Below are 57,671 nucleotides of genomic sequence, written 5' to 3'. Positions count from 1 at the left end.
TGATCTGCTCGGCGAACTCGGGATCGTCCGGCTGCGGACGACCACCTTTCGGCGCCGGCGCGGGCTCCGTCACTAGCCAGCCTGCCTCAGCGTCGCGGCGCTGCGCCCACCAGCCGGACTGGTCGAGACGGCCAACCCACTGGCGCTGCTTCGTCTTCACCGCGTCGGCGTAGGCGGCCAGCACAGCAGGGGCGAGCTTCTCAGCCTCCAGGCGCTGATGCCACCGGTCCTGGATGCGGAAGTCGGCCGGCAGGTTGTCCGGGCCGAGCGTCGCCACGACGCAGCCGGTGGCATCGCTGCCCTCCACGTGCTGCGGGGCGGCGGCCGCCAGGTCGCTCGCGACCTTCCCGAGCTGCTGCGCCCGCTGCTGCAGCTGCTGAAGGCGGCGCGCCATGTCCGGTTCCATGGGGTTCACCGGCCACCCGCCGGGGCCTGCAGAACGGCTCGGCCGATCCAGAAGAGGAACACGGTGCCGGGCGCCAGAACGATCGAGAATCCCATCGCGTGACCCTTCGACGAGGTCAGCAGCGAGATAGTGAGCATGAGGACGAGCCCGGCCGCGAGGAACGTGAGGGTGGCGGCGACGATTCGCGTGGTGCCGCCGATGCCACGCCACGCAATGACGGCGGCGGCCACGGCGATGACGGCGGCGGCCAGGGTGACGATGACGGTGCCGGTGTGGCCGTATGGCGAGGCTTGTACGAGTTCCTCCAGGCCAATGAGCACTGCGTATGCGGTCCCCAGCAGTTCCGCCGCTGTGATCATGGCCATGAGGAACAGCGCGAACCCGCTGGTCCTCGCCGTTCTTGCTGACGCCCTTGCCACACTGCACCCCCGGGTTGACGAAGAGGGACAGAGTGTCTGATCTCGACCACCCTGTGCAACCCCGTGTGAGGAACTTGGCCACTGTCAAAAACAGGTCAGTATCAATGTGGTGTTCCTGCGATGTTGGCCACTTGTAGATACAGGCCGCCGCCCAGGAAGGTTCAGTTGCATCGGTCCCGGATGCGGCGGTGGCCGCCTGGCTCCAGCCGCTCGCGGACCTCTACCAGGCGTGCGGCGCCAACCTTGAGGTGGCCAAGCGGCAGCGGGTCTGGCGGGCAACTCAGCCCTGGTGACGCTCAGCCCGTCGACTGGGCGGCCGACCATACCGGGTGAGGGCGATCCGGCGGGTCAGCAGCAATGGGTCACTGATGTTCATCACCCACCTGGCCGCCGGGCACCCGCGCAAATCGGGCGGGCATCCCAGGTCGCGGCGTAGCTACCGCATCGCCTTGGCCACGCGGCTACCGGTAACCGTGGTCGGTGTCGTCTCCGACCAGGCGTCATCTTGCGTGCTGACGATGCCGCACAGCTTGCGGTTCGATTCGGCCTGAGCGTGCAGCGAGATTGCGACCGCCGCAGTGCCGGTCGCCAGCGACGATGCGAGCAGCGCCGTCCAGGTGTACCAGGTAGGTCGGGGTGGCCGGCTCACCGGTCAGCCCCCGTACCGGACGGCGATCGCGACGGCGGCGGCCGCGACTCCTCCGGCGGATCCTGCGATGGCCCAGAGCGGGTGCCACGGAGTGACGCGTCCTTACTCAGGGGACGGCGGAGGTTTAAGAACCCCGGCGCTACGAGGGCATGACCAGCGCGTGTGCCTAAGAAACTGTCTTTGGTCCCGTTTTTCCAGCTCAGCTGGTGTGCAGGGTGATGTTGGTTGTAGTAGCCGTTCGCGTTGGCGTCACGGTGACGTCAGTACGAATGCCAGCCTGTAGACGGATGTGGTCGACGGGTCGATTCTGAGAATGTGGCCACTCGACAACCCCCGAGACGATGCCTGAGCTGCGGCCCTCTCGCCCGCGATGCGAGTACGCGTCAGTGGTATTGCTCGCCGTCGTGCGTGGGGCGTGCTTGCCGAGCGCGACGCAAGGCTCTCCGGGCAAAGAAGCTCACGGCGCTGGTTGTGCGGGCGTTCGTAACCCCGTTGCGTCCAGGCTCCACGGAGTAGGAGGTGGCCAGCGCCGAGAGGGCGGTCGCGATGATGTCCTGCCCGGTGTGCGCAGTGCGTGGTCTGGAAGCTAGTCCGCCGTCGCCGCGACGCCGTGTACTGCAGTAACGCGTGTCGAACCAGGGCTTGGCGGGAGTGCCGTACGGCTGACTGACGTAGGTGACCATGACGACGAAGCGTCACCGTGGCATCCTGAGGATCCCCCCTGTGACAGAACGCCGTCATGGTCAAAGACCGAGACAGCTTCTTACAAGCCACTCAAGCCGAGCATGCGCTCGACCATGTCGAGGTCGTACCAGGCGTGCGACTCGTAACCGTCCTCGGCACTGAGATCGCGCAGTTGAACGAGAGCGTCCGGGTCGCCTCGCATGGCGAGCCCGGTCGCGGCCTGGATCCGAATGCGGCGGTCGGAGCCGGCGAGAAGAGCGGCGAGGTGGTCGCGCAATTCGGGCGTGTCGATGCGTGAGTAGACGAGTTCGGCCGTCGCCGCACCGCGTACCTGTGCGCTCGGGTCCCGGGTGAGTCCAAACATGACCCCGAGCACGTGCGGTGGCGGGTCGTCAGCCGGCCCTCCCGTACCGTTCAGCAGCTCCATGGCCACTCGGGTGCGCACGCCCGGGTGCGGGTGACCGGCGAAGGGCAGGAGTTCGACGAGGATGTCGCCGATATGCCGGAAACCCGCGTAGGCGCCCATCAGCGAGTCCAGTACTAGGGGCTCCGGTTCGACGGTGATCCGGTCGTGAAGTGCGTTCAGCGCTTGCGGGGCGTAGGGCTCGTCCGGTCCGTCACCGTCGAGGGTCAGATGGTGCATCAGCTCGGCGGTGAATCGCCGCACCGCCACCCGCGGGTCACCGAGCCGGTCGATCGACCACCGGACGTTGTCCGCCATCGAGAACCTTTGCTGCAGGGCCCGGCGGACGTTCGACCAGTCCGGGGCTTCCGGATCGGCTGACCGCAGCGCCCGCGCCAGCAGTTCGTCCGGAGACACCGGCAGGCTTAGTGTCGTTTCCAACGTGGTTACCACGCCACGGTGGGCGAGCAAAACCTCAGCTCTACGGCCGTCGAGCGCGGACAGCCGGAGCCGCGGTGTCCGCGGGCTCAGGTCGTCGATGACCACCCGATCCCGCTCGATGACGACCGGCTCGCCCACGCCTATCCCCGCCCGGCGGCGCAGCTCCAGCTCGGGAGTGGCCTCAAGCCACAGCCGCGCGGCCTCGAGCGCCCGCCGAAGCTGCGTTTCGTCGACAGAATGCCGGTGCAGCAGGTTGTCCAGGAATCCGCACGTGCCGTGATCGGCGGCCCAGACCACCGGGTCGACATCGTCCCACAGTCCCGAGGGCAGGACCTCGTCCTGGAAAAGCATCTCCGCCATACCCGGCCCGCCATGGCGCAACACTGCGGCGCCGAACGCCCGAATGTCGGCCTCCCACCGGTCACCCGAGGAAATCACCGTCAGGAACCGCCGGGCCTCCTCGACGTCGCCGTCACGGATGGCATCGATCACCCTCTGCTCCACCCAGCAATTCTGGCGCTACCGCCGACCGGCGCCTTCCCGGGGTGGTCGCCGCGCCTGATGTTCCGACGGCGATGCCATGTCGGATGCTGGGGTGGCTGTGGGGACCGGCCGACGCCCGGGGTCGTCCTTGGGGCCGACCGCTTGGCGAGATCACGACTCGCTGACAGCCCGCGATAGATCTCCCGTACGGATGACCGCGTGTGCAATCGACAGGAGAGGTAGTGACAGACCGAGACAAAACCGGTTGGAGGACAGCTTCTAAGCCTGTTCTTTAACCTCTGGCCTTGGGCTTACGGCGAGGCGGGCCACCCAGCGAGGTTTCGCGTTTGACGGTTTTGCCCACGTCGTAGCGGGCCGCGCGGCTGTGGTTCTTCGATCCCCGCGGTCGTCCGGGGCCGGGGCGGGTGGGTTTCGGTGCTGCGGCTGGTAGAGCCGATCTCGTGCGGAGGTTTCGAAACCCTCGCCGGACCCGGGCTGGGGTGAGTGCCTCGGGCGGGACCGGTTGTTCCCAGGGCCGGCGTAGATCGATGGCGATAGGTCGGGCCAGTCGTAGTTGGGTGTGGGCGGCGATCATGATCAACGTCCACCGGTCGGCTGCCCGCGGGTCGCGTATTTTCGGCCTGGTCCAGCCGAGCGTCTGCTTGAAAAGCCGGAACGTGTGCTCCAGATCGAAGCGCCGAAGGTAGGCCTGCCAGATCCGGTCCACATCCCCGGGGTCGGCGCCGGTGCCGGACCACCACAGCCACATCGGTTGCGCGGCGCGGTCACCGGGCAGGTACTCGACCTGCAGTCGGATGAGGGTGCCCTCGACGATCGGGAGCGTGCCCTGATGATCGAGCCAGGCGGCGCGGTGGGTCAGCCGCGGATGCAACCGGTCCCAGGCCCGGGCTTCGGCTTTTCCATAGCTGATCGTTTCGTTGATCGTGGTCGCGGCCGGCTCGGGCCAGGTGGCGGAGTCTTTCAGGTCGAACTCGCCGCCGTGCTTGGGCGGACGACCGCCGGACGGGCTGTGCTCATACGGCGGGGCAGGGAGCCGCAGGACCCGGTCGGCGCGGATACGCCCGGCCACCTCGACCGGCAGATCACGCAGGACCCAGGCCAGCCGCGTCACGTCGTAGCCGGCATCGCAGACGATCAGGATGTGCGGGTCGCCGGCCTGCTGCTGGCCGCAGGCAATCAGCCGGTCAACCACCCCACGCAACTGGGTCGCGGTGACCGCGGTGGCGTCGTCGGCAGGGCCGAGACGCACCACGTCCAGCATCGCCGTCCACGACGTCCGGCCAGGTTCCAGCGCCGCAACGAAGGAGTACGGCCAGCCGGGAATGAACTGCGCGGCGCTCTTGGCGCGCCCGTACACGTGGCAGAACAGCCGCTCTGGGCTGCACGCGGCGTCGGATCGCAGCCACGGTGACACGTCGACCGCCAGCACGATCCGACCGTCGGCGAAGCGTGGCAGCGGCTGCGCAGTCAACGCCCGTCGCAGCCGTCCCAGATCGATGCGGCCGTGGTTGAGCGCGTCATACAACGCGCCGTGTCCGCGCCGGTGCTCGGCCGTCAACGTCAGATCGACCAACGTCTTGACCGGCCCGTCCGCGCACAACACCGCGTCGGACAGCTCGAACAGCGCGTCCGACCTGGCAGTCAAGCAACGGTAGAACTCATCCCGGAAAGCCGCCAGGACATCGGCTCCCCAGCCCCTATCTGCCACGATCACTACAACGAACGTCGATCAGAAGAAGACTCGGATCCATCCGTCGGGCCCACCTCAACCGGCTCCAGCGGGGAGCCTCGGCCGCCGCATACGCGGCAGCGGCGACCCCACCAGCTCGGTGGGCGAGGCCAGACCACGTCCCCGTGAGCTGCTACTTTGGCGGTCCTATGACGCGACGATTCGGTGACCGAGCCAGATTCGCTGTCGAGGTGGGCGAGGTCTGGCCACCGCCACCCGCCCCGGCCACCGGAGAGCTACGCACCGTCGATCTTTGGGCCGCCGGCACGCGGATGACCACAGACGACAACACGGTCTTCCTTCCCACCTTCATCGGTTTCCTCCGATCCACGGCAGCCAAGGTGCGGCGCCGTCAGGTCAGTCCGTGCCCGTTTCCGGAACATTCACCAGAAGAAGTTTTCCAGCTCCTCTACACGGACGACGAGACCGACTTCCGTGAGCAGTTTTGGCTGATGCACTGGGGCGAGACCGTCGACAACGTGACAAGCTACGCCTACCTGGACGACGACGACCTAGTGATCGTCTTCTGACTCTGGCAAGCCGAGCGTCACCTCCCGGAGGCCCGCGGCAAGGTCTTCGTTGCCACGATCACGGCGGACGAGTTCGCGGCCCTCCTCGAGGGAGCCGCCGATCTCCTCGATGCCGAGCCCGTTCGATAGAAATCTCGCCAAGCGGCTCCACCAAGTCAGGCAGCCTGCCCCGCCGCAAGCCGAGAGCCAGAGGTTAAAGAACAGGCTAAGCTTGTCGTTTAACCTCCGGCTCCAGCCCAATGCTGCCGCGGACCAGCCGCTGCGTCATCAGCAGCGCCCACAGCGAGTGCCGGCTGGTGCCGGGCTCGGGCGGCGACGTGACCCAGCGCGCGTTGTCTGCGGCAGGTCCGGACGCTGGCCAGAACGCACTCGAGTAAGGTGCGCGTCGTGAACTGGCAGGATCCTGAGATTGCCGCTGTAGAGAGTCGCGAGGATCTCGCTCGCTACTTGATGAGCTTGGCAGCCCGGCTTCGCGAAGGCAGTCTTCCGACCGAAAACCCATCTACAGGCGCCTTCATCGACGCCGCGGGCCGCTGGACGAAGTCCATGGACGGCTTCTTCTCAAACGTTCTGAAGGAGCCGGTTCCCGACAGCCCAGATTGGTCGACGGTGGCCGCCATATTCCGAGCGGCGCTGGTCTACGAGTAGGGGCAGAGCCAAGATCGGGTGCCCGGTCGTCGGCAGATCCGTGTACTCATTGGATTCCCCTCCAAGCCGACTGTCGTAACTGAGCGTCATGCGGCGCTTGGGGTAGTTGCCGCTTCGGCATGCTGCGGCCCGCGGAACCGTGTCCGCTCCTATCGATGCTCGTTGTGGCGGTCGTGACGGACAGGGCGAAAGCGATCGATGTATTGGCGGAGTTCCGTGAGGAGCTCTACCAGTGCATGACCCGGCGGGCGGACGCCTTGTTCGAATTGACCGAGGCGCTGTTGTGCACCGAAGGGCCGGTCAAGACCTTGGTCGGGTTGTCTCTGGCGCCGGAGCACCGGCGTGGCCACGGCGCCCTGTATGACGCGCTGAACCACGGCCGTATCGATGTCGAGGTGCTGCGCCGGCAGCTGGCCGGCTTGCCGTTGCCGCGGGCGGCGGACGGCCGCCTGGTCCTCGCGGTGGACGTCTCGCCGTGGCTGCGCCCGGACGGCAACTGCAGTCCGCAGCGCTCGTTCTGCCACACCTACGGACGCGGCAAGGACGAACACCGGATGATCCCGGGCTGGCGGTACTCGATCATCGCCGCCCTGGAGACCGGCCGGACCTCCTGGACCGCCCTGCTCGACGCCGTCCGGCTACTGCCCGGCGCGGACGTCACCACGGTCACCTGTGCGCAGATCCGCCAGTTCGTCGACCGGCTGACCGACGCCGGCCAGTGGCAGGCCGGCGACCCCGACATCCTGATCGTGCTGGATGCGGGCTACGAGGCCCCGCGCATCGCCTGGCTGCTGCGCGACCTGCCGGTGGAGATCCTCGGCCGGATGCGCTCCGACCGGGTGCTGCGCCGAGCGACCCCGGCCCGCGTCTATAAGCCATTGGGTGGTCGGCCGACCAGGCACGGCGGCGAGTTCGTCTTCGGCAACCCCGCCACCTGGGATATCGAGCACGCGGTCACGCACACCGATACCCGGCTCTACGGCCAGGTCCGGGCGCAAGCCTGGGACCGACTGCACCCACGACTGACCCACCGCGCGGCCTGGACCGACCATGACGGCCCGTTGCCAATCATCGAAGGCACGGTCATCCGGCTCACCGTCGAGCACCTGCCCAGCCGCGGCGAGCCGAAGCCGCTCTGGCTGTGGTGGTCCAAGCTCGACGCCACCGCCGCCGATGTCGACCGGTGCTGGCAGGCGTTCCTGCGCCGCTTCGACATCGAGCACACCTTCCGCCTGCTCAAACAGACCCTCGGCTGGACCGCCCCGCAACTCCGCGAGCCCGCCGCCGCGGACCGGTGGACGTGGCTGGTGCTGGCCGCACATACTCAGCTGCGTCTCGCCCGGCCCCTCGCACAAGACCTGCGCCGGCCTTGGGAACGCCCGATGGCGCCGGAGCGGCTCACGCCAGCCCGGGTGCGGCGCGGGTTTCGGAACCTCCGAGCGACCACCCCTTCGCCAGCGCATGCGCCTAAACCCAGCCGCCCAGGCCCCGGACAGCCGCCCGGCTCCCGGAACCGGCAGCCCGCTGCCCGTCACGACGTCGGACTCATCCTGGTCACCGGCCAGGCTCACCAGCGACCGGCCCATCACAAGAAGGGCACCAAGCCCCGCCGAACTGGTTAAACGACAAGCTAAGCCTCGGCCGGCACTGACTTCGACGCCGAGCCGGTGCTCGAATCAACAGTGCGCCAGGCAGCGCGGCGGAATGCTGCCCAGGTCACGGGCTCCAAGCATCGGCGAATCGCCTACCGGGGACAGGTGATCAAACTGCGCTGAAGGTTAAGACGCAAGCTGATTCAACGCAGTAGCTCGGCCTCACCGACCGCTACGAGCAACTCAGTCGGTAACTCCGGATCGCCATGGCCAACGGCGAGCGCAACCCACCGACCAATGTCCAGCGGCCGCCAGGCGAATATCTCGCCACTGAGTTGGCAAAGCTGGTTCATCGGCTCCGGCGCGTGGTCCTCACTCCAGAGAAAAGGCTCGAGATCGACGGTCTGGGGCTCACCCCAGCGGGCCGTCAGCGCGGTCGCCAACGTCCGAAAACCGGTGTCGATCTCGGCTTGCGCTGTCTCGACGATCTCCTCGCTACGGTCATCCCAGAAACTGCGGCTGGCCTGCAGGACATACACATGGAACCCAGGCCCGCTGGACCGGCGGCCCTCTCGCATGCTCTCACCCGGAAAAGGAAGCACCAGCAGGCCGTCGATGATCGCGAGTCGGTCTTGTATCACCATGCCAAGAGGCTAGAGAACCCGGCGAACGTACCTGGTCACCGCACTAGACCCTGTTCGCGCCACAGGTCACCCCATGTCCGATGCTGACCCCGCCAGCGAGAATCCGCCAGCCGCCACGGCGACCACCTACCGCCACGCCCCACCGGCGCCACCACTACCTCCGCCAACAACGACACCACTGTGCGACGTTCACCAGGGGAGTACGACAGCCAGTTATCGGCCAGATCGATCGGATCGTAGCCACGCAACGCCGGCGGCGTCTTCACCGCTTTCAACCGCCGTGACGCCTCCTCAATCCTCGGCAACAACTCCTGCTCCGCAGCCGCCACCAACGCCATGCTCGGCCCGCCAGGGCGCGCAGCCGAGGAGTACAACTCCTTCTTGCGATCCATCAACGCATCCAGCTCAGCCTGCGCCTGTTGCGCCTGAAGGTTCGCATCCGCAGACGGCTCAAACACCGCAAGCGCATCAGGCTCCCGCAGCCGGTCCGTAACCATCGCCGACACCAGCGAGTCCACCGGCTCCATCTCCGTGCTGACCCGACAGCATCCACCACGAGTGATCATGCATTCATACCGAGTACCTGCGGTCTTCCTGTCGTACAGCCCCGACAGAGGCCGGCGGCACAACCCGCACTGCACCAGCCCGGACAGCATGTACTTCAACCGGGTGTCATTGTGGCTCCGCGATGTTCGCGGCGCTTCCCGCAACTGCCGAAGACGGGCAACCGTGTCTGCATCCAGGATGGGCGGCCACGCATCACGAGTAATGATGATGCCGTTAAGTTCGCGGTGGCCTTCCAAGCTGGGCCGCAGCAGACTGTTGTACAGGGCGCCACCTGACCAGCGGGTCGCACCGCGGGGGGTCGGCACCTGCCAGGCAGTCAGCACCCGGGCGATGTAGTTGACGGGGACTCCGTTGAGAATGCCTTCCGCCGCTGCCCGGTAGATCGCCGCCCGATCCTCATCGATGACCTGCTCGACATGAAGCTTGCGCGCGTTCAACAAACTGCCGTCCGCGTCTTCATCCGGGGTGGTGTAGATCCGCTTGTAGCCGTCCGGGATCTTGCCGTGCGGCCGACCATTCACGGCGGCATCAGCAATCCCCGCCCGCGACCGGGTGCTCAGGCGCTCTGACTCGCCTTCGGCGGCCATGCCTTCCTTGAACAGGTGGTCCCGGTCGCGCTGCCGTCGAGGATCGTAGGTTTGCGGGTCATCATCCCCGAAGATGCGGATCAGGATGCCCTTGAGGCGGCACAGGTCGATGAAGTTGACCCACTCGCCCATCTGCCGGGAGCCGCGGGATGGCTCCCATAGCGATATGACCTGGCAGCCGTCCTGCCTAATGTGGTCCAGCAGTGCTGCAAAGTCCGGTCGTGCCTTCTTGGCATACCGGCTGGCGGACAGTTCGGGGTCGACAAACACCCGGCCGGGGGTGAGGCCCTCCGTAGCGCAGTCGGCCCGCCAGGCGCGTTCCTGGCGGGCCACGGACCGGCCGGCATCTTTGGTGCTTTTGCGGGCGTACAGATCAGATACCGGCGGGCTGTCCACCTGGTGGTGAGGCGGCGTGTGCTGGTGCGGGATCCGACTGGTTGCGGGCATTACCGCACCGTACTAGGCATACCAGTGTTGTGGAAGTTGTCAACCGTGAACTGCTGTTGATAGAGCGACCAGAACGCGGCGCTGGCCAGGAACATCGGCAGGAACGCCCAGACCTTCCGCCGTTCCCGCCCGTCGAGCCGGCGGCTGCTGAGGATCACCGTGAAGTAGGCGGCCGCGGCCAGGATGCTGAGCACCACCACGACGGTGGACAACCGGTCGGCGGTGAGCCAGGTCAGCGCGGACACCACGATGACCGCGACCCCGGCCAGCACCACCGCGGCGACGACCGGCCAGCGGCCCGGCGGCAGCGGGTTCGGCACCGCGCGGCCGGCGTCCGGCAGGTTGCGGCGGCCCAGCGCGTACTGGGTCAGGCCGATCGCCATGCCGACCGCCGCCAGGCCGAACCCGTAGTGGAAGCCCAGGTTCTTCTGCAGCAGCCCGGTGAGCAGCGGGCCGGCCAGTGCCCCCAGGTTGATCCCCAGGTAGAACAGCGAGAAGCCGGCGTCGCGCCGCTCGTCGTGCGCGTCGTAGAGGGTGCCGACCAGCGAGGTCGCGTTCGCCTTGACCCCGCCGCTGCCGACCGCGATCAGCACCAGTCCGACGCCGACGCCGACCAGGCCCGGCAGCAGCGCCAGCGCGATGTGCCCGCACATGACCAGGATCGCGCTGAGGAAAAGCACCCGTTCCGAGCCGAGCAGCCGATCGGCGACCCAGGCACCGAGCACCGTGGAGAGATAGACCGCCCCGCCGTACGCGCCGACGATGCTGGTGGCCGTGCTCTTGTCGATGCCGAGCCCGCCGTCCGCGGCCTCGTAGTACAGGTAGATCAGCAGGATGCCCTGCATGCCGTAGAACGAGAAGCGTTCCCACAGCTCCACGCCGAACAGGTTGGCCAGTGGGCGCGGCTGTCCGAAGAAGGTGGCCATGCCACGGCGTACCCGCGGATCGTCGTCATCATGCATGAGCCGCCGCCCCCTCGCTTGTCGCCCGAGCGCCCCGCGACCATCGCGGGGCGCTCGGGATTGTCGATGCGTACCCGGCTCGACGCGGATGCCGGCGACAGCGGCGGCGAGCTGTCGGGTGCTCAGCCGGTGATCGTGTTCCAGGAGTAGCCGAGGAGCGCGAAAGCCGCCCCGAGCAGGGCAAGGTTGAATCCACGGGTGGTGATCGGCAGCGCCGCCACCACCAGGAGGATGACGGCGATGAGGTAGAAGACTCCCTGAATGGACACGTTCGCTCCTCGAGCTGGGGTGGAAAGCGGCGACGCTGTACCCCGCGGCAGCGCGGCGCTAAACCCGCCGGTCCAGGTGGACGAGGACGGCCGGGACGCGACGGTGGTCGTCGGTCGACGGCAGCAGGTTCATGATGGACAGCGTAAGAGCTGAAAACGCCTATTTTGTACGTCGTTTTACTCCAGTCCGGGGACCCGCTGCCGATTCGGAGCGCCATGAGCTCCCGCATCCGGCGATCCGCCCTGTTCGGCGCGGCCGTGCTGCTGGCCACCCCGGCCGCCGCGCACGCCGCTCCGGCCACCGCCACGACCACCGGCGTGCTCCAGCAGACCGTGGCCGACACGTTCGGCGCCGGCCCGGACCGCGTCCGGACCACGGTCCGCACCGACGGCGGCGCCACCGTCGACGTGCCGGGCGGTCTGGCCGAGGGGATCACCCCGGGCGTCGGGGTCACCCTGACCCGGCGGGCCGACGGCACCGTCAGCGGGCTGGCACGGCGTACCGGCATCGCCGCCGGCACCTCCCCGGTGTCCGGAACTCATCACCTGGTTTTCGTCCCGGTCCACGGGTCGGCCGGCACCGACCCGGCGACCCTGCCGACCGCCGCCGACTTCACCACGGTCACCGCGAGCGTCGACCGGTACTACGACACGGTGACCGGCGGCGCGGTCCGGTTCACCGTCGACCGGGTCCTCGCCCCGCAGAAGCTCACCGCCACCGGCTGTGACACCGCCGCCCTGGAGAACGCGGCCCGCGACGCGGCCGGCGCGGTCACCCAGGACCGGTTCCACCACCTGGTCGTCTACTACCCCTACGACGCGACCTGCGGCTTCGCCGGCCTCGCCTACGTGGGCGGGCAGTTCGTCTGGCTCAACGGGTACAAGACCACCCAGGTGCTCGGCCACGAACTCGGGCACAACCTGGGACTGTGGCACAGCGACGGCTACCACTGCTACGCCGAGCCGGCCCGGCAGACCCCGGTGCCGCTCTCCGCGAACTGCACGGTCGAGGGCTATGCCGACCCGTGGGACATCATGGGCAGTCGGGCCACCGGCGAACTGACCGCCGCCCACCTCGACCAGCTCGGCCTGCTCGGCGACGGCGGCACCCAGCCGGCCGCCGCCGGCCGACGGGTCGTGCTCGCGCCGCTCTCCGGCGGAACCGGGCTGCGGCAGCTCACCGTCACCGCCGGCACCCGCACCTACTACCTGGAGTACCGCGACGGCGGACGGCTCGACCAGCCGTACGCGCGGTCCGGCACCGGCCTCGCCGTCCGGTTCACCGACACCACGCTGGACAGCGGCTACGCCCACGACCACCAGCTGGTGAGCTACCACCCGGAGGACGGCACGATCACCCTCAAGCCGGGGGAGGGCTGGAACGACCCGGGCGGCGCGCTCAGCATCCGCACCGGGGTGGCTACCGCCGACGGCCTGCCGGTCACCGTCGGCGGGGTCGCCGACACCACCGCGCCGACCGCGTTCACCCTCACCGGCCCGGCCGCCGGGGCCTCGCTGACCAGCACCACCAGCACGGTCACCTGGACCCCGGTCACCGACGACAGCACGGTCGCGGCGATCACCGTCCTCGTCGACGGCCGGGTCGCGGCGACCGCGTCCGGCACCGCGACCGCGACCCCGGTCGCCGTCCCGGACGGGCGGCACACCCTGCAGGCGGTGGCAACCGACCCGTACGGCAACGCCAGCCGCACCCCGGCGATCACGGTGACCGTGGACGGCACCGCCCCGGCCGGCACCCCGGCACCGGCCGCGATCCCGCGGGTCGGCGCGGAGGTCACCACCGGCGGCATCCCGGTGCGGGTCGCCTGGGGGCTGACCGACGCCAACGGGGTGGCGCGGCAGCGGATCGCGCAGGACGGGGCGACGTACAGCACCCTGGGCACCTCGGTGCGGCAGATCGACGCGACGGCGAAGCCGGGCGTCAAGACCCGGTGGCAGCTGGCGGTCGCCGACCGGATCGGGCACACCGGGACGGTGTCCGGGGCGTGGACGACGGCCAGCCTGAACACCAGGGGCGGCACGTTCAGTGGTGCGTGGCGGACCGTCAGCGGCAGGTCGCTGCTCGGCGGCAGCGAGCAGACGAGCACGGCGAAGGGGGCGGCCGTGTCGTACACGTTCACCGGTCGGGCGGTCGGGCTGATCGGCACCCGGGACAGCGGGAGCGGGGCGGTGGACGTCTACGTGGACGGGGCGAAGTTCGGGTCGATCACGCTGTACAACGGGGTGGTCAGCAGCCGGCGGCTCGTTTACACGCTGGTGTGGTCGGGGGCGGGGAAGCACACCGTCACGTTCGTGAACCAGGCGACGGCGAAGCATCCGAAGATGAGCGTGGACGGGATCGTGAGTTTGTCCTGACGGGGGTGTCGGGTCCGGTGGTGGTCGCTGCGCGGCGGGGTCGCGGCTTGGCGGGGTCGCCGGCCGTCGGTGCGCGCGGCTGCGGTGCTCATGGCGTACAAAATAGTATTTGTTGGATTTGTCGGTTAGGTGTGGAGGCGGCCGAAGATGTGCGGGCGCTCGGCGCCTGCCGCGTGAATGCCGATCAGCGCGGTGTGCCGGTCGCCGTCGCGCCACAGCTGCCCGCGCAGCGTGAACCGGTCACCGGCCCGGAACGCCTCCCGGAAGACGACCGCGATCCGCCCGGCGTCACCCGCGGAGATCGGCAGCCCGGCATCGGCGGCCAGCCCGGACAGGTGATCCTCCAGCAGTGCCAGGTACTCACCGGTGAAGACGATCTGACCGGTGTCGGTGTGCTGGCGGCCGAACACCCCGCTCCGCTCGCCCTCGGCGATCATCTCACCGTCGACCGGCGCCAGGTCCGCCACCGACGGGTGCGGATCCGGCAGGACGTGCACGTCCATGTGCCGGGTCTGCGGCAGCGGCGCACCGACCACGCGGCTGCCCGGCGCACCGTCCCGGCGGATCGTCGTGAGCAGCAGCCGCACCTGCCCACATACCACCTCGGTGTCCGAAATTGACTCCCGATAGCGGGACGGGTCGCCGGTGCCCGGCCGGCAGCGGAACGTGTATTCGCACTCGAAGCCCAGCCGGCTGGACCGTTGCCCCAGCCCCCTGCCGGACAGCTCCACCTGCCGGGTCAGCACGTCCACGGACAGCGTGGCGCTGACCGGCAGCGGCACCGGGAATCGGCGGAACCCGGCATACGTGATCACCGAACCGAACCCGTCGGCCCGCATCGAGGCCACGTCGAGATGCGCGGTGAACTGCTCGTACATCATCGGGATCGCCACCGTGAGCATGGTGCGGGCCTTGAGCCGGAACCCGTCATCGAGATCCGGTATGTTCACCGCCGCCTGATGAATCACGGTCACCATGATGGCGCAAGTCGATGTCACCTGTGGTGTGCCGGGCAAATCTGCAGAATCTCGGACAGCCGATTCGTGACCGGCCGCGCCTCCAGGTGCAACCGGGCGATGTTCAGGCCGCCCTCGCCGATCACCACCAGCGGCGCCGGCTCCCCGATCCCGTACACCGTCAGGTGATCGTTCTGGTGGTGCATCGTCACATCGGTGAAGCCGCCCTGCCCGAGAACCGCCCCGGTGGTCCGGCTGATCCCATGCGCCCCGGCCGCCAGCGCCGCCACGTCGTGCGGCTCGATGCCGGTCGTCGTGTCGTGGAACATGAGCAGCCCGACACAGGACCAGCCGCGCACCGGTTGGTCGGCCAACGCCTCGGTGTCGTCGAGCACCCATTCGGCGAAGGCATCGGCTCGTCCGGACCGTGACTGAACAGCCGCAGCCGGTCGTTTCCTCCGCGCACCGGCTGTCGTTCACCGCGCCCGGCCGCTCCGAACGGGTGAGGGGCCGCCTTTCAGAGGCAGGCTCCGGTGAGTTCGGCGAGCAGGGCGACCAACTTTAGCCACAGTTTGAGGAACTGTGCTCGGTGAGTCGTCGCACCTGCTCACCGGCGGTTGATTGTCAGCGGCCGCCAGCGCCAGCGGGCCCGAACCGACGGCCGCTGACCTCTCAAATCCGGCTGAGGCCCAGATCAGCGAAGAGTTGTCGGGTGGCCGGGTCGACCGAATACAGCACGGTGCCGCGGATCGAACGAGTCATGAGGACGCCGTAGGCGTTGCAGATCGCCCGTAGCAGCTCCTCGTCGTCACCGATTCTGTTCGCCTTGCTGAGCACATGCTCGCGGTGGACCCGCCACCTGCGGCCGTCGGTGGTCAGGTCCGGTCCCATGATCACTCCGCCCCACTCGTACTCCAGACCTTGCGCGGTGTGTACACACCCGATCTGCCCGAAGCCCCCAGGCTCGGTCGCCCAGAATCGCCGTTTCGGCACGCCGGGTGTCTTGTGGTTGTCGCCTGCGTTCCAGGGGCGGGCCCAGCCGGCGTCAGGGGCGACATCCGGGAACGTTCCGGTGTCGTCGGTCCAGTTCCAACACATGCCGGCGCTGATCCTGGCACTGGCACCCGAGGCTTCCTTGCTATGCAGAAAGGACTCCATCCGCGCTGCGCTGGTGGCGTAATAAAGTTCGAAGGGCTCGGGGTCAGAGTCAGCGTCGGCGTTCCATGGGACGGGATCACCGGTCAAGAGCCGTTGGATCCACGTGTCGTACGTCGCGCTGCCCACCGCGCGCAACGGCCTGTCCAAGGCGATCGGTACGACTTCGGCACCCAAGCGCTGGATTTCTCGTTTGAGGGCTTCCGGGCTCCAGACTTCGTCAGCGAACAGGCGCTGGTCACCGTCGATGAAGAAGACGGGCACCTTGGCGCGTGTGACGACCACGGCGACAGACGTTTCGCCGGGGCGTACCGAGTAGGACCCTCTCATCGGTTGCCTGGTAAGCCGGTGCGCCTCATCGCAAAGGATCAGATCCTGCTCGTTCACGCCAATGTTGTCGGCGACATTGTTCAAGGTGGTGAAAGCCGGGCGGTGGCCGATTGAGGCGCGTTTGAAAGTCTCGCGTGACGCGATTCCTCCGGAGACGTAGCGAACCTTGTACTGGTTCTCGATCGCCTTTCCGAGCAGAGTGAGCGCGATCAGTGATTTCCCGGTCCCTGCGCGACCGCTTACGACAAACACCTTCTTTGCGCCGGACGATGTCGTCGCGCGCAGCGAGTCCATCACGCTCGTTACGGCGTGCAGTTGATTCTCGATCAGGCTGAACCGCGTGTGCCCGTCCACCACGGCGCCCAGCTCGCTGGTGATCGGAAGATTCGTGCGGCGGCGTTCAAGCAGTGATTGCGCGGCCCTGGTGCCGGCTCCGGATCCGAAGTTTCTGGTAAGGAACTCTCGGAGGGAGTCGGGTTGCCGGGCTGTGAAGGTCGGGATGTCGCCGCACGGGGCGACGTTACTTATCCATTGGTGTTGTTCGTCCTTGAGGTTGTGCAGGTAGGCCGCTCCGACAAGGTTGACGTAGCGATCGTCGAACATGCTGTGATACTTTTTCAGTGCGATCAGATTGTCGCGCACCTGAATCGCGGGATGCTTTTTGTGTTTACTGTAAAAAGGGGCGTAGACGCACTCGACGGCGCACCGCTCACAAAGCGCAGTATTTCCGGCCGCCTTGCAGGAGGCGCAGAGGCCGGCCGGATGTGACAGAGTGGGTCGTTCGACGGAACCCCATTGTTTCAATTCCAGGGCGGCATAGCTCAGGCCGTCCACCGGGTGACTTCCGGCAAGAACAACATCGATGGGATTCATGTCCGGGGCGACGCGGTACTCGATGAACATCCAGACCTGCCCCAGGCCCGAATCGACAAGGGTGGTGGCGACTTCGTAGAGGCTCTCGCGCCAGGACTGGACTTCGCTTCTCGAGGGGCCCGAGCCGTTCGGGTGGGCTCTCTTGTAGCAATCCTCGACTTCCTTGATCAGCTTATTGCGGCGTCGCACCAGATCGTCAGCGGTCCGATATACTTCCAGCGGTGCCCATGCGCCACCGGCAGTCATTGTTTGCCCGCCTTTTCTGTCGCCGCGTCGGCAACCGGGAAAGACGTCGCTGATCGACCGTTCTCTGAGCTGAATGAATGTTCCCGGTCGGGCTGCGACATGAACTGTTGCAGCCGGGGCCTGAAGCTTTCCCTCGGGGAGCCTGATGTCTTGTTGAATCCGGTGCTGTCGATCGTCCTGCCCCGTATCATGGTCGGACTTTATTGTTTTTACTAGTGGACTTACGCCAACTTGTCTTTCCGCAGGTGGTCTTGTGACTATGGTCAGGCGTTGTAGGGAAGCTGTTCGGCAAGCCTGATTGGCGTTGAGGTTCGTCGCGTTGGTTGAGCAATCGTGTTGCATCGGCCGCTAGTTCGGTTCCTTGAAGATCAGCAATGATCAGCACTGTTCCGGATGGCGATGTCGGGCAGCCCGTCAGTGCGTCGCTCTGGGGTGTAGAGCACCACTGTCACCACCGCAACGAGGCGTTATCGGAGCTGGCCGCGCGGCGGGATACGGATGGTTCCACCTGCCAGGCGCGCCCACCTGGGCGCACCCATCGGAATCGGCCGGTCGGGGCTGCCCTGCTACGTGGTGGAATGCCAATCCGGACTTCTGTTCTGATCAAGGTGAATGGCAAAGCTGATGGGTAACTCGGCGGGTTGGTCACGCCGTACTTGCAAGAGGCCTCGGCGGCGGAGCGGAGAAGGCAGCCCTGGTGGTGCCAACTCGGCTCGTTCCGGGTGGATGACCTGGGAAGATTCGCCGCGGCGGAGGGCCATGTGGTCCTTCAACAGAGGCTGGAGCCCGGTGACTACCGGCGTCGTTGCGTTGTCACGGGTCGAACCGAGTCCCGTGTCGGGCGTGCTGGCTGATCCGGCGCTGTTGACGGGAGGCGGAGATGCGTGACGCGACGGCGTTTCACCAGTGGTGTACATGCCCTGCGCGCCGGCCCCGGCCGAAGGGAGTTGACCGCTGATCTACGGCGGACCGGGGACAGGCGGGTGGTGTTGCTGGTCTATTCGGCGATGGCTCGCCTTGTCGGCCGCTGCGGTGCGGAGCAGCTGTGGACCGTGGTGATGAGCAGAGACTTGGAGCGGATCCGGGCCACCGTTCCTGATCGTTTGGCTCAACGGTGGGTGATATCGCCGGGCCGTGCTGCGATCTCGCGACTGACCTGCGGCTCCCGGAGAGCGAAGCTCATCCGCTACTCCCTGGCGCCATCACCTCTTTGCACCCTTGTCGCGCGACACCTGTTGGGGCGCTATCGAGCGACAAGGGTGGAAGAGGAAGGTCGCCGGGTAGGTAGGTCAGCGGTGGGGGCGGTCTCGGCGGACGGTCGGGCGGCGGCCTCGGATGGTGCTGTGGGAGAGGGCTCGGATGACGCGGTCGGCGTCGGTTTCGGGGACCTCGACCAGGGCGAAACGGTCGGTGATCTGGATGGAGCCGACGTCGCGGGCCGGGAGGCCGGCCTCGCCGGCGATGGCGCCGACCAGGTCCTGGGGGCGTAGGCCGGCCCGGCGGCCGAGGCCGACGAAGATCTGGGTGAAGGAGCCGCGGTTGCGGGCGGAACGGCGGTCGGTGTAGCGGTCGTCGCGGGGGTGGCGGTCGGAGTCGCGGGAGCGGTCCGTGTCGCGGGGGCGGCGGTCCGGATCGCGGCCCGGGGACAGCGACGGGATCTCCGGCTCGTCGACGTCGCCGCCGTTGGCCTCGTGGAGCAGTCTGAGGCCGGCCAGGGCGACCGTCTCCAGGTCGGCGTCCGCGGTGAGCGAGGCCAGAACCGAGCGGAAACGGTCCAGGTCGTCGGCGTCCATGGCCTCCTGGACGGTGGAGCGGACCAGTTCCAGGCGGCGGGCCCGCAGGTCCGTCACCGAGGGGAGCTTCTCGACGACGATGCGCTGGCCCGTCAGACGCTCGATGGCTTTCAGGAGGCGCTGCTCGCGCGGCTCGGCCAGGGTGATGGCGGCGCCGGTGCGGCCGGCCCGGCCGACGCGGCCGATGCGGTGGACGTACGCCTCGGGGGCCGACGGCACCGTGAAGTTGATGACGTGGGTGAGCAGGTCGACGTCCAAGCCCCGGGCGGCGACGTCGGTGGCGACCAGCAGCTCGGTGGTGCCGGCCCGCAGGCGGCTCATCACCCGGTCACGCTGATCCTGGCTGAGGCCGCCGTGCAGGGCTTCCGCGCGGTAGCCCCGGCCGTTCAGCGACTCGGTGACCTCCTCCACCTCCTCGCGGGTGCGGCAGAAGACGATGGCGGCGCCCGGCATCTCGACGTCCAGAATGCGGCCCAGGGCGGCGGCCTTGTGCGGGCGGGCGACCATGTACGTGCTCTGGCGGACCGAGGGCAGCGCGTCGGCGGCCGCGGTGTCGCGGCCCATCCGGATGCGCAGCGGGTCACGCAGGTGCCGGCGGGCGATGGCGTCGATGCGCGGCGGCATCGTGGCGGAGAACAGGACGGTCTGCCGCTCCGCCGGGGTCTCGGCCAGAATGGCCTCGATGTCCTCGGCGAAACCCATGTCGAGCATCTCGTCGGCCTCGTCCAGGACGACGGTGCGGATCGCGTCGAGCCGCAGCGTCTCCCGCTCGATGTGGTCGAGGACGCGGCCCGGGGTGCCGACGACCACGTCGACGCCGCGGCGCAACACCTGCAGCTGGCGGCTGATCGGCTGGCCGCCGTAGACCGGCAGCACCCGCACGTTCAGATCACGGCCGTACCGGTGCACCGCCTGGGAGACCTGCTCGGCCAGCTCCCGGGTGGGGACCAGGACCAGCGCGGTGGGAGTGTCGGCCGAACCGGGGGTGAGGCTCTGCAGCAGCGGCAGAGCGAAAGCGGCGGTCTTGCCGGTACCGGTCGCGGCCTGGCCGACCAGGTCGTGGCCGGCGACCAGCGGGGTGATCGCCTCCCGCTGAATCGGGGTGGGCTCCTCATAGCCGAGGTCGGTGAGCGCACGCAGCAGCTCGGGGCGCAGTCCCAGGCCGGCGAAGCCTCCGTCGGTGCTGTTCGCGAGGTCTTCGTCCATGAGGAACAAGGATACGGACCGGCCCGCAGGACAGCATCTCCGGCAGTACCCCCGGCCCGGCCGGGAGCGCGAGCTGCGGTAGAGGTCACAGCAGGGGCTGCCCCAGGTGGCGGACCGGGCGGTCACCGATCACCGCGACGACCGCATCGATCTCGAAGAACTCCGTCCAGTCCCGGTTGACGACGATCTCCCGCGGCGTCCATTGGACGGTCAGCACGTCGTCGTTGTAGAACAGCGCGCCGCTTCCCCCGAAACGGTCGTAGAACGCCAGGACAGCGCCGACCATGACGGCGACATTGTGATCACGGGTCTGCGGATCGGCCAGATTGTGGAACCGGAACGTGGCGGTCACCCGGTGATCGAAACCCAGGCGGCGCGTTGTCTCGTCGCGCTCGTCCTCCGGCGGCCGGTCCGGCGTCACGAACAGGCCGGGAAGGACGATCGTCCGGTCCGTGGCGAGCTCGCCGAGTGTCGACTCGAAGAACCCGGTCAGTTCGTCGGAACGGACGTCGGCGTCGCTCTGCACGATGTATTCGGTAGCCATCGCCGGTCACTCACCAAAGGGGTAGAAGGGCATGATCTTGTCGTCCCTCACCACGATTATCTCCTCCAGGCCGCGGATCGGCTTCCGGCGCAACACCGCGGCTATCTCCTCCAGCGAGCACGACGTGTCCTCCATCTTGAGGACGAAGCGCTTGGCCTGTCCGTCACGCAATTTCTTGCTGAGGCTGTTGCGGACCTTTTCGGGATTGTCGCTCTTCGGGGCGTAACAATCGACGTATTCACCCTCGACGCGGTAGTCGGGATTCCTTCCGTTCGCTCTGGTAGGCGGGTTCTGTTCGACCTGGTAACCGTTCCGCGCCAGGGTGGCGGCGGCCTCGTCCTCGCGGCGCCGCCCCAGATCCTCCGGGCGGAACGGATGCGCGCCGGTGCGGTTGCCGGTGGGGCGCAGACCAGGGTCGGGCGTCCGTGAAGGGCGGGTCAGCGGCGGCCCGGCGGTGAAGGGCGGGACCGGCCCGTGCGTGCGCCCCAGACCGGCGATCCGGGTGGCGTCCGCGTGGCCGCCGCCGATGCTGCGGGCGGACCCGGTCCCCTGGTGGTGCGGGCGGTGGCCGGGCCCCGGGCCGTCGTGGTCCTTCGGGTGAGGCATCCCGCTCAGCCGTCGATCAGATGCGACAGGTTGGTCAGGCTGGTCGTCAACGCCGTCGTGTACCCCACGATCCGCGCCGCCCATGTCGCCACCGCGGCCACGATCTGCGTCGCCACCACCGGAATGGTCACCACCGCGAGGGCTTCGGCCGCCCACACCGCCAACCGTGACACCAGGTCGGCGATCAGCCCGCGCACCAGGTCCCGGGTGAAGGCCACCAGGTTTCCGGCGGCCTCGGTCGCGGCGGACATCGCGGCCGCCGTCCCGCTCAGCGTGGAGAGTGCGGCGACATTGTGGGACATCATCGCGGCGTACGCCCCGGCCGCGGCGCCCTGCCAGTCGGGCAGGTCGCCGTGCAGGGACCGCTTCAGGTCGGCCGCGGTGCCGTCCAGGTCGGCGGCGATGTGCTGCCAGGTGGCGGCGTGGGCGGCGACCCGGCCGGGCGCGCCGGTGAGCATGTCCAGCATGTGGCGCAGGGGCTGGAAGTATTCCATCGCCCAGCCGAGGCCGTTGGCGAGCAGGGCGCCGCACGGGTCGATCGCGGTGGACGCCACGTCGACTCCGGTGGTGGCGCCGGCCAGGAGCGTGTCGATCCAGTCGCCACCGCGGATGGTGGCGATGAGTCCGTCGAGGTCGCCGACCATGGTGGCGTCGAGGGCGGCATCGCCGCCGGAGTCCGCCACGGCGACGAGGGAGGGGCTGGTCACGGTAGATCACCCGGCATCCGAGAAGAAAGGAGCGTGACAAGAATCGGGCGCGACAGAGGGTGGGGACTGGCGGAGAGGGTCAGATCAAGCGGCCGGCGGTACGGATCGTCGCGGCCGACCGGTCGTCGCTGGCCTCGTAGTCGGTGGCTGCCGCGTGCAGGTGCCCGGCGAGGATGTCGAGGTTCTCCGCGACGTACGCCACCAGCTCGTCCTGGCGCCGGTGGCGGGCCGCGAGCAGCGCCGGCAGCCAGCTGCACAGCAGCCCGTACGCGTGCGGATCGTGGGTGATGAACCCACTCGCGGCGCGCACGGCGGCGAACCGGTCGTGCAGCGCCCGCAGATTCGCGGCGTGCCGGCGCAGCTGGCCGGCGTCGACGAGCAGGCCGTCCGGCCCGGCGGTCATGCCGGCTCGCCCAGGCTCTCCGCCGTGCTGATGATCATCTCGCGGGCGGCGGTCGAGTCGGGTCCGACGGTCTCGTCGATGATTTCCCGGGTGAGCCGGAGCGCCTGCCGCCGCGCGGTCTGCACGGTCGCCATCACGATGCGCGCCACGTGGACGGGGTCGTACTGCGGCAGGCGCGGGCCGAAGCGGATGTCGAGCAGCGCACCGGACGAGTTGATGGTGACCTCGACCAGGTGGCGGGGGTCGCTCGCGGTGACCCGCAGCTCGCGCATCCGGAGGCTCATCGTCCTGGTGCGGGCGAGCATCCGGTCGATCTCGCCCTGCCAGGCGCGCACCTGATCGAGCGCCGCGTCGGGGTCCAGCAGGGGTTCCGTGTTCGAAGCCATGCGAGTTCCTTCGTCGTCGTGAAACAGCGGAGAGGATCTGGCTGGCCGGCCGGAACTCAAGGTAGGCGATCGGTGACCGCGCCGCGACAGGCAATGCGCGGCCTGTGGATAACTATCGGGTGCAGCCGGGAAAGCGCTGGTCACCACCCTGGTTGACGATTTCGATCCGGTCGAGCCCGGCGGCGCACGTGTCGGCGTTCACCGCGGTGAACTCCCGTTCGAAGCGGTCGCGGCCGGCGGCGTGGGCGTAGCCGGCCGGGGCCTCCACATAGAGCAGCGCGACCTTCGACGCGCCGGCCGGCGCGTGGGCGCGCAGGTCCTCGGCGGCGCGGCGCAGGTTCTCCGCGATCGACTCGCTGCTCACCGACTTCGCCTGGATGGCGTACGTCGGGGACCCCGCCGTCCGGACGACGATGTCGATGCCGCCCCCGTCCAGGGTCACCGTCGCGTCCCGGTCCTGGCGCAGGATCCCCGCCGCGATCTGCAGTTCGCGACGATATCCGGTCTTCTCTCTGACCGGCGTGCCGGGCGCCGCCGTGTCGTATTCGAAGATGAGGTTCGCCAGTTTGCCGTAGAGAACCTCCGGGTTCGCCAGTCGCCGCGACTGCACCAGTTCCCCGATCTCCGGCAGCGCGCCCGCGGTGATCGCCTTCTCCATCTCCTCGGTGGCCCGGTCGGCGTCGAATCTCCCGGCGCCGGCCATCGCGTCGAGGGTGAACAGCATGGCCGGCATCTGGCTGGGGTCGAGCCGGCTCAGCGTCGGTGACCGCCCGGGCACCAGCCCCCTCTCCTGCAGCCGGCGCATCAGTTTCAGGTTCGGCCCGTAGATCTCCGGGCAGTACGCCTGTGCCCGGTAGTCGGCGGACACGTTCCGGTTGGTCGGCGCCGGGTTCGGGAACGTCATCCGGGCGGTCGTCCGGCTCGCGCCGGGCGGCACCGTGCCGAGTGCCGCCACCCGGGTCTCCGGCATGCCCGGGGTGACCGAGGCGATCACCGAGGCGTCGCAGGCGACCTTTCCGACATTGGTGGCGGTCACCGTCCACGAGCAGGTGACCGTGCGGCAGGTCGCCGCGTTCACCGTCACGTCGAAGGCGGGCAGCCGGGCCGGCGTCTTCTGCTCCTCCCGGGCGTCCGGGACGGTGACCTGCGGAACGGCCGGGGCTTTCGGGTCGACCAGCACGCTCACGTAGGGCGGGGTGGGCGCGCTCGGCGATCCGTTGATGGTCGGGGCGAGCGGCGTGCCGTTCTGCAGCGGTCCGCCGAACCACAGCAGGCGGTACGGCCTGGACCGGCTGAACAGCACGGTCCAGCCGTCGCGGCGCAGTCCGACGGCCGGTTTGCCGGCCACCGAGTCGGCGTCCGGGGCTGACGCGCCGGCGGCGCGCACCCAGTCGACCAGCCCGGCCAGCGCTCCCGGGTCCAGCCCGGCCCCGTCGAGAGGAAACGCGTAGTGCTCAGGGCGTACCCAAGCGTCTTTCAGAACGCCGATCCGGGCCGGATCGCGACGTGCCCACCAATCCTGGTCGCCGCGGACCGCGGCCTCCGAGCCGGAGGCGAGATAGTCGGCCCTGCCGCCGCCGGAATCGGTCAGCGTGCCGGCGGTGGCACCGCCTCTGGCGATCGTCAGATCGCCGGTGACATCGAGCCCGGACTGGTCGAAGAAGCTCACTTTCAGGGCGGCGGCGTCCTGCTCGCGCAGCGCGGTGGCGGCCTGCGTGGCGGCCAGTTTCGGGTCGGGGGCGCGGTCCGGTTCCTTGCGCAGGAAAAGGAGTCCGCCGGCGGCGGTCGCGGCGATCAGCAGGGCCAGGAAGATCAGCAGGGAGTGCAAGCGGGACGGGGGCCGGGAGGGCGCCGCAACGGCGGGTGCGACCGGCGGGGGAGGGGCCGGCAGGTGCGCCGGCGCAGCGGTGCGCTGGTGCGGCACGAAGGGCGCGGGAGCGACCGGTTCGGGAGCGCGGGGTGGCGCCTGCAGAGGGGTCGGATGGCGCGGCTCCGGCCCGATGCGCGGCGGCTCGACACGGGCCGGTGGAATGAAGGTCGGCGGGGCGAAAGCGGGCGGCGGGGCGGCCGGAACGGACCGGGTGGGAACCGGAGTGGTGGCCGGCGGCGGCACGAAGATCTGCGGGTCGGGCGGCGGGGGCGTGACGGTGGGCGGTTTCCGCGGGGGCGCGGGCGAGGCCCAGGGACTGGATCGCCGCGGAGGATCGGGCACGGGCGGCGGATCCGGCTCAGGCGAAGGCGAACGCGAAGGCGAAGTCGACGGCGGCGGAGCTCCCGCATTTCTGCGCGGCGGCGTGTCCCACGGCCCCGGGTACTGCCCCCGCTCGTCCTCGTCGTGCGCCGAACCCATGCATACCTCCCGTCCGCACCCGGACGGGACGATCCTAGTGAGGCGAATCGACAGCGGACGCCGCTGTCACATATCTGGCACCATCCGCAAGCCGTGCGGTTGACCGTGAACCGGGCTAGGGTCTTGCTCATGGGCGTTCGCACCTGGATCGAGGGCTGGCCGGTCTACCGGCAGCTCACCGGCACCGACCCGCTGGGTCGCGGCGCCGCCGTCCAGAGCCCGCGCTCGAAGAGTCTCACCGCGCGCACCGAGACCGCCGACTCGATGGCCCGCTCCGTCTGTCCGTATTGCGCGGTCGGCTGCGGTCAGCGGATCTACGTCAAGGACGGCGCGGTCACCCAGATCGAGGGCGACCCGGACAGCCCGATCTCCCAGGGCCGCCTCTGTCCGAAGGGCTCGGCCAGCAAGAGCCTGGTCACCAGCGACCGCCGCCAGCAGAAGGTGCTCTACCGCCGGCCGTTCGGCACGGACTGGGAGGAGCTCGACCTCGACACCGCGATGGACATGATCGCGGACCGGCTGCTCAAGGCGCGCGAGGACACCTGGGAGGACACCGACGACGAGGGCCGCCCGCTGCACCGGACGCTGGGCTTTTCCAGCCTCGGCGGCGCGACCCTCGACAACGAAGAGAACTACCTGATCAAGAAACTGTTCACCGCGATGGGCGCATTGCAGATCGAGAATCAGGCGCGTATTTGACACTCCGCCACCGTTCCCGGTCTGGGAACCAGCTTCGGCCGTGGCGGGGCCACCGGATTCCTTCAGGATCTGGCCAACGCCGACTGCATCGTCATCCAGGGTTCCAACATGGCGGAGGCCCACCCGGTGGGATTCCAGTACGTGGTGGAGGCGAAGAACCGCGGCGCCAAGGTCATTCACATCGACCCGCGCTTCACCCGGACCAGCGCGCTGGCGCACACCTATGTGCCGGTGCGGGCCGGGGCGGACATCGCCTTCCTGGGCGGCGTCATCAACTACATCCTGAGCAACGAGAAGGACTTCCGGGAGTACGTCGTCGCGTACACCAACGCGTCCATGATCGTGAGCGAGGATTTCCGCGACACCGAGGATCTGGATGGTCTGTTCTCCGGTTTCGACCCGGAGACCAAGGCCTATCACCAGGGCAGCTGGGCCTATGAGGGCCAGCAGGACGACGACTCGGTGCAGGACCACGGCGAGTCGCACACCGATCGGGAGACGGCGTCCGGTCTGGAGCAGGAATCGCACGGCCCGCCGATCCCGGCCGACGTGCCCCGCGATCCGACGCTGCAGCATCCGCGGTGCGTCTATCAGATTCTGAAGCGTCATTACGCCCGCTACACCCCTGAGGTGGTCGAGCGGGTCTGCGGCGTGTCGCCGGAGCAGTTCCGCGAGGTCTGCGAGGCGTGGACGGCGAATTCCGGCCGGGAACGCACCACCGCGCTGGTCTATTCGGTCGGCTGGACCCAGCACAGCGTCGGCGTGCAGTACATCCGCACCGGCGCGATCATCCAGTTGCTGCTGGGCAACATGGGCCGGCCCGGCGGCGGGGTGATGGCGCTGCGCGGGCACGCCAGCATTCAGGGATCGACCGACATCCCGACGCTGTTCAACCTGCTGCCCGGTTATCTGCCGATGCCGCACCACCAGCAGCACGAGACGTTCCGGCAATGGGTGGACGCCATCCGTCACCCGGAGCAGAAGGGTTTCTGGGCGGACGCGGAGGCCTATGCGGTCAGTCTGCTCAAGGCCTATTGGGGCGACGCCGCCACGGCCGAGAACGATTGGGGGTACGACTGGCTGCCCCGTCTCACCGGCGACCACGGCACCTACCAGCAGGTCCTCGACATGATCGACGGCAAGATCAAGGGATATTTCCTGCTCGGGCAGAACCCCGCGGTCGGCTCCGCGCACGGCAGGGCGCAGCGCCTCGGCATGGCCAATCTCGACTGGCTGGTGGTCCGCGACCTGTTCATGATCGAGTCGGCCACCTTCTGGAAGGACGGGCCCGAGGTGGCCACCGGCGAGATCGTCCCCGGTGAATGCAAAACCGAGGTCTTCTTCCTGCCGGCCGCCTCGCACGCCGAGAAGGAGGGCACCTTCACCCAGACCCAGCGCCTCCTGCAGTGGCGGGAGAAGGCCCTCGACCCGCCGGGCGACTGCCGCTCCGAGCTGTGGTTCTTCTACCACCTCGGCCGGCTCGTCCGGGAGCGACTGGCCGGCTCGACACTGCCCCGCGACCAGGGCATCCTCAATCTCGCCTGGGATTACGACCCGGACGACGGCGAGGGCGTGCTCAAGGAGATCAACGGTTTCGACGTCGCGACCGGCGAGCCGCTGCCCGGTTTCTCGGCGCTCAAGGCCGACGGTTCCACCGCCTGTGGCTGCTGGATCTATTCCGGCGTGTTCAAGGACGGGGTGAACCAGGCCGCCCGCCGCAAATCCCGGAAAGAGCAGGACTGGGTGGCCGCCGAGTGGGGCTGGGCGTGGCCGATGGACCGGCGCACGCTCTACAACCGGGCCTCCGCCGACCCGGACGGCAAACCGTGGTCGGAACGCAAGAAATACGTCTGGTGGGATGCCGAGGCCGGCGAGTGGACCGGTTACGACGTGCCCGACTTCGAGAAGACGAAGGCGCCCGACTACCGCCCGCCGGAGGGTGCCACCGGCGTCGCGGCGATCGCCGGCGACGACGCCTTCATCATGCAGGGCGACGGCAAAGGCTGGCTGTATGCGCCGAGCGGCCTGATCGACGGCCCGATGCCCACGCATTACGAGCCGGCCGAGTCGACGGTCCACAATCCGCTCTACGCCCAGCAGGCCAACCCGACCCGGAAAACGTACGATCGGCCGGACAATCAGCTCAATCCCGTTTCCGAGACCTTCCCGTACGTTTTCAGCACCAGCCGCCTGACCGAGCACCACACCGCCGGTGGGATGAGCCGCCAGCTGGCCTACCTGTCCGAGCTGCAACCGGAGATGTTCGTCGAGGTCTCCCCGCAGCTCGCCGCCGAGCGTGGGCTGGACCACCTGGGCTGGGCGCACATCGTCACGGCACGCGCCGCGATCGAGGCCCGGGTGCTGGTCACCGACCGGATCCGGCCGCTGCGGGTGGACGGCCGGGTGCTGCACCAGATCTGGATGCCGTACCACTGGGGCGGCTCCGGCCTGGTCACCGGCGACTCGGCGAACGACCTGATCGGCATCGTGCTGGACCCGAACGTGCTGATCCAGGAGAGCAAGGTCGGCACCTGTGACATCCAGCCCGGCCGCCGGCCCGTCGGGCGGGAACTGCTGGACTACGTCGCCGACTACCGCAAGCGGGCCGGGCTGCGAACGGAGGGTCACTGAGGTGGCGGGCAACAGCCTCTACGGGCCGCTCGACCCGGCGCCGGACGCCGGCTATCCGGACGCGCCGCCGCGGATGGGGTTCTTCACCGACACCAGCGTGTGCATCGGCTGCAAGGCGTGCGAGGTGGCCTGCAAGGAGTGGAACGGGGTTCCGGACGACGGGTTCAACCTGCTCGGGCACTCCTACGACAACACCGGCGGGCTGAGCGCGAACTCGTGGCGGCACGTGGCCTTCGTCGAGCAGCCGGTCGACCACCGGAATGTCGACGTCTTCGCCGAGGCGGCCGGCCCGCAATTCCTGGGCATGCCGAGCCGGGATCTGCCGGGCCGGACCATGGATGCGCCGCGCACCGATTTCCGCTGGCTGATGATGTCCAACGTGTGCAAGCACTGCACCCACGCCGGCTGTCTGGACGTGTGCCCGACCGGCTCGCTGTTCCGCACCGAATTCGGCACCGTGGTGGTCCAGGAGGACATCTGCAACGGGTGCGGCTACTGCGTTCCGGCCTGCCCGTACGGGGTGATCGACCAGCGCCACGACGACGGCCGCGCGTGGAAGTGCACGATGTGTTACGACCGGATCGGTGACGGGCTGACCCCGGCCTGTGCCAAGGCGTGCCCGACCGAGTCCATTCAGTACGGTGAGCTGGAGGAACTGCGCGGCCGGGCCCGCCAGCGGGTGGCGACACTGCACGAGCAGGGAGTCGCCGAGGCCCGGCTCTACGGGCACGATCCGGACGACGGGGTCGGCGGGGACGGGGCCTTCTTCCTGCTTCTCGACGAGCCCGAGGTGTACGGTCTGCCACCGGACCCGATCGTGCCCACCCGCGACCTGCCGAAAATGTGGAAACGCGCGGGACTCGCCGGTCTCGCGATGGCCGCCGCCGTCGTCGTGTCATTCCTGGGGGGACGCCCGTGAGCCGTGGAGGCGACCGGCCGATGGTGCCGAAGGCCGAGTTCCGGTCCTACTACGGCCGACCGATCGTGCGGCCGGCGGTGTGGCGGCACGACATCGCGGCCTACCTGTTCACCGGCGGGCTCGCCGCCGGATCGGCGATGCTGGCCGCCGGCGGCGACGCCACCGGCCGCCCCGCCCTGCGCCGCGCCGGCCGGGCGACCGCGCTCGGCGCCCTGGTCGCCAGCACGTATTTTCTGGTCAACGATCTGGGCCGGCCGGAACGCTTCCACCACATGCTGCGCGTCGCCAAACCCACCTCACCGATGTCGATGGGCACCTGGATCCTGAGCGCGTTCGGCGCGGCGGCCGGGGTCGCCGCGGCCGCCGAGGTCGCGCCCCGCGTGCCCGGGCTGCGGCAGCTGGGCACCGCAGGACAATACGGTGCGGCGGCCGTGGCGCCGGCGCTCGCGACGTACACCGCCGTGCTGCTCGCCGACACCGCGACGCCGAGCTGGCATGCCGCGTACCCGGAACTCCCGGTGATCTTCGCGGGCAGCGCGCTGGCCAGCGGCGCCGGTGTCGGCCTGATCGCCGCGCCCACCGAGCAGGCCGGGCCGGCCCGCCGGATGGCGGCACTCGGCGCGGCGCTCGAACTGTACGGCGCGCACCGGATCGGGACCGCCAAAGGCATTCTGAGCGAGCCGTACGCCGTGGGACGACCCGGTCGCCTGCTGCGGGCCGGCCGGGTGCTGACCGCGGCCGGCGCGGTGGGTGCGGTGCTCGGCCGTCGCAGCCGGGTGGTTTCCGCGCTGTCCGGGTTGTCGCTGCTGGCCGCCTCGGTTGCCACCCGGTTCGGGATTTTCGAGGGCGGCGTCGCGTCGGCGAAGGATCCGAAGTACACCGTTGTGCCGCAACGTGAGCGCCTTGTCCGCCGTTCCGGAGAAGCCGCGTAGGCGGCATTCATCCCTTCCCAAGACCGGCGGAAACCTGCTGGTAGGGGTCGGGTACGCTGCGGTCCTGGTCGATGAATGACCTGTCGGCCCGCGGGGAGGTAATGGACTTGACTGCGCGGTTTTTTCCGGCTGAAATCCAGCGATCATTGCGACGACGGTGCTGCCGTCTCGGAATGTGACATTCACTTGCTCCGATCTCTTTTGACTCACTTCGCCTCGGGGAAAAGCAGTTGACTCAGCCAGATAAACCGTCAGAAAAAGTCCCGGAACAGCCGGATACCGATAAACCGGAAATCGAGCGGCCGGAAACCGTCGAGCCGACGCCGGAGGCAGCTCAGCCGGAAGCCACGGCGACTCCCGAGGCCCCGGAAGACAAGCGGGAAGCCGAGCCGGAGAGCGAGCCGGAGCACGAGGAGGCCGCCGAGCCGGCGGACGAGCCGACGGCCGCTGAGCCGACGGCCGCTGAGCCGACGGCCGCTGAGCCGGCGGACGAGCCGACGGCCGCTGAGCCGACGGCCGCTGAGCCGACGGATGAGCGGGCGGCCGCCGAGCCGACCACCGCGCTCCCGGAGCCCCCGGCCGACCCCGCCACCGCTGCCGCCATGGCCGCCGCACCCACGCCGCAGCAGCCCGGCTGGCCCGCCCCGCAGCAGGGCGGCCCCGGTTGGCCCGCCCCGCAACAGGGCGGCTGGCAGCCCCCCGCCCCGCCCCAGCCCGGCTGGCCGCAGCAGCCGGTCCCGCTACAGGGTTGGCCGCAGCAGCCGGTCCCGCCACAGGGTTGGCCGCAGCAGCCGGTCCCGCCGCAGGCCGGCTGGCCGCAGCAGCCGGTCCCGCAGCCCGGTGGCTGGCAGCCGCCCGCCGTCCTGCTCGGTCCCCCGGCCCCGCCCCGCGAGCCGGCCAAAACCGACCGCCTGGCCGCCGCCCTGGGCAACGCCTCGTTCCTGAGCCTCGGCTACTTCCTGATGCGCCGCACCGTCCTCGGCGTACTCACCCTGCTGGCCAGCCTGATCCTGCTGCTCGGGATCGTCCCGGCCGTCCACACCGGATGGATCGAGATCGTCGCCGTCCTCTGGTGGATCGCGATGATCGTGCATGGCTGGTTCCTGGCCCGCGGTCCGGTCGAACCGGCCACCCGCACCCGCCAGCGGATCGTCGGGATCGCCGCCGCGGCGGTCGTCCTGCTGCTCCTGGGCGGGCTCCGGGTGCAGGCCGCCACCATCGGCTCGGCGGTCGACGACGCGAAAGCCGCCGGTGACTGCGGCGGTGCGGTCAGCAAACTCGACAAGCTGTGGTTCGGTCTGCGCGTCGCCGACGGCCCGATGGCCGCCGAGGGTGACGACACGGTCGAAGCGTGCCGGCAGCTCAACGAGGCCGACGAAACCCTGACCGGGATGCTCACCGCCCCGAGCGCCACCGGCCTGACCGCCGGATTCGACCAGATCAACACGGTGCTGACCCGGTTCCCGGGGCACGAGAAGATGGCCGACGCGGTGCTCGACGGGTTCCTCGGCAAGCTGCCGCTGTCGGACGCGTGCGGCACCGCCACGATCACCAGCTGGCTGGCCAAGCGGCCGAAGACGAACAACACCCTGGACCGCTCGGCCGAGGTGGTCGCCAAGCACGAGCCGGCCGCCCTGGCCGGCTGCGGCGACACCTACCTCAACGGCCAGCAGTGGGAGTCGGCGAAGGTCGTCTACCAGCAGCTGATCGACACGTACCCGACCGACGTGAACAAGCCGAAGGCCGAGGAGGGGATCGCCAAGGCGGACCTGGCCATCGAGTTCGACGCGTTCAAGGACGCGACCGACAGCGTCTCCGGGAACTACTGCGACACCCCGGTCAAGTACAGCGCCGCCAAGGCGTACGGCAAAGGTGTCAACCGGGCCATGGTCTTCGGCAACGACACCGAGGCGAAGCGGCTGCCGGGCGGCTGGAAGACCACCGACCCGACCGTCGCCAACCTGGTCCTCTGCGTCAGCGGCGACTCGCAGGGTGCGGCGGTGCGCAGCTGCGACTACGGCTCGGCCGGCCAGCACCGGGTGACCTTCCACAAGGTCAAGGTCACGGTGCGGGGTTACGAGGTGCGCAGCGGCAAGCAGATCTTCAGCAAGACCCTGCAGTTCAGCGGTACGTCATGCCCGCACCGGATCGAGTACATGACCACGCTCGGGGTCGACCTCGGCCCGCCGCGGCACATGGATGTCAAGGTCGACGCCAACGACGTACAGGCGCAATTCAAGCCCTTGATCGTGAAGTAGGGAATCCGGGGGCCCTTCCGCGGGAGGGCCCCGGATGTCATCGGACGACCACGGTGACCCCGTCCTCGGGCGGCAGCAGCTCACCGATGATCGGCCAACCGGGCAGCTCGCCGGCGACCAGCAGCCCGCCCGAGGTCTGCGCGTCGGCGAGCAGCAGCAACTCGTCCTCGGAGACCCCCGCGGTGTCCGCGTGCGGCCGCACCCAGTCCAGGTTGCGCCGGGTGCCGCCGCTGACGAATCCGCCGGCCAGCGCCTCCCGCGCCCCGTCCAGATAGGGGACCGCCGCCGGGTCGATCCGCGCGGTCACGCCGCTGGCCCGGGCCAGCTTGTGCAGGTGACCGAGGAGTCCGAAACCGGTCACATCGGTGGCGCACACCACCCCGGCGGCCAGCGCCGCCTCCGACGCCGCCCGATTCAGGGTGGTCATCGCGGCGACCGCCTGCGGGAAGACCTCACCGGTCTGCTTGTGCCGGGAGTTGAGCACACCCACCCCGAGCGGCTTCGTCAACGTCAGCGGGATGCCGGGCCGCCCCGCGTCGTTGCGCATCAGCCGGTCCGGGTCGGCGACCCCGGTCACCGCCATGCCGTACTTCGGCTCCGGATCGTCGACGCTGTGCCCGCCGGCCACGTGACAGCCGGCCTGCCGGGCCACGTCCAGGCCGCCCCGCAGCACCTCGGTGACCAGCTCCAGCGGCAGCACGTCCCGCGGCCAGCCCAGCAGATTCACCGCCACGACCGGGCGGCCACCCATCGCATAGACGTCGGACAGCGCGTTCGCCGCGGCGATCCGGCCCCAGTCGTACGCGTCGTCGACCACCGGCGTGAAGAAGTCGGCCGTCGCCACCACCGCGGTCCCGGCCGCGATCCGCACCACCGCGGCGTCGTCACCGTCGTCCAGACCGACCAGCAGGTCGCCGCCCGCCTGCTGATCGGGACCGGTCAGCCCGGCCACGATCTGCTCCAGCTCGCCGGGCGGGATCTTGCAGGCACAGCCACCACCGTGCGCGTACTGCGTCAACCGAACAGTCATCCTGGAACTGTGGCATACCGGGCGATCGGCTACCGTGATCACCGGAGGCGTTCAGGTTGCTGGTGCTCCTCGCGGTCTTCAACACCGACGTGACCCGGACTCCGGGTCAGGCGGGTTCGATTCCCGTCCGCCTCCGCCACCAGCCCGCCGAGCGAAGTTGCAGGCACCCCGACGAGGTCGATCACGATCCGGTAGTTGACCTGGATGCTCGACTTCGGTCTCCACGTCGTCGACTTCGCCTCGCAACCGCTGGTCTTCGAGGGGGCCCACGGCCCGGCCTGGATGGGGCAGGTTCTCCTCAACCCGGTCAAGCCACTGCCGAAGGTCCTTGCCGGTCAACCGCAGCCAATCGAAAGGCATGCATGTCCGGCATCTCTCAATCCGGTCCGAACCGTCGTGACCGGCGTCGCAACGCCAAGCTCACCCCGGCGCATGGTCGCCGCCGCGGTGCTTCCGATGATCGCGGTGCCGGCCTTCAGGAGCCAGGTGGCGTTCGCCGCCGGTTCGACCCCTCCGGTCTACTCGCTGGCCGCCACCGTCGCCCCCGCCCCGATGACCCTCGCGGACTGCAACGACCCCACCTGCATCGTCGCGCCGGCCCCGAGCGGCAACGACGACTACCCCACGCTCAACAACCTCCTCCTGCTTGCGGCCAGCCGGACGGTCCCCGCCGTGCTGGACGCCGACAACAACGTCGTGACGCCGGCGACGACCGCCACGGTGTTCCTCGGCGAGGGCACCTACCGCGTCGGCAAGGTCCTGAAACTGCCGGCGAACGTCAACCTGCGCGGCCGGGGCATCACCGCGACCACGGTCTCGATGATCACCGCGAACAACGTCAACTTCACCTACGCGTCCATCATCAGCTGGGACTTCAACCACCAGATCGCCGGAGCCACCAGCAACCTGGTCTCCGACCTGACCGTCAACGGCAACTGCCGGGAGGGCGCCGGCCAGCCGGTGCCGTCGGACATGCCGGGCCGCCCCGGCGAGTTCTGTGACTTCCGCGGAGCGGACGGCAAGGCCGCCTCGACGAACTCGGGCGGCGGTGTCTCGGTCGGCGACAACTGGACCGTCCGCCAGGTGCGGTTCACCAACCTCGAGTACTTCAAGGTCTGGGTCGGTAACGGCGTCACGAATGTGCGCATCGTCGACAACCGGTTCGACAACTGGGGCGGCGCCGAGTCGGGCGACGAGGACAACGTCGGCGGCGGCAGCCGGAACGACGGCGTGATCGTCGAGTACAACCAGTTCGACAAGACGATCCGCGGCAACAGCTTCGACTTCACCAACGCCATCCGTACGACCGTGCGCAACAATGTCGTCCGCTCGGACGGCACGATCGCCACGGCGCGTAAGGACACGTCGCTCTACGGCAACATGTACTTCGAGGGCATCCAGCAGGCCACCGTCACCGACAACGTGCTGTGGGGCGCGCAGATCGCCCTCAAATCCAACAGCCTGTACGCGCACAGCGGCGAGAACAGGGACATCACCGACCCGCGTGACTCGATCGTCTCGGGCAACCGGATCAGCTACTCCGGCGAGACCGGCATCAGCGTCACCTACGACGACTACAAGGACGGCCCGAACGCGTCCAACCTCGGACAGCCCGGCTCCTGGACCGACAAGAGCGCGCCCACGGACGCGTTCCATGTCGTGCGCCCGGGCGGTAACAACGTCGTCCGCGACAACGTGATCGAGTACACGGGCCGGTCCGGCATCATGGTCAACGGCTCGTATGCCAGCGCCAAGAACGCGGCCGACACCATCACCGGCAACGTCATCCACAACGCCGGCTGGGGCGGCTCCACCGTCTACGACAGCGGCGCGGGCTACTTCGACACCGCGGGCATCGGCCTGTCGATCGGTGTCGGCGACCAGGTCTACGGCAACACGATCGAGGACTACCCCGCCAAGAAGACCACGTGGTACGGGATCGACCTCGGCGCCCGTCGCGCGTCGACCAGCCCGACCGGTACCGTCCTGACGGGGCCGGCCGGCGAGGTCAACACCGTCACCAACGTCATCGGCACCGCTTACCACGACCAGACCAGGATCTCCGAGGCGGTCACCAACCTGTCGGCCGGCGGCAAGGTCCTCAACTGGGATGAGGCGTACCCGCTGGACGGGCGCCCGATCCGGGGCTACCGGATCTACCGGGACGGCAACGTCGTCGGTGACCTGCCGATCGGCAGCGTCTCCATCCCGAACAACATCATGACCGCCGACGAGTCCAACTTCGAGAACGCGTCCGCCGGCACGGCCGGCTGGGTCGCCGGCACCCGCACGACGCTCGCCCGGGTCGCCGGCAACAGCTCGCGCGGCACCGCCTCGATGACGCTGACCTCCAGCGGCACGGGTGAGGTCAGCTTCTCCGGCCGCAAGATCAACGTGACGCCCGGTCAGGTCTACACCTCGGTCCTGTCGGCCCGGGCGATGTCCACCGCGGCCGCCGGCAAGCAGGTCCGCGCCGGCGTGAAGATCACCTTCGCGAACGGCACGACCCAGAAATGGGCGACCAACAACAAGACCGCCATCGACTCCTACGCCAACTGGATCACCAGTTACTACACGTTCTCCGTGCCGGCCGACGCGGTGTCGGTGGAGCCCTGGTACCTGATCGAGGGCACGGTCGCCGGCGACGCCCACATGGTCGACCGTCTCGGCCTGGTCGCGGGCACCCGCACCGAGCAGTTCACCGAGGCCAACGGCCCGGCCAACGCGGTCTACCACGTCGTCTCGTACACCGCGGACGACAACTCCATGCCGCAGTCGGTGGTCGTCCCCTGACCAGCCGCCCGGTGCTATGACCCCACCCCCCCCGGGAGCCTGTCTCCCGGGGGTTTTCTCAGGGTGGCCGCCGCCCCGCCGATGGAGGGAACAGCCGGCATCGCGGAGGAAGGGAAGTTCCGGCCGTCGGCCGTGAGTCCCTACCCGGAGGAAACCTGATGACCCAAGCCGTCACGGCCCCCGACCCGGTCCGTGCCCCGGCGCGGCCCGGGCCGAACCGGGCGCTCAACGCGCTCCGCGCCGTCGCGGCGGTTCTCGTGGTCGTCTACCACCTGCGCCAGCTGCTGTTCGTCGACGCGGCCGACGCGGGTGACGGCCTGTCCACCCGGCTGCTGTACGCCGTCACGAACATGGGTCCCGCGGCTGTCGTGGTCTTCTTCGTGCTCAGCGGTTACTGGGTGGGCGGCAGCGTCTTCTCCGGGTTCCGGCGCGACCGCTTCCGGTGGGCGTCCTACGCGACCGCCCGGCTCAGCCGACTGTGGATCGTGCTGATCCCGGCCGTCGCCCTCACCACGATCCTGGACCGGGTGGGCCTCGCCCTGCTCTCCGGGACCTCCATCTACCTCGGCGACCCGGCCTATCACCACACGGTTCCCGCCGATGGACTCGCCGAACGGCTGACCGCCGGCACCGCGCTGGGCAACGTGTTCTTCCTCCAGACGATGGCGGTGCCCACCTATGGCACCAACGCCTCGCTGTGGTCGTTGGCCTATGAGGCGGTCTTCTACGCCGTGCTGCCGCTCGCGTTGTATGCCTGGCGTGGCCGCGGCGGCATCGGCAAACGGGCGCTCAGCCTGGTGCTGCTGCTCGGGCTCTGCGCCCTCGCCGGGCCGGCCGTCCTCAAGTATCTCCCGGTGTGGTTGATGGGAGCGGTCGTCGCCCTCTACCGCGAGCCGGTCCGGAACTGGTTGCAGGCCCGCTCGGCACACTGGCTGGCCTGGTCGCGGGCCGGCGCGTCGGCCGGGCTGACGGCCGGCCTGTGGCTGGCGCAGGCCAGCTACCGCAGCGTGAACGTGTTGCTGCTGGCCACCGCGACGACCGTGCTGCTGGCGCTGCTCGTCGAGGACGTCGGCTGGACCGGAGTGCCCGGCCGGGTGCTCGGCGGCCTGTCCGATTACGCGGACTCGTCCTACTCCCTCTATGCCATCCATCTTCCGGTCGCCGCGATGACGGCTGCGCTGCTCACCCCCCACGTGGCCGCCCGTTGGGCGCCCACTGCGACACACTGGCTGGCCCTGGCCGGCATCTGCGCGGTGCTGACCGCGATCGGCTGGGCCTTCGCACACGCCACCGAACGGCACACCGACCGGGTGCGCCGCATCGCGGACACGCTCATCGCGTCGGTCGCGGCGCGTACCCGTACCTGAAACGGGTCGGCATCCCCGCCATGTCCCCCTGCATCGGGGTGCTGCTCGCCCAAGAAGAGCCCCCGCGAGATCGCCGTCGGGGCGGCCCTGCTGTCCGCCGTCACCGCGCAACTCGCGCTCGGCGCCCTTACCTGCCGGCCCGCGTTGCCCGGCGGCCCGTGTTGCCTGGCGGCCCGTGTTGCCTGGCGGCCCGTGTTGCCTGGCGGCCCGTGTTGCCCGGCGGCCCGTGTTGCCCGGCGGTCCGGGATGTCTTCTGGCGGCGACCGGCGGCCGGCAGGGTGAAGTCGGCGGTCAGGCGTCCCGCGGCGCTGTCACTCGACGGACCATCGGCGCGCCGGGAAGTCGAACACCCAGACGGCCTGCCGCAGCGCCGGATAGCCGAGGACCAGATCGACCCGGTCCAGACCCGCCGGCATGTCATAGGCGACGGCGCGATGCGGCGCGAACATGCGGCCACCGATCCGGGCCGCCGCCATCCAGTATGCCGCCCCCTCGACCGTGGCGCCGGTGGCGTCGATGCCGGACGAGGTACCGGCGGAGCGGAACAGCTCGGGATGGCGGGCCACGAAGGTCTTGCCGACAACGGTGATCCCGGCCCCGCTGTCCCAGCACGCCCGCGCGGTGACGCCGGGCCACTCGACATCCACGAGAATGTGACCCCGGGCGCCGCGGTCGAGCGGCCGGCGGGTCGGCAGGGTGCCGGTCGGTGCCGGCTGCCAGCTCCCGCGGTCGAAGTCGAACCGGCCCGGGTATGCGCCGATCGCGTCCATGCCGAGCAGGTTCCGCAGGTCGGGATGACCGGTGTCGGTGCTGCTCACCTCCAGGCCGGTCCAGGACAGCGGCCCGACGGTCAGCTCGGGCAGGATCAGGAGATCCGCGGTGCTCGTGCCGACCAGGCCGGACGACTGCTGACTGCCCCGCCGCGGCAGCCGGGCCAGCTCCGCATCGGCGACGATGGACGTCCGCCCCGCACCGGTGTCCAGGATGAACCGATACGGCCGGCCGGCGATCGTGCCGTCGACCAGGACGGCGGCGCAGCCGGGCTCGTCCCGGTCGGGTTCCACGATCAGCGGCACACCATCCATCGAGCCAGATTAGGCCCCCTCGGCCGCCCGAGCCAGGGTGCGCCGGGGCGCCGATCGCGGAGAGCCGCGGCGCCGAGAGAGGGCCGGCCGGACGATGGGCGCGGCACCGAGACAGGGCACGGCGGCGACGGGCGTGGCACCGATACGGCGGAACGGGGCGGTGATCGGGAGGACCGCCGGCCGGGCTCGGCATCCACCGGAGCGGCTCGCGGGCGTGGCACGATCGGGGTGGAAGATCGCAGTACGGTCGAGAGGCAGAGCTTGTGGATCCGCGGCGGCAGATACCCCGTACCGACGCCGTGCTCGAAGATCCTCGCCTGGTGGCCGCGGCCGTCCGGCTCGGCCGGGAGCCGGTGAAAGCGGCGGTCCGGGCGGCCCAGCAGCGGGTGCGGGACGGCGAACTGGACGCGGCGGACGTCGCCGGGGCCGCGGTGGCGGCGCTGCCGGAGACCGCGGGCGGGCTGCGGACGGTCCTCAACGCGACCGGCGTCGTGCTGCACACCAACCTGGGGCGGGCGCCGCTGTCCGCGGCGGCGGTCGAGGCGGTCGTCGCGGCCAGCGGACACACCGATGTCGAGCTGGATCTGGCCACCGGGCGGCGGGCACGGCGCGGACGGGGTGCGCTGGCGTCGCTGGCGGCGGCGGTGCCGCGGGCCGGGGCGGTGCACGTGGTCAACAACGGGGCGGCGGCGCTGGTGCTGGCGGCGACGGCGCTGGCCGCGTGCCGGGAGATCGTGGTCAGCCGGGGGGAGATGGTGGAGATCGGGGACGGCTTCCGGCTGCCGGATCTCCTGGAGTCGACCGGGGCGCGGCTGCGGGAGGTGGGCACCACCAACCGGACCTCGGCCGCCGACTATGCGGCGGTGGTCGGGCCGCAGACCGGGTTCATCCTCAAGGTGCATCCGTCGAATTTCGTGGTGCGCGGCTTCACCAGCGCCGTCGCGGTCGGTGCGCTGACCGGGTTCGGGGTGCCGGTGGTGGCGGACATCGGGTCGGGGCTGCTCGCGCCGGATCCGCTGCTGCCCGACGAGCCGGATGCGGACGGCACGCTGCGCGCCGGCGCCGATCTGGTGATCGCCAGCGGGGACAAACTGCTCGGCGGCCCGCAGGCCGGGCTGCTGCTCGGCGACGCTGACCTCGTCGAACGCCTGCGCCGGCACCCGCTGGCACGCGCCCTGCGAGTGGACAAACTGACGCTGGCCGCCCTGCGGGCGACCGTCGCCGGTCCGGTCACACCGACCTGGGCCGCGCTCCGCTACGACCCGGACGAACTGCGGGACCGCACCGGACGCCTGGCGGCGGCCCTGGACGGCATCCCGGTCCGGGTGGTCCCGTCGGTCGCGGTCGTCGGCGGCGGCGGCGCCCCGGAGCTTCAGGTCCCGTCGTGGTCACTGTCGTTGCCGATTTCGTACGCGGTGAGCCTGCGTGTCGCCACCCCTGCGATCGTCGGACGGGTGGAGCACGGCCGCCTCCTGCTCGACCTGCGGTGCGTGCCACCCGCTGCGGACCCGCAGGTCGCCGCCGCGATCAGAGCCGTGTCATGCGAGTAACCGCCCCGGATCCGGGGCACACACCGGCCGCGCCGAGCGGGTGACCGCCGTCGCGGTGACCGCTTCGCCGGTGATCGTGGTGACCGCGGCCGTCGGCCGGTGCGGTGCGGGCGGCGTGGTGGGTGCGGGTTCGGGTGGCCGTGGTGACCGCGGCCGTGGCCGATGGTGCGGTGCGGGCGGCGTGGTGGGTGCGGGTTCGGGTGGCCGTGGCCGTGGCCGTGGCCGATGTTGCGGTGCGGGTGGCCTGGTGGGTGGGTGGGTGCGGGTGGTCGTGGTGAGCGGAGTGGTGGCGTGCGGGTAGTCGCGACCGCGGGACATGTGGATCACGGAAAGTCGACGCTGGTGCGGGCGTTGACCGGGATGGAACCGGACCGGTGGGCCGAGGAGCGGCGCCGGGGGATGACGATCGACCTGGGGTTCGCCTGGACGATGCTGGGTTCCGGGACGGTCGTGGCGTTCGTGGACGTGCCGGGGCATGAGCGGTTCGTGCCGAACATGCTGGCCGGGGTGGGGCCGGTGCCGGCCGCGATGATCGTGGTGGCCGCCGACGAGGGGTGGCGGCAGCAGTCGGCGGAGCACCTGGCCGCTCTGGACGCGCTCGGGGTGCGCCACGGGCTGCTCGTGGTGACCCGGTCGGACCTGGCCGACCCGGGTGCGGCGACGGCGGTGGCACGGGCCGAGATCGCGGCGACCTCGCTGGGCGCGGTGGAGGCGGTGCCGGTCAGCGCGGTGACCGGTGCCGGGCTTCCCGAGCTGCGGGCGGCCCTGGACCGGCTGGTGGGCGGGCTGCCGGAGCCGGATGCCGACGCGGCGGTGCGGCTGTGGATCGACCGGTCGTTCACGATCCGCGGGGCGGGGACCGTGGTGACCGGCACGCTCGGCGCGGGCACCCTGCGGGCCGGGGACGAGCTCGCGCTGACCGGTATGGATCGGCCGGTGCGGGTGCGCGGGCTGCAGAGCCTGGGTGAGCCGCGCGCCGCGGTCGCCGCGGTCGCCCGGGTGGCGGTCAACCTGCGCGGCGTGGAGAAGGACGCGGTGGCGCGCGGGGCGGCGCTGCTGACCCCGGGCCGGTTCCGCCTGACCGACCTGATCGACGTCCGACTGCACGGTGCGGCATTCCCGACGAGAGCGATGCCACAACCGGTCCCGGGAGAGCCGCCGGCGAGCGTGACGCCGCCGGTGGACGCGCAGGCGGGCCGGACAGGTTTGTCGGCGGGGGCGCAGGGGCCGCGCCCGGTGGACGCGCGGGCGGGCCGGACAGGTTTGTCGGCGGGGGCGCAGGGGCCGCGCCCGGTGGACGCGCGGGCGGGCCGGACAGGTTTGTCGGCGGGGGCGCAGGGGCCGCGCCAGGCGGGGGTGCAGGGGCTGCCGACGGCGGCGGTGGACGGGCTGCCGGCGACCGCGACGCTGCATGTGGGCTCGGCGGCGGTGCCGGTGCGGGTGCGCCCGCTCGGGGTGGACACCGTGCGGCTGCGACTCGGGCGGGCGCTGCCGTTGCGGATCGGGGATCGGGCGCTGCTGCGGGATCCGGGGCGGCATCTGGTGATCGCCGGGGTGACCGTGCTGGACGTGGCGCCGCCGGCGGTGCGGCGGCGGGCGGCCCGGGTGGCCGAGCTGGCCACCATGGACGGTCGTCCCGACCTGGCCGGGGAGCTGCGGCGGCGGTTGCTGGTCCGCGGGTCCGTGCTGCTGGGCATGGGTGTCCCGCCGCGGTCACCGGTGGCGGGGGACTGGTATGCGGACCCGGCGCACTGGGCGGCGCTGCGGGCGCGGCTGCGGGACGAGGTCGGTGACTACGTCGCGGGGAATCCGCTGGAGCCGGGCATCCCGATCGACGATCTGCGGCACCGGCTCGGGCTGCCCGACCGGGTCCTGGTCGAGGCCCTGGTGGAGCCGCCGCTGACGATCCGCGGCGGCCGGGTGGGCGCCGGGCCGCGGGAACTGCCGGCCGCGCTGCTGGCGGCCCTGGAGAAGGCTTTCGACCGGGAGCGGCCGTTCACCGCCCCGGAGGCCCACCGGCTGAGCGACCTCGGGCTGGGCGCCCGGCAGCTGGCCGCCGCGGTCCGCCTCGGGCTGCTGGTCCAGTTGGCGCCGGCCGTGGTGCTGCCGGCCGGCGCGCCGGAACGGGCCGCGGACGTGCTGACGGCGATCCCGCAGCCGTTCACGCTCAGCGAGGCGCGGCGGGCGCTGGACACCAGCCGCCGGGTCGCGGTGCCGCTGCTCGAACTGCTGGACCGGACCGGTGTGACGCGGCGGCTGGCGGACGACCGTCGTACGGTCAATTGATGATCTTGGTGGACGAACCGCGCGCCGCCTCGACGGTGTAGCGCCGGCCGGCTTCGGCGAGTTTGTCGAGGGACGCCTCGATCAGGTCGATGCCGAGCACGTCGGCGAGCCGCACCAGGTAGATGGTGACGTCGCCGATCTCGGCGCGCACCCGTGGACCGAGATCCGGGTCGCTCATCACCGCGGCGGACTGCTCCGGGGTCAGCCACTGCAGCTCGGCGAGCAGCTCGCCGACCTCGCCCGCGAGAGCCATCGCCAGATTCTTCGGCGTGTGGAAGGGCTGCCACTCGCGTTCGGCGGCGAAGGCGCGCACCCGCGCGGTCACATCATCCAGATTCGGCACCCGGCCAGTCTGGCAGGCCACCCGGCGACGTGATTCCCGGTCGGCGTACCGCGATGGACGATGATCGGGCGCGGACGCGGCTCGCCGCCGGTGATCGATGGTGACCTTTAGTAGGCTTCCCCGGTCACCGGCAGCGCAGTGATTCGAGGGAATGGCGAGATGAACGACGGGTTCCACGCGGACCGTACGCAGGAGATGTTCCTCGCGGTGGCGCCGCCGGTGCCGCCGCAGACCGGCGGGGCCGACGTCATCGAGGTGGCGGCGTATCGCGGCGACACCGTCTTCGAGCGCGAGGTGATCGAGAAGCTGGCGGCGGCGGCCGCGCGGTCGGTGCCGGGCGTGGCCGAGCTCGGCGGAGACGTCGCGCGGTTCTTCAACGCGGTGCTCGACAGGGTGGGCCTGGACAAGGTGGGTGACGCCACCCGCGGGGTGCACGCCCGGGTGGACGGCATCGACGTCGACATCACCGTGGTGCTCTGCCTGCGGGCCGGCGAGGTGGTGTCGGAGGTGACCAGCGAGGTGCGCGCCCGGGTGATCGAGGCGGTGGAGAAGTACGGGGTGCAGGTCAACAACTGCACGGTCAAAGTGGACGACATCCTGATGCCGGAGTGATCCGGAACGGCGGGGGCTCGCCGGCCTGCCGGACGCGGTGCGGACGGTGGTCTGCGGCACACCCACATGCCGTTCGTGCGGGACGACCTGTGCGAGGCGGCGGCGATGGCGGCGTTCGGCCCGCGGGCCGGGCGGCGATCTTCCGGGCCGGTGTCGGATCCGGGGTGAGTCGTTCGTAGTGGTGACGACGGTGCCCGCCGGCACGGAGGAAGAGGGGTTCGACGATGACGCGGTATCTGATCTCGTTCAACGACGGTGCGATGGACCACATCGCCCGCGCGGAGCTCGGCGACGTGGCCGAGGCCACCCACGCGGTGGCGCAGGAGGCGATGGACGCCGGGGTCTGGGTGTTCGGCGCCGGGCTGGAGCGCCAGCGGGCCAGCGTGGTGGCCACCGACGGGGTCGTCACCGACGGGCCGTACCCGGAGACGAAAGAGGTGATCGGCGGCTTCGCTGTCGTCGAGGTGGCGACGCGGGAGGAGGCGCTGGCGTGGGCGGCGCGCATCGCGGCTGCCTGCCGGTGCGCGCAGGAGGTGCGGGAAGTGCTGCCGGACGCGGTGCAGGACGAGATGTTCCGCCGGGCCGGCCGGAACCGGTGAGGCCGACCGGCCCGGCCGTGGGTCAGTAGGTGGGGCAGAGGCGCTCGCGGACCACCTTGATGATCCGGGCAGCGTTGGCCTGCGGGGTGGTGAACCGCTGGCTGGCCACGGTGGCCCAGTCCTTCTGCGGGCGGGTCTTGAGGTCGCGGCACTGGTCACGGCCACGGTTCACCAGGACCTCCGGGTCGTGGGCGGCGACCAGCTTCGGGTCGATGCTCTTCAGGTCGGCGACGTAGGCCTCGGCGGCCTTCGTGTCCGGCTTCGGCGGGAAACCCAGCTGCGCCTCCATGCTGGCCCGCAGGTCCGGCTGCGAGTGCACGGCCGGCTGGGAGTTCTGCGCGGCCGGCGCGACCGTCTTGTCGGTGTCGTCGCCGGATCCACCGGAGCATCCGGCGGCGAGACAGGCGGCGGCGAGGGCGGCGGCGATGGCAAGCGTGCGAGACATGCCCGGCTCAACGACACCACCGTGCCGCGGGGAACGGCCCGGCCGGTCAGCGGTCGTACTCGAAGATCTTCGCGGCGAGGTCGGCCATCACCTCGGTGGCGCCGGCGCCGATGCCGAGGATCCGGATGTCGCGGTAGTGACGTTCGACCTCGGACTCGCGCAGGTAACCCATGCCGCCGTGCAGCTGGACCGCCTCGTCGACGACGTACTTGCCGGCGTCGACGGCGGCGTTCTTGGCCAGGCACGCCTCGCCGGGAACCCAGTCGCCGGCGGCGTGGCGGGCGGCGACCCGGCGGGTGAAGGTGCGGGCCAGTTCGATCCGCTGGCGCATCTCGACCAGTTTGTGGCGGACCACCTGGCGGCTGATCAACGGCCGTCCGAACGTCTCCCGGGCGCGCACCTGGACGAGCGTGAGATCCAGGCAGCGCTGCGCCACCGAGTACGCGTGCACCGCCGTGATGATCCGTTCCGGGACGAAGACCTGGGCGATCAGCGGGAAACCGCCGTGCTCGGCGCCGATCAGGTTGGCGGCCGGGACGCGGCAGTCGGCGAAGGACAGCTCGGCCGTGTCGGAGCAGTGCCAGCCCATCTTGTCGAGCTTGCGGGACACCGTGAAACCGGGTGTGCCGCGTTCGACGACCAGCAGGCTGATCCCGGCGGCGCCGGGGCCACCGGTGCGGACCGCGGTGGTCACGAAATCGGCCCGGGTGCCCGAGGTGATGAACATCTTGGCCCCGTTGACCACATAGTCGTCGCCGTCGCGGACCGCGGTGGTCCGCAACGCGCCGACGTCGGAACCGGCGTCCGGCTCGGTCACGCCCAGCGAGCCGATCTTCTGCCCGGCCAGCGCCGGCCGGACGAAACGGTCGATCAGCGAAGGATCGCCGGCCGCGATCATGTGGGGGAGCGCGATGCCGTGCGTGAACAGCGCCGCGTGCGCGCCGGACGAGCCGCCCGCCTCGAGGAACGCCTCGGTCGCCACCACCATGTCGACGGTGTCGCCACCGTCCCCGCCGGCCTCCTCGGGGAACCCGACGCCGTACAGGCCGGCTTTCGCGGCGCCGGCGTGCAGCTCCCGGGGGATCTCGCCGGCCCGCTCCCAGGCATCGAGGAAAGGCACGACCTCCCGTCGTACGAACGTCGCCATCGCCTCGCGCAGCGTGCCGCGTTCCGGAGTCTCGAACGGATCGGCGTACATGATCACTGTCCTCTCGTGGACGAAGCACGGCCGAGGAGAGTCGCCGCGGCCCGTTTCCACCGCCGGATCGGCAGCTCACCGGCGACCGGGTCGCCGCTGACGATCCCGGTCATCAGCAGCCCGGTCATCACCTCGAAGGTCATCTGCGTCACGCCCGGCACCCGCGGGTCGTCGCCGAGCACCGCGACCGCCCGCTCGTGCAGCACCCCGAAGATCTCCTTCTCCACCGGCAGCAGCGCGGCCCGCAACTCCTCGTCGGTGCGGGCCGCGGCCCACAGTTCGAGCGCGGCCCAGAACATCGGCGCCGAGAAGGAGTGCCACACCGCGTCGATGTAGGCGTCCAGCCCGTCGCCGGTGACCTCGGCCAGCTCGGCGGTCAGCGCGTCGAGCCGGCGCCGGGCCACGTGCTGGACCGACGCGACCAGCAGGTCCACCTTGGTCGGGAAGTGGTGCAGCAGGGTGCCGCGGGGCACTCCGGCCCGGGCCTGGACCTCGGCCGTGGTCGTCTCCGCGTAGCCCCGCTCGACCAGGGACTGGCAGGTGGCCTCCAGGATCCGGGTCCGGGTGGCCGCGCTGCGCTGGGCCTGGGTACGCCTCACGGCATTTACCGTACGGCCTGACGGTTTGCGAAAGAAAGTCTTGTCGTGACGCGCGTCACTGCTTTACCGTCACGCCAGACTGTTCAAGGGGTGTCGATGCGCTTCCGCCGCCGTTCCGTGCCCGAGACCTTGCCCGTCGTCGTCCCGCCGCGCCGGCTGAGCCGTCCCTGGGCACTGTCCGTGACGGTCCCGGCCACCCCGGAGCGCGTCCACGCCTACCTGACGCACGCCGCCACGATGGCCGACTGGATGGTCATGCACACCGGCTGGCCGGCCGATCCGCCCGGCGTGGTCCACGGCGGGAGCCGCTTCCGTCAGCGGGTCAGGCTGATGGGCACACCGGTCGAGGTGCGCTGGACGGTGCGGGACGCCGAGCGTCCGCGGACGCTGTGGCTGGACGGCACCGGTCCGATGGGGATCGAGGTCGGCGTCTATCTCTCGCTGGCGGCGGGGGAGGGCGGCACGGTGGTGCGGCTCGACGGTGGGGTGCAGGGCGGCCCCACGGACGGGCCGCTGGGCGCGATGGTCGCCCGCAGCCTCACCGACGCCCTGCGCACCTCACTGCGGCGACTGACCGCCGTCGACCTCACCGCGACCGGCCCGGTCATCGGCGGCCCGGACGATGCCGCGTCCGGGCGCGTCCGCCCACCGGAGAAATCCGGAAAAATCCGACATGAGCGTACGGGGATCGACCTCGACCCGTGGACCCCGGTCATCGTCGGCGCCGGCCAGGTCAGCGACCGTTCCAGCACCGACGACCCGGTCACCCTCGCGGTCCGCGCCCTGCGCGAGGCCGCCACCGACGCCGGCCGACCAGGCCTGCTGCCGATGGCCGACACCATCGGCTGGGTCGCCAGCGTCTCCTGGCAGTACCTCTCCGCCGGCGCCCTGATCGCCGAAGCCGTCGGCGCCACCCCCACCCACACCGTCCAGACCAGCCTGTTCGGCGGTGACGGCCCGCTGCGCCTGCTCAACGACATCGCCGCCGCCATCACCCGCGGCGAGACCAGCATCGCCCTGCTCGCCGGCGCCGAATCCGCCGCCACCGCGGCCGCCGCCGATCGCGCCGGCCACCCGCTGAACTGGCCCCGACAGCCGGACGGCACCGCGCCCACCCGCATCCTCGGCTCCGACCGGGAGCCCAACAACACCCCGGAGACCGACGCCGGCCTGGTCTCCCCGCTGCACCTGTACGCCCTGATCGAGAACGCCCTGCGCGCCCGCCACGGCCGCACCCCGCAGCAGCACCAGGCGGTGATCACCGAGTTGTGGTCCCGCTTCGCCGACGTCGCCGCCACCAACCCGTACGCCTGGCTTCCCGGGCCCCGCACCCCGGCCGACCTCGCCACCCCCGGCCCCGTGAACCGCCCGGTGTGCCATCCCTACACCAAGCTGCTCACCGCGAATTTGCAGGTCAACCAGGCGAGCGGCCTGATCGTGTGTTCCGTGCGGGCAGCGACCGAGGCGGGCATCCCGCAGGACCGGTGGGTCTTCCCGCACGCCGGCGCCCACGCGAGCGACGCATGGTTCGTCACCGAACGCGACGACCTCACCGCCTCCCCGGCGATCGGCGCGATCGGCCGGGCCATCCTGGCCCACACCGGGACGACGATCAACGACATCAGGCACATCGACCTGTACGCGTGTTTCCCGTCCGCCGTGCAGATCGCCGCCGCCGAGCTCGGCCTGCCGCTCGACGACCCGGCCCGCCCGCTGACCGTGACGGGTGGGCTGACCTTCGCGGGCGGCCCGGGCAACAACTATGCCGGGCACTCGGTCGCCACCCTGGTGTCCCGGCTGCGCGCCGACCCGGACGGGTTCGGCCTGGCCACCGCGCTCGGCTGGTATCTCACCAAGCACGCCGCCACCATCCTGTCCGCGCATCCGCCGCGCGCCGGGTTCCGGGACATCGACGCGGGCCTGCGCCTGCCCCGGGCACTGCGCCCGGCCGCGTCCTCGGGGTCGGGCGGCACCCTGGAGGCCTACACCGTCACCTATCACCGGGACGGCACCCCGGCCACCGGCATCGTCACGGAGCTCGGCCCGGACGGGACGCGCATCGTCCGTACCGCCGATCCCGCCTCTCTTCTCGACGGTGACCCGCTGCGACCCTTCCCCCGACCGGCCGCCCTGACCCCGGTCGAGGTGGCCTGGCACGGCCCGGTGACGGTGATCCGGCTCAACCGCCCCGAGGCCCGCAACGTCGTCGATCCGCTCACCGCCCGGGCCCTGCAACGCGCGATCGGCGACTTCGAAGCCGATCCGGACGCCCGGGTCGCGGTGCTCACCGGCACCGGCCCGACGTTCTGCGCCGGCACGGACCCGGAGACGGCGGCCCTCGGGCCGATCGGCAAGCCGCTGATCGCCGCGGTCGAGGGGGTCGCCGTGGCCGGCGGGTTCGCCCTCGCCCTGGCCGCCGACCTGATCGTGGCCGCCGACGACGCGCTGTTCGGCCTCCCCGAGGTGACCGAGGGGCTGGTCGCGGCCGGACTGACCCGGCTGGCCCGCCGGTTGCCCCGGGCCGTCGCACTGGAGTTGGCGCTGACCGGTGAGCCGATGCCGGCCCGGCGCCTGCACGACCTCGGGCTGGTCAACCGGATCACCGCGCCCGGCAAGGCGTACGGCCAAGCAATCGATCTAGCGGTCTCGATCGCCGCCCACCCGGCGGCGGCGGTGCTGCTCTCCCAGCGTGCCGTCGCCGAGTGCGGCGGCGACGACCTGCGGCGGAAGGGCTGACCTGTGAGCGTCCTGGAGAATGTGCACGCGGTGCTGCGGATGCACCAGATCGGCATCGTGAACCTGCTCCGCCCCGATCGTCTGGCCGGCGCCGCGGTCCGCAACGCCCGGCTCGGCCCGCAAGCCGCCCTGATCATGAAGGCCGCCGCCGAGCACCCGCACGCCCCGGCGCTCACCGACGAGCGCGGCACCCTGAACTACCGGCAGCTGGACGAGCAGTCCAATGCGCTGGCCCGCGCCCTGACCGAGCTGCGCCTGCCGCCCCGCTCGGTGATCGGCGTCGTCGCCCGTGACCACCGCGGCCTGGTCCTGACGATCAGCGCCGCGGCCCGGGCCGGCCTGCGCCTCGCGCTGATGAACACCGGGCTCGCCCCGCAGCAGTTCGCCGAGGTGGTGGCCCGGGAGAACGTCCGCGCCGTGCTCTACGACAGCGAGTTCGCGGCCCTCGCCGACGCCGTGCCGGACACCGTCCCGCGCTATCTGACCTGGGCCGACGAGGGCGCCGCGGACCGGACCATCGACATGCTGATCGCCGGGCAGCCGACCACCCCGCTGCCGCTGCCGGACCGCCCGGCCGGCTTCATCATCCTGACCAGCGGCACCACCGGCCTGCCCAAGGGCGCCCCGCGGACCAGGGTGTCGCCGCTGGCCAGCGCGCTGATCGCGGACCGGATCCCGTTCCCGCGGCAGGGCGCGATCGTGGTCGCCTCGCCGCTGTTCCACAGCACCGGCTTCGGCGCCTGGACCGTCGGGCTCGCCCTCGCCGACCACGCCGTCCTGCTGCGCCGCTTCGACGCCGAACGCATCCTGCGCGCGATCGCCGACCACCGGGCGTCGATGCTGGTCGCGGTCCCGACGATGCTCACCCGGATTCTCGCTCTGGGTCCGGAGACGATCGCCCGGTACGACACGACGTCGCTGCGCACGGTCTTCGTCGCGGGGTCACCGCTCGCGCCGGAGCTGACCAACCGCTTCCAGGACACGTTCGGGGAGGTGGTCTACAACGTGTACGGCTCCACCGAGGTGGCCGTGGCGTCGGTCGCCCAGCCCGCCGAGTCGCGCCGCGCGCCGGGCACGGTGGGCCGGCCGCCGGTCACCGTGCGCGTCGCCCTCTACGACGACGAGGGGACGCGGGTCACCCGCCCGCACGTCACCGCGCGGGTGTTCGTGCGGACCGGGATCCCGTTCGAGGGCTACACCGACGGGCGGCACAAGCAGGTCATCGACGGCCACATGGCCACCGGCGACCGCGGGCACCTCGACGAGAACGGGCTGCTCTACATCGACGGCCGGGACGACGACATGATCATCTCGGGTGGCGAGAACGTCTACCCGGTCGAGGTGGAGAACCTGCTCACCGAACGCGACGACGTGATCGAGGCCGCAGTGATCGGCGTGGACGATCCGGAGTTCGGCACGCGGCTGCGCGCCTACATCGTCCCCGCCGAGCACTCCGCGCGCGACCCCCAGGAGATCCGCGACTACGTCAAGGCGCTGCTCGCCCGGTACAAGGTGCCCCGGGACGTCGTCTTCATCGACGAACTGCCCCGCAACGCCACCGGAAAGGTGCTGCGCCGCCTACTGCAGTAGCGTCTCGGCCGGCCCGGCGCTCCCGGCCGGATACTCCACCAGCGGCACCTGACCGTCCCGCCATGCCGCGGTCACCGGCTCGACGATCCGCCAGCACTGCTCGGCCGTGTCACCGCGCACCGACAGCAGCGGGTCGTCGTCGAAAACGCCGTGCAGCACCTCGCCGTACGGTGGCAGGTCGCCCGGGCCGAAGTCGGTCTCCAGCGTCACCGGGTCCAGTTCGAACGGGTCGCCGGGCCCGTTCACGGTGAAGTCCAGCGCGAACCGGTCCGGTCCGAAACCGATCCGCAGCCGGTTCGGCCGCTCCGGTCCGTGCAGCCCGGTCGGCAGCCGCGGCGGCTCCTTGAAGGTGATGATCGCCTCCTTGCGGCTGCTGCCCACCGCCTTGCCCGACCGCAGGCGGAACGGCACCCCGGCCCACCGCCAGGTGTCCACCGCCAGCACCAGCTCGGCCAGCGTCTCGGTCTCCCGCGACGGATCCACCCCGGCCTCGTCGGCGTACGCCGGAAGCTGCCGGCCGTCCAGATCCCCGGCCGTGTACCGGGCCCGCAGGCTCGCCGTCTTCGGATCGCCGCCCCACAGCCGGGTCGCCCGCAGCGCCTCCGCGGTCCGGTCCCGGAAATCCTGCGGATCCAGCGACGTCGGCGGCTCCATGCTGAGCAGCGCCAGAATCTGCAGCAGATGACTCTGGATCATGTCAGCGAGCGCGCCCGCCCGGTCGTAGTAACCGGCGCGGTTCTCCAGGCCCAGATTCTCGTCGAAGATGATGTCGACGCTCTCCACGTGCTCCGAGCCGAGCAGCGGCTCGAAGATCCGGTTCGCGAATCGCAGACCGAGAATGTTCAGCACGGTCGACTTGCCGAGGAAGTGGTCCACCCGGTGGATCCGCTCCTCCGGAACCAGCCGGGTCAGCAGCCGGTTCAGCGCCGCCGCCGAGTTCGCACCGGTCCCGAACGGCTTCTCCAGCACCAGCCGGGTGCCGTCCGGAAGGTCCACGTCGAGCAGCGCCTCGCACGCCTTCGCGGTCACCGCGGGCGGCAGCGCGAAGAAGATCACCGGGCGGTCGGCGCCCTCCAGCAGACCCCGCAGATCCTCGGACCGGGTCACGTCGGCCCGCACATACCGGGTCCCGTCGATGACCGTCTTACCGGCCGGGCTCTCCGGGAACGCTCCGGTCACCCGCTCCCGCCACTTCTGCGCGTCCCAGTCGTCCATCCCGGCACCGATCAGCGTCAGCGGCGGCGCCTCACCGGCCGCGACCAGTGCGCCGAGACCCGGCAGCAGGAGGCGTCCGGTCAGGTCGCCGGATGCCCCGAGGATCACCAGCGTCTGCGCGCCCTTGTCCACCGGGCCCGCTTTCTCGGGTGCCGCCGGTCCAGCTTTCTCCGCCGCCGCCGCGTCCGCCTTCTCGGTCACCGCCCCCGCGTCCGTCGCGTCCGCCGCGTCCGTCTTTCCGGTCGCCGCCGCGCCCGTCGCGTCCGTCTTTCCGGTCGCCGCCGCATCCGTCCTCTCCGGCGCGTGCGCACTGTCCGCCGCGCTGGCCTTGTCCGCCGAGGAGCCGTCATCACTCATGCGTCCCGCATGCCCCAAAACCCCCAAGATCAAAACCTGCTTGCCGCGGTACGCCGTGACCGGCCCCATCGATCCCCCCGCCCCGGCACGCCCGGCGAACCCCGCCCGCCGGGCCCACCGCCCCGCCCGCCCACCCCAGCGCTCGGCCCGCCCTGACCGGCCGCTCCCGTCCGCGATTTCGGCGGCCCGCGTACCGCCCCGGCGGGTTGCGGTTCAAGCTTGCGAGGCCCCACGGAGGCGACGAGACACCGTCCCCGACCGCCGGAACCGCGCGTGGCGGAAGGATCGATCTGCCGGGGTGCTCCCCGTACCATGGCGCTGTGCCATCAGACTTCGCGCTCAAGTCCATGAACGCCGTGCATCGAGCTCTCCTGCGGGTCAGTGGAGGGCGGTTCGGTTACCGGGTCATCGGCATGCCCGTCCTCGAACTGGTCACCGTCGGCCGCCGCAGCGGCGTACCCCGCGCGGTGATGCTCACCTCGCCGATCCGCGACGGCGAGGCGCATGTCGTCGTCGCCTCCCGCGGCGGCGACGACCGTCACCCGGCCTGGTTCCTCAACCTCCGAGACCGGCCGCAGGTGGAGGTCGCCTTCCAGGGCGGGCCACGCCGGCCGATGATCGCCGCCGTCGCGACGCCCGAGGAGCGGGCCCGGCTGTGGCCGGAGATCATCGCGGGCTTCCCCAACTACGCCGGCTACCAGCGGCGCACCGAACGTGAGATTCCGCTGGTCCTGCTCCATCCCGTGCGCTGAGCCGCGGGTCCGCCGAGGCTGTACCCGACGACTTCACAAGCCCGCGGTACCCGCGTCAGCGCAGGCCGGTCGTTGGCGGGCACCCCGATGCTCCAGCCGCGTCGGCCTCCGGATTCTCCTGCCGCCGCGCCCTGTCACAGGCAGGTGGGTGTGCTCGGGGGCTCTTCTCCGTTCCGCCGGCAGAGGGATACCGCATCGTCGAACTGACCGGGGAACGCCGGGTCTGATTGCCGCCAGACACGTACGCACGTGACGACGACAGTGTGGACATGGCAGAAAATCTTGACGGCAGAGTGGCGTTGGTGATCGGCGGGAGCCGGGGCATCGGCGCCGGCGTGGCGGCGCGGCTGGCCGAGGACGGCGCTGATGTGGTGCTGACGTTCCAGCATCGTGACGATCAGGCCGCGGTCGTGGTGAAACAGATCGAGGGATTCGGCCGCCGCGGTATGGCGCTGCAGGTGAACAGCGCCGACCCGGAGGCGGTGACCAGTGCGGTCGACCGGGCGGCCGAGCAGTTCGGGCGGCTGGATGTTCTGGTCAACAACGCGGCGGTGTTCTTCGTCGGGCCGGTGGAGGATTTCGGTCGCGAGGAGTTCGACCGCATGATCGCGGTCAACGTGCGGGCGCCGTTCCTCGCGGCGAAGGCCGCGGCCAGGCATATGGGTGACGGCGGACGGATCATCACGATCGGAAGCAACATGGTGGAGCGCACGGTCTTCCCGGGCTTCTCGCTGTACTCGATGAGCAAGACCGCACTGGTAGGACTGACGAAGGGCCTCAGCCGGGACCTCGGCCCCCGCGGTATCACCGTCAACCTGCTCAATCCCGGCCCCATCGACACCGACATGAACCCCGCTGACGGGCCGGCCTCGGCCACGATCATCGGTTTCACCGCCCTGGGCCGTTATGGAACACCCGCCGAGATCGCGACGGCGGTCGCCTATCTCGCAGGTGACGGTGCTCGGTACGTCACCGGTGCGGTGATCAACGTCGACGGCGGTTTCTCGGTCTGACGCCCGGGTCTGCGGCGAACGGTCACGACCACTGAGGCCGTGACCGTTTCGTCAGACGGCACGCGACCTGCCGGCACATCGTCGGGAGGCGATCCCTGGCATACTGCCGCGTGTGCAGATGTCCGGGGAACTGCAGGTCGACTACGCCACCTTCCGCCGCATGGAGTTCACCGACCCGAGATTCGGTCTCCGGATGCTCGCCGCCTGGATCTTCGCGCTGATCCTCCTGGGCTCCGGGGTGTGGCACGTGCTGACCGAGCCGATCAGCGTCCAGCACGCCTACCTGTTCCTGTTCGCCCTGGGCTTGGCGGCGATTCCCGATGCGCTCATCGGATTGTCGTGGCTGACGCAGCGCAAGCGCTATGCCGTGCCGGCCCGCTATCAGATAACCGCGCAGGGCGCTGCCGAGCACACCGCGGCCGGCACCCGGCAGGTGGCGTGGTCGGAGGTCGCCCGGGTGAACCGCGGGCGGCACGCGTGGACGATCAAGAAGGCGTTCGGGGCCGAGGCGTTCGTGATCCCGCGGGCAGCGTTCACTCCGGCGGCGAGCAAGACCATCAACGACTTCTTCCTCGCCCACCCGGAATTCGCGGGATAGGCGAAACTCCGCCGGGCCGCGTTCAGCCCTTCTGCCGATCCGGCGGTGTATCCGGACGCGAACCAAGCGCGAATGCTGGATTCAACGGCAAAGCCAGAAGCCGCTTCCCTCGTGTCGAGCCGCCTCGCCGTCCGGGTGCCGAACGAAAAGCGATGAGCCGACGATCCAGACGTGGTCGCCGGGCTGGAGGAACAGCGGTCGAGGAAGCTCGACAGCCCAATCGCCGGCCTCCACCTTGGTCACCATGGTCAGCCGCGCCACCGGCACGGGTTCGGTTCGGACAAACCCGGCGGGGTCATCACCTGGCCCCAGCTGCAACTGCATGCATCAAGGCTACCGGGAACGCTGCTTCACCATGCAATACCGGCCGGCGCCGCCGGCGTACCCAGGCCAGAATGGCCGGAACAGCCGGCGTGTTCGTGGCGGTGATCGCGGTCGCGGCCGGAGTGGCCGTCTTCGCCTCGCCCTCCGCTCGGCAGCCGGACCTGGCACAGTCATCCGGTCCGGCACCGCTGCCCACCGGAGCATTGCCCACCGTCGCCTTGTCGCTGTCCAAGCCGTACCACGACTTGTGGCCGGACGCGCTCGTCGCGTTGCCGCTGCGGCTGCCGGACGGGCGGCGGTACTCCGTCAAGGCGGAATTGGGCGCTGACCGGTACCTCTTGGAACCGCGGGACGATCAGAGACGCTACCTGCCGGTGGTGTTCAATGCCCGGACCGGCGTGACGCGGGAACTGGGCACGGTTCCGACGTCCGGCTTCACCGTGTACGACCCGGCTGGTACGTACCTGACCGATCACTACATCGCGTGGGTGGTGTCGGCGCAGGAAACCAGAGGCGCGAAGTATTACGAGGTGTGGAGCGCGCCCAGAGACGGGGGCACAGCCGTGCGCCGGGCGACGTTCGGCCCGGACGAGATGACCGTGTCGGTCGCCGAGGTCGGCGGGGTCTTCTACGCCGGCACCGAGCCCGCCGAAGGAGCCGGGGCGATCTACCGGATCCTCGGAGGCGCAGTGCGATACGCCCGGCGCCGTGCCCGTCGGATCCTGCCGGTCTACTGGGCTGCCCTCGCCACCAGCGCACTGATCGCCGCCATCGTGCCGTCCCTGCCGCTCAGCGCCCCGCCCACCCTCCGGTCGACCATCGTCTACGCCCTGCTGTTGCAAGACGCCCTCGCCGCACCCGCCCCCAACGGCGCCTTCTGGTCGATCGCGGTTGAAGCCGGCCTGTACCTCGCCTTCCCGCTCGTGCTGGTGGCCCGTCGACGATGCGGCGCGACGGTCACCCTCGCCGCCGTCACCGTGCCGGTGATCACCGCAGGCCTGCTCCTGCCTGAGCTGTCCCTCAGGCCTCGAGCGATCGGTTACACGCTGGAGCTGGCACCCCTGTTCACCATGGGTGTGCTGGCGGCCGGCATCGTGTCGGCAAGCGACCGGGTCCGGCGCCTGCCCTGGCTCGCCCTCGCCGGGATGACGGGCGCACCGGTACTGATGGTGATCGTGCTTCGCGGTTCAGCATGGGCAGTCGTTCACTACTACTGGCTCGACCTCGCCGTCGGGCCGGCCATCGGCTTGTTCCTCGCGGCCCTGGCCACCCGCCGGCCCCTCCGGCTCACCCGGCTGTTGAACGGCGCGCCGCTGCGAAAAGTCGGCGGGTTCTCCTACAGCCTCTACCTGATCCACATGCCGATCGTCGCCCTGATCAGCACCCTGCTCGTGGGGCCCCGCACCGGTCCGCACCTGACGACCTTCATCGTCACCACGGTGCTGGTTGTTCCGATCTGCCTGGCGACGGTACGATTGTTCGCAGCCGTCTTCGAAATCCCGTTCCAGCGCTGCCACCGACGGCGAGAGAGTGGACCGGTACACATCTCGAACGCCTCTGCCTGTTCGTAGCCTTCGCGAGCACGCAGCAGCCGGTCATCCGCCACGGCCGTCCTCCGACTCACCGTCGACAGGACGCGGACGAGCTGTCCGATCCCGTCGACGTTCAACGCCTACCGCCAGTATTTCAAGGCCGGCGACTACAACCAGATGTCGTCGGACAGCACCACCAACGGCGCCGAGGTCGAGTTCTACCGTCTGACCGGGAAACACGGCTGAGCCGGATCCGGGGGAACCGGCCCGGGTCGGGCCCGCTCGCGTGAGAACGTCAGAGGGGACCCGAGGAGGACACGATGATCACGGTTGCGGCCGGGAGCACCCTCACGCTGCGCTGCCCGGACATGGAGACGATCCCGCTGGTCTGCCTCGCGCAGGTGCGGGCGCCGTTCATCGCCGACCTGCCGCCGCTGCCGGTGCTCAGTCTCGACGAGCCGGGCGTCCGGCGGTACGGGATCCTGGAGCTGGTCAGCAGCGCCGGCGTCGCCTGGGTGGAGGCGGAACTGCGCGGCGGCCTGATCACCGTCCTCGGCGACTCGCCGACCGGGGTGGTGCAGCGACGGGACTCGCCGCGGATCGCCGGGACGTATCCGGCGTTCGGCACCGCCCAGGTCGACACCGGTCCCGGCCAGCGGCTGATCGCCCTGAGCGGCCACGTGCGCGACGTCTCGACCAGCGGTCTGCTGCTGCGGGCCACCGCCGGCGACGACAGCCCACACCTGCCCACCGCGATCCTGCGCACCCTGCTGCACGTGACCATGCCGTGGGGCGA

49 protein-coding genes and 1 tRNA gene (2 of these 50 cut by a window edge) are annotated in these 57,671 nt (G+C 70.4%); 23 read left to right on the top strand and 27 right to left on the bottom strand.

Translation table 11 applies throughout. The annotated features are described in order from the left end of the window. The 5 genes from ACSP50_RS28320 to ACSP50_RS44275 form a co-directional block, all read right to left on the bottom strand. Positions 1-406, bottom strand: partial view of a hypothetical protein gene (locus ACSP50_RS28320; RefSeq protein ID WP_043512352.1) — the 5' portion only. 317 nt of this gene lie to the left of the window's left edge; only the first 406 of its 723 coding nucleotides appear in the window; it begins with the start codon at positions 404-406; its stop codon lies off the left edge, out of view. A gap of 5 nt (positions 407-411) precedes the next feature. Further along, positions 412-771 (bottom strand): hypothetical protein, encoded by a 360-nt coding sequence (locus ACSP50_RS28315; protein WP_014692734.1) that lies wholly within the window; start codon positions 769-771, stop codon positions 412-414. Positions 772-1,261: 490 nt separating this feature from the next. Further along, complete coding sequence (locus ACSP50_RS42375; RefSeq protein WP_155123648.1) at positions 1,262-1,474, bottom strand: hypothetical protein; 213 nt, start codon at positions 1,472-1,474, stop codon at positions 1,262-1,264. 763 nt (positions 1,475-2,237) lie between these two features. Continuing rightward, entirely contained in the window at positions 2,238-3,506 is a 1,269-nt protein-coding gene (locus tag ACSP50_RS28305) for a HEAT repeat domain-containing protein (RefSeq protein ID WP_043512348.1), read from the bottom strand. Positions 3,507-3,777: 271 nt separating this feature from the next. Then, the gene (locus ACSP50_RS44275) at positions 3,778-5,220 is read right to left on the bottom strand and encodes an NF041680 family putative transposase (RefSeq protein ID WP_014692732.1); all 1,443 of its coding nucleotides are present in this window, start codon (positions 5,218-5,220) and stop codon (positions 3,778-3,780) included. A gap of 206 nt (positions 5,221-5,426) precedes the next feature. Here ACSP50_RS44275 and ACSP50_RS28295 point away from each other — a divergent pair, with 206 nt between their 5' ends. The 3 genes from ACSP50_RS28295 to ACSP50_RS28285 all read left to right on the top strand — a co-directional run bounded on the left by ACSP50_RS28295 (position 5,427) and on the right by ACSP50_RS28285 (position 8,035). Continuing rightward, complete coding sequence (locus tag ACSP50_RS28295; RefSeq protein WP_231956732.1) at positions 5,427-5,765, top strand: hypothetical protein; 339 nt, start codon at positions 5,427-5,429, stop codon at positions 5,763-5,765. A gap of 387 nt (positions 5,766-6,152) precedes the next feature. Beyond that, complete coding sequence (locus ACSP50_RS28290) at positions 6,153-6,413, top strand: hypothetical protein (RefSeq protein WP_043515602.1); 261 nt, start codon at positions 6,153-6,155, stop codon at positions 6,411-6,413. A gap of 155 nt (positions 6,414-6,568) precedes the next feature. After that, positions 6,569-8,035 (top strand): NF041680 family putative transposase, encoded by a 1,467-nt coding sequence (locus tag ACSP50_RS28285; RefSeq protein ID WP_014692729.1) that lies wholly within the window; start codon positions 6,569-6,571, stop codon positions 8,033-8,035. Positions 8,036-8,208: 173 nt separating this feature from the next. Here ACSP50_RS28285 and ACSP50_RS28280 read toward each other — a convergent pair whose 3' ends face one another. The 4 genes from ACSP50_RS28280 to ACSP50_RS43175 all read right to left on the bottom strand — a co-directional run bounded on the left by ACSP50_RS28280 (position 8,209) and on the right by ACSP50_RS43175 (position 11,481). Then, complete coding sequence (locus ACSP50_RS28280; protein ID WP_014692728.1) at positions 8,209-8,649, bottom strand: hypothetical protein; 441 nt, start codon at positions 8,647-8,649, stop codon at positions 8,209-8,211. A gap of 35 nt (positions 8,650-8,684) precedes the next feature. After that, the gene (locus tag ACSP50_RS28275; RefSeq protein ID WP_014692727.1) at positions 8,685-10,250 is read right to left on the bottom strand and encodes a recombinase family protein; all 1,566 of its coding nucleotides are present in this window, start codon (positions 10,248-10,250) and stop codon (positions 8,685-8,687) included. Continuing rightward, positions 10,250-11,212: a peptide MFS transporter gene (locus ACSP50_RS28270; RefSeq protein WP_014692726.1), complete on the bottom strand. Its 963-nt coding sequence runs from the start codon at positions 11,210-11,212 to the stop codon at positions 10,250-10,252. Before ACSP50_RS28270 ends, ACSP50_RS28275 begins: the two co-directional genes overlap by 1 nt. A gap of 122 nt (positions 11,213-11,334) precedes the next feature. Continuing rightward, positions 11,335-11,481 (bottom strand): hypothetical protein, encoded by a 147-nt coding sequence (locus ACSP50_RS43175; protein ID WP_014692725.1) that lies wholly within the window; start codon positions 11,479-11,481, stop codon positions 11,335-11,337. Between the two features lie 216 nt (positions 11,482-11,697). On the opposite strand from ACSP50_RS43175, the gene ACSP50_RS28265 reads away from it, so the two are divergent. Next, complete coding sequence (locus tag ACSP50_RS28265) at positions 11,698-13,857, top strand: hypothetical protein (RefSeq protein ID WP_014692724.1); 2,160 nt, start codon at positions 11,698-11,700, stop codon at positions 13,855-13,857. 125 nt (positions 13,858-13,982) lie between these two features. Here ACSP50_RS28265 and ACSP50_RS28260 read toward each other — a convergent pair whose 3' ends face one another. The 10 genes from ACSP50_RS28260 to ACSP50_RS28215 all read right to left on the bottom strand — a co-directional run bounded on the left by ACSP50_RS28260 (position 13,983) and on the right by ACSP50_RS28215 (position 24,890). Further along, on the bottom strand, positions 13,983-14,825 hold the full coding sequence (locus ACSP50_RS28260) for a hypothetical protein (RefSeq protein WP_155123646.1): 843 nt from the start codon (positions 14,823-14,825) through the stop codon (positions 13,983-13,985). Positions 14,826-14,851: 26 nt separating this feature from the next. Then, the gene (locus ACSP50_RS28255; protein ID WP_014692722.1) at positions 14,852-15,208 is read right to left on the bottom strand and encodes a hypothetical protein; all 357 of its coding nucleotides are present in this window, start codon (positions 15,206-15,208) and stop codon (positions 14,852-14,854) included. 277 nt (positions 15,209-15,485) lie between these two features. Then, positions 15,486-17,417, bottom strand: a complete 1,932-nt coding sequence (locus ACSP50_RS28250) for a DNA/RNA helicase domain-containing protein (RefSeq protein ID WP_014692721.1) — start codon at positions 17,415-17,417, stop codon at positions 15,486-15,488. A 1,289-nt stretch (positions 17,418-18,706) separates the two neighbouring features. After that, positions 18,707-20,416 (bottom strand): DEAD/DEAH box helicase, encoded by a 1,710-nt coding sequence (locus ACSP50_RS28245; protein WP_014692720.1) that lies wholly within the window; start codon positions 20,414-20,416, stop codon positions 18,707-18,709. Between the two features lie 85 nt (positions 20,417-20,501). Next, positions 20,502-20,960, bottom strand: a complete 459-nt coding sequence (locus ACSP50_RS28240; protein ID WP_014692719.1) for a SitI3 family protein — start codon at positions 20,958-20,960, stop codon at positions 20,502-20,504. A gap of 6 nt (positions 20,961-20,966) precedes the next feature. Next, positions 20,967-21,566, bottom strand: a complete 600-nt coding sequence (locus tag ACSP50_RS28235; protein ID WP_014692718.1) for a hypothetical protein — start codon at positions 21,564-21,566, stop codon at positions 20,967-20,969. A gap of 5 nt (positions 21,567-21,571) precedes the next feature. After that, on the bottom strand, positions 21,572-22,273 hold the full coding sequence (locus tag ACSP50_RS28230; RefSeq protein ID WP_014692717.1) for a hypothetical protein: 702 nt from the start codon (positions 22,271-22,273) through the stop codon (positions 21,572-21,574). Positions 22,274-22,352: 79 nt separating this feature from the next. Beyond that, positions 22,353-22,676: a type VII secretion target gene (locus ACSP50_RS28225; protein WP_014692716.1), complete on the bottom strand. Its 324-nt coding sequence runs from the start codon at positions 22,674-22,676 to the stop codon at positions 22,353-22,355. Then, entirely contained in the window at positions 22,673-23,062 is a 390-nt protein-coding gene (locus ACSP50_RS28220) for a YbaB/EbfC family nucleoid-associated protein (RefSeq protein WP_014692715.1), read from the bottom strand. The genes ACSP50_RS28225 and ACSP50_RS28220 overlap by 4 nt, the downstream gene beginning before the upstream one ends. 112 nt (positions 23,063-23,174) lie before the next feature. Beyond that, the gene (locus ACSP50_RS28215) at positions 23,175-24,890 is read right to left on the bottom strand and encodes a hypothetical protein (RefSeq protein ID WP_043512346.1); all 1,716 of its coding nucleotides are present in this window, start codon (positions 24,888-24,890) and stop codon (positions 23,175-23,177) included. Positions 24,891-25,541: 651 nt separating this feature from the next. Between ACSP50_RS28215 and fdh the strand changes: the two genes are divergently transcribed. The 4 genes from fdh to ACSP50_RS28190 all read left to right on the top strand — a co-directional run bounded on the left by fdh (position 25,542) and on the right by ACSP50_RS28190 (position 32,851). Then, positions 25,542-28,742, top strand: coding sequence for a formate dehydrogenase (gene fdh / locus ACSP50_RS28205; RefSeq protein WP_155123645.1), 3,201 nt, complete (start codon positions 25,542-25,544; stop codon positions 28,740-28,742). 1 nt (position 28,743) lies between these two features. Further along, positions 28,744-29,661, top strand: coding sequence for a 4Fe-4S dicluster domain-containing protein (locus ACSP50_RS28200; protein WP_014692711.1), 918 nt, complete (start codon positions 28,744-28,746; stop codon positions 29,659-29,661). Then, positions 29,658-30,593, top strand: a complete 936-nt coding sequence (gene nrfD, locus ACSP50_RS28195; protein ID WP_369793878.1) for an NrfD/PsrC family molybdoenzyme membrane anchor subunit — start codon at positions 29,658-29,660, stop codon at positions 30,591-30,593. Before ACSP50_RS28200 ends, nrfD begins: the two co-directional genes overlap by 4 nt. A 230-nt stretch (positions 30,594-30,823) precedes the next feature. Beyond that, a complete protein-coding gene (locus ACSP50_RS28190) occupies positions 30,824-32,851 on the top strand; it encodes a protein piccolo (protein ID WP_014692709.1) in 2,028 nt (675 codons plus the stop codon). 37 nt (positions 32,852-32,888) lie between these two features. Here the strand turns inward: ACSP50_RS28190 and selD are convergent, their stop codons facing one another. After that, positions 32,889-33,881, bottom strand: coding sequence for a selenide, water dikinase SelD (gene selD / locus ACSP50_RS28185; RefSeq protein ID WP_014692708.1), 993 nt, complete (start codon positions 33,879-33,881; stop codon positions 32,889-32,891). A gap of 43 nt (positions 33,882-33,924) precedes the next feature. On the opposite strand from selD, the gene ACSP50_RS42365 reads away from it, so the two are divergent. The 3 genes from ACSP50_RS42365 (at position 33,925) to ACSP50_RS28175 (ending at position 38,041) form a co-directional block, all read left to right on the top strand. Then, positions 33,925-34,020, top strand: a tRNA-Sec gene (locus tag ACSP50_RS42365). 317 nt (positions 34,021-34,337) lie between these two features. Continuing rightward, positions 34,338-36,674, top strand: coding sequence for a right-handed parallel beta-helix repeat-containing protein (locus ACSP50_RS28180; RefSeq protein ID WP_155123644.1), 2,337 nt, complete (start codon positions 34,338-34,340; stop codon positions 36,672-36,674). A gap of 158 nt (positions 36,675-36,832) precedes the next feature. Then, positions 36,833-38,041, top strand: a complete 1,209-nt coding sequence (locus tag ACSP50_RS28175; protein ID WP_014692706.1) for an acyltransferase — start codon at positions 36,833-36,835, stop codon at positions 38,039-38,041. Between the two features lie 311 nt (positions 38,042-38,352). On the opposite strand, the gene ACSP50_RS28170 is transcribed toward ACSP50_RS28175, so the two are convergent. Then, on the bottom strand, positions 38,353-39,126 hold the full coding sequence (locus ACSP50_RS28170) for a retropepsin-like aspartic protease (RefSeq protein WP_014692705.1): 774 nt from the start codon (positions 39,124-39,126) through the stop codon (positions 38,353-38,355). A 263-nt stretch (positions 39,127-39,389) separates the two neighbouring features. On the opposite strand from ACSP50_RS28170, the gene selA reads away from it, so the two are divergent. Both selA and selB read left to right on the top strand, forming a co-directional pair. Next, on the top strand, positions 39,390-40,676 hold the full coding sequence (gene selA / locus ACSP50_RS28165; RefSeq protein ID WP_014692704.1) for an L-seryl-tRNA(Sec) selenium transferase: 1,287 nt from the start codon (positions 39,390-39,392) through the stop codon (positions 40,674-40,676). Positions 40,677-40,967: 291 nt separating this feature from the next. Next, entirely contained in the window at positions 40,968-42,962 is a 1,995-nt protein-coding gene (selB, locus tag ACSP50_RS28160) for a selenocysteine-specific translation elongation factor (RefSeq protein WP_014692703.1), read from the top strand. Here selB and ACSP50_RS28155 read toward each other — a convergent pair. After that, on the bottom strand, positions 42,955-43,296 hold the full coding sequence (locus ACSP50_RS28155) for a nucleotide pyrophosphohydrolase (protein WP_043515592.1): 342 nt from the start codon (positions 43,294-43,296) through the stop codon (positions 42,955-42,957). The genes selB and ACSP50_RS28155 overlap by 8 nt on opposite strands. A gap of 168 nt (positions 43,297-43,464) precedes the next feature. Here ACSP50_RS28155 and ACSP50_RS28150 point away from each other — a divergent pair, with 168 nt between their 5' ends. Continuing rightward, complete coding sequence (locus tag ACSP50_RS28150; protein WP_014692701.1) at positions 43,465-43,917, top strand: Asp23/Gls24 family envelope stress response protein; 453 nt, start codon at positions 43,465-43,467, stop codon at positions 43,915-43,917. Between the two features lie 224 nt (positions 43,918-44,141). Continuing rightward, positions 44,142-44,516 carry a YciI family protein gene (locus ACSP50_RS28145; RefSeq protein WP_014692700.1) on the top strand — a complete coding sequence of 125 codons (375 nt, stop codon included), beginning with the start codon at positions 44,142-44,144 and terminating at the stop codon, positions 44,514-44,516. A gap of 22 nt (positions 44,517-44,538) precedes the next feature. Here ACSP50_RS28145 and ACSP50_RS28140 read toward each other — a convergent pair whose 3' ends face one another. The 3 genes from ACSP50_RS28140 to ACSP50_RS28130 are packed head-to-tail and all read right to left on the bottom strand — an operon-like array spanning position 44,539 to position 46,758. Continuing rightward, positions 44,539-44,961, bottom strand: coding sequence for a hypothetical protein (locus ACSP50_RS28140; protein ID WP_014692699.1), 423 nt, complete (start codon positions 44,959-44,961; stop codon positions 44,539-44,541). Between the two features lie 46 nt (positions 44,962-45,007). Beyond that, positions 45,008-46,159, bottom strand: coding sequence for an acyl-CoA dehydrogenase family protein (locus tag ACSP50_RS28135; protein WP_014692698.1), 1,152 nt, complete (start codon positions 46,157-46,159; stop codon positions 45,008-45,010). 2 nt (positions 46,160-46,161) lie between these two features. Next, complete coding sequence (locus ACSP50_RS28130) at positions 46,162-46,758, bottom strand: TetR/AcrR family transcriptional regulator (protein ID WP_014692697.1); 597 nt, start codon at positions 46,756-46,758, stop codon at positions 46,162-46,164. Between the two features lie 96 nt (positions 46,759-46,854). On the opposite strand from ACSP50_RS28130, the gene ACSP50_RS28125 reads away from it, so the two are divergent. Together ACSP50_RS28125 and ACSP50_RS28120 are read left to right on the top strand one after the other, a co-directional pair. Continuing rightward, complete coding sequence (locus tag ACSP50_RS28125) at positions 46,855-49,494, top strand: enoyl-CoA hydratase-related protein (protein ID WP_014692696.1); 2,640 nt, start codon at positions 46,855-46,857, stop codon at positions 49,492-49,494. A 3-nt stretch (positions 49,495-49,497) separates the two neighbouring features. Next, positions 49,498-51,084: an AMP-binding protein gene (locus tag ACSP50_RS28120; protein WP_014692695.1), complete on the top strand. Its 1,587-nt coding sequence runs from the start codon at positions 49,498-49,500 to the stop codon at positions 51,082-51,084. On the opposite strand, the gene ACSP50_RS28115 is transcribed toward ACSP50_RS28120, so the two are convergent. Further along, a complete protein-coding gene (locus ACSP50_RS28115; protein ID WP_014692694.1) occupies positions 51,073-52,725 on the bottom strand; it encodes a glucose-6-phosphate dehydrogenase in 1,653 nt (550 codons plus the stop codon). The two genes, ACSP50_RS28120 and ACSP50_RS28115, sit on opposite strands and share 12 nt — an antisense overlap. 251 nt (positions 52,726-52,976) lie before the next feature. Between ACSP50_RS28115 and ACSP50_RS28110 the strand changes: the two genes are divergently transcribed. The 3 genes from ACSP50_RS28110 (at position 52,977) to ACSP50_RS43170 (ending at position 55,019) form a co-directional block, all read left to right on the top strand. Further along, positions 52,977-53,408, top strand: a complete 432-nt coding sequence (locus tag ACSP50_RS28110) for a nitroreductase/quinone reductase family protein (protein ID WP_043512339.1) — start codon at positions 52,977-52,979, stop codon at positions 53,406-53,408. 269 nt (positions 53,409-53,677) lie between these two features. Next, entirely contained in the window at positions 53,678-54,421 is a 744-nt protein-coding gene (locus ACSP50_RS28105; RefSeq protein WP_043515585.1) for an SDR family NAD(P)-dependent oxidoreductase, read from the top strand. Between the two features lie 118 nt (positions 54,422-54,539). Further along, the gene (locus ACSP50_RS43170; RefSeq protein WP_014692691.1) at positions 54,540-55,019 is read left to right on the top strand and encodes a YcxB family protein; all 480 of its coding nucleotides are present in this window, start codon (positions 54,540-54,542) and stop codon (positions 55,017-55,019) included. An 81-nt stretch (positions 55,020-55,100) separates the two neighbouring features. Here the strand turns inward: ACSP50_RS43170 and ACSP50_RS43165 are convergent, their stop codons facing one another. Continuing rightward, positions 55,101-55,343 (bottom strand): hypothetical protein, encoded by a 243-nt coding sequence (locus ACSP50_RS43165; protein WP_157432804.1) that lies wholly within the window; start codon positions 55,341-55,343, stop codon positions 55,101-55,103. A 71-nt stretch (positions 55,344-55,414) separates the two neighbouring features. On the opposite strand from ACSP50_RS43165, the gene ACSP50_RS28095 reads away from it, so the two are divergent. The 3 genes from ACSP50_RS28095 to ACSP50_RS28085 form a co-directional block, all read left to right on the top strand. Then, positions 55,415-56,914: an acyltransferase gene (locus tag ACSP50_RS28095; protein ID WP_014692690.1), complete on the top strand. Its 1,500-nt coding sequence runs from the start codon at positions 55,415-55,417 to the stop codon at positions 56,912-56,914. 81 nt (positions 56,915-56,995) lie between these two features. Continuing rightward, complete coding sequence (locus tag ACSP50_RS28090; protein ID WP_155123747.1) at positions 56,996-57,121, top strand: polysaccharide lyase family 7 protein; 126 nt, start codon at positions 56,996-56,998, stop codon at positions 57,119-57,121. Between the two features lie 74 nt (positions 57,122-57,195). Continuing rightward, on the top strand, positions 57,196-57,671 hold the 5' portion of the coding sequence (locus tag ACSP50_RS28085) for a hypothetical protein (protein WP_014692689.1). The gene runs 118 nt beyond the window's last position; only the first 476 of its 594 coding nucleotides appear in the window; the start codon lies at positions 57,196-57,198; the stop codon falls past the right edge of the window.

The sequence above is a fragment of the Actinoplanes sp. SE50/110 genome (assembly GCF_900119315.1).
GTDB lineage: Bacteria > Actinomycetota > Actinomycetes > Mycobacteriales > Micromonosporaceae > Actinoplanes.
The sequence above is the reverse complement of the archived record's forward strand: the minus strand, read 5'-3'. Positions and strand labels throughout refer to the sequence as shown.

Coding starts and splice junctions, on each gene's coding strand:
- ACSP50_RS28315 (WP_014692734.1), bottom strand. CDS start 771: ATGGCCATGATCACAGCGGCGGAACTGCTGGGGACCGCATACGCAGTG.
- ACSP50_RS28285 (WP_014692729.1), top strand. CDS start 6,569: ATGCTCGTTGTGGCGGTCGTGACGGACAGGGCGAAAGCGATCGATGTA.
- ACSP50_RS28280 (WP_014692728.1), bottom strand. CDS start 8,649: ATGGTGATACAAGACCGACTCGCGATCATCGACGGCCTGCTGGTGCTT.
- ACSP50_RS28275 (WP_014692727.1), bottom strand. CDS start 10,250: ATGCCCGCAACCAGTCGGATCCCGCACCAGCACACGCCGCCTCACCAC.
- ACSP50_RS28270 (WP_014692726.1), bottom strand. CDS start 11,212: ATGCATGATGACGACGATCCGCGGGTACGCCGTGGCATGGCCACCTTC.
- ACSP50_RS28265 (WP_014692724.1), top strand. CDS start 11,698: ATGAGCTCCCGCATCCGGCGATCCGCCCTGTTCGGCGCGGCCGTGCTG.
- ACSP50_RS28250 (WP_014692721.1), bottom strand. CDS start 17,417: ATGACTGCCGGTGGCGCATGGGCACCGCTGGAAGTATATCGGACCGCT.
- ACSP50_RS28245 (WP_014692720.1), bottom strand. CDS start 20,416: ATGGACGAAGACCTCGCGAACAGCACCGACGGAGGCTTCGCCGGCCTG.
- ACSP50_RS28240 (WP_014692719.1), bottom strand. CDS start 20,960: ATGGCTACCGAATACATCGTGCAGAGCGACGCCGACGTCCGTTCCGAC.
- ACSP50_RS28235 (WP_014692718.1), bottom strand. CDS start 21,566: ATGCCTCACCCGAAGGACCACGACGGCCCGGGGCCCGGCCACCGCCCG.
- ACSP50_RS28225 (WP_014692716.1), bottom strand. CDS start 22,676: ATGACCGCCGGGCCGGACGGCCTGCTCGTCGACGCCGGCCAGCTGCGC.
- ACSP50_RS28220 (WP_014692715.1), bottom strand. CDS start 23,062: ATGGCTTCGAACACGGAACCCCTGCTGGACCCCGACGCGGCGCTCGAT.
- selD (WP_014692708.1), bottom strand. CDS start 33,881: ATGACTGTTCGGTTGACGCAGTACGCGCACGGTGGTGGCTGTGCCTGC.
- ACSP50_RS28180 (WP_155123644.1), top strand. CDS start 34,338: ATGATCGCGGTGCCGGCCTTCAGGAGCCAGGTGGCGTTCGCCGCCGGT.
- ACSP50_RS28175 (WP_014692706.1), top strand. CDS start 36,833: ATGACCCAAGCCGTCACGGCCCCCGACCCGGTCCGTGCCCCGGCGCGG.
- ACSP50_RS28170 (WP_014692705.1), bottom strand. CDS start 39,126: ATGGATGGTGTGCCGCTGATCGTGGAACCCGACCGGGACGAGCCCGGC.
- ACSP50_RS28150 (WP_014692701.1), top strand. CDS start 43,465: ATGAACGACGGGTTCCACGCGGACCGTACGCAGGAGATGTTCCTCGCG.
- ACSP50_RS28145 (WP_014692700.1), top strand. CDS start 44,142: ATGACGCGGTATCTGATCTCGTTCAACGACGGTGCGATGGACCACATC.
- ACSP50_RS28140 (WP_014692699.1), bottom strand. CDS start 44,961: ATGTCTCGCACGCTTGCCATCGCCGCCGCCCTCGCCGCCGCCTGTCTC.
- ACSP50_RS28135 (WP_014692698.1), bottom strand. CDS start 46,159: ATGTACGCCGATCCGTTCGAGACTCCGGAACGCGGCACGCTGCGCGAG.
- ACSP50_RS28125 (WP_014692696.1), top strand. CDS start 46,855: ATGCGCTTCCGCCGCCGTTCCGTGCCCGAGACCTTGCCCGTCGTCGTC.
- ACSP50_RS28115 (WP_014692694.1), bottom strand. CDS start 52,725: ATGGGGCCGGTCACGGCGTACCGCGGCAAGCAGGTTTTGATCTTGGGG.
- ACSP50_RS28105 (WP_043515585.1), top strand. CDS start 53,678: ATGGCAGAAAATCTTGACGGCAGAGTGGCGTTGGTGATCGGCGGGAGC.
- ACSP50_RS43170 (WP_014692691.1), top strand. CDS start 54,540: ATGTCCGGGGAACTGCAGGTCGACTACGCCACCTTCCGCCGCATGGAG.
- ACSP50_RS43165 (WP_157432804.1), bottom strand. CDS start 55,343: ATGCAGTTGCAGCTGGGGCCAGGTGATGACCCCGCCGGGTTTGTCCGA.
- ACSP50_RS28095 (WP_014692690.1), top strand. CDS start 55,415: ATGGCCGGAACAGCCGGCGTGTTCGTGGCGGTGATCGCGGTCGCGGCC.